This is a genomic window from Klebsiella sp. BIGb0399, from assembly GCF_003752615.1.
GTDB lineage: Bacteria > Pseudomonadota > Gammaproteobacteria > Enterobacterales > Enterobacteriaceae > Klebsiella > Klebsiella lignicola.
This window is the reverse complement of the sequence record NZ_RKHT01000006.1, coordinates 57,672-114,497: the sequence shown is the minus strand read 5'-3', so window position 1 is coordinate 114,497 and position 56,826 is coordinate 57,672. Positions and strand designations below refer to the sequence as shown.

Sequence of the window (56,826 nt, the reverse complement as noted above, 5' to 3'; positions counted from 1 at the left end):
TTCCACTACCCCGAGAATAAAGCGAATGGCCATTAACATCGGAATATTGCTGACGAAACCGGTAGCCGCCGCGCAGCAGCCCCATAATATCAGACTGACAAATATCATTTTCCGCACGCTGCGTTTTACGGCATATATCGCACCGGGCACCTGAAAAAAGAAATAGCCCAGGAAAAATAATGCACCAATCAGCGATGCAGTACCTTTGGTAATACCTAAATCATTTTCGATACCTGCCGCGGCGGCAAAACCATAATTCGCACGGTCGAGATAGGCCAGACTATAGGTAATAAATATAATCGGCATTAAATACCACCAGCGGCGCGCTGGTAATTTGGCGAGCATTTGCATATGCCATCCTCAGATTAACGATATAATCAAACGGGTTTAATTATTTTATGTTTCACCGTATATCGGGAAGCCAGGACCGGACAGCCCGATATACGACAACGCGGTTACACGGCGGCGAGCATCCCGCCATCAACAAACAGCAGATGGCCATTAACAAAATTTGCCGCCGGGGAGGCCAGATACACCGCAGCGCCAATTAACTCTTCCGGTTTCCCCCAGCGGGCCGCCGGGGTTCGTTGATATAACCAGGCAGAAAATTCCGGGTCATTCACTAATGCGCTGGTCATTTCCGTCGCAAAATAGCCAGGGGCAATGCCATTAACCTGAATATTATGTTCCGCCAGCTCCACGCACATGCCCCGGGTGAGCATTTTGACCGCCCCTTTCGATGCGGCATACGGCGTAATGGTCTTACGCCCTAATTCACTCTGCATGGAGCAAATATTAATAATTTTACCGGACCGGCGCGCCATCATATATTTTGCCACCTGCTGCGAGACCAGAAATACGCCTTTCTGGTTGACCTCAATCACCTGATCCCACTCCTCTTCCGGAAATTCACTAAACGGATGACGGCGTTGGATCCCGGCGTTATTGATCAAAATATCAATCGGCCCGATCTCTGCTTCGATGTGAGTGATGGCTCGTTCGACCTCGGCGCGGCGGGTGACATCAAAGGCCACTCCCGTTGCACGGTATCCGAGAGCGGCCAGCGCTTCAGTCGCGCAATCCGCTTTCTCCTGTGTACGGTCATTGATAATGACCTCCGCCCCGTACTCGGCCAACCCTCTGGCCAACAGGTTACCAATGCCCCTGGCGGAACCGGTGATCAGGGCGCGCTTGCCGGATAAATCGAATAGATTTTTCATAGAAATGTCTTTTTCTGTAACTGTTATGCGTAACTGTATACGCGTAACAGTAGAAAATTAAAGCATGGCGGAAGGGAAAATGATCAATTTGTGATCAGCGCAGCATTTGCGGGAGGGAGGGGTCTCGCCACGGCATTTGCGCTCCAGCACAAACGCCGTGGGAAACAGTATTATGCGGCGGTACGGCGGCTGCGGCGCAGCATCACGGCCAGCTGCCAGAGGTTAATCAGCACGATAATGGCGGTGGCAATAAACACCCAGCGGAAACCGGCCATCGCCGAGACCGAGGCGCCAATCAGCGGGCCGACGACGTTACCGAGGTACATAAACGACTGGTTATAGCCGAAGATGCGCCCGGTGACGTTATCGCTGCAGTATTTCAGCAGCAGGGTCTGTACCGCAGGCAGCATCGCGCCATCGGCAAAGCCCAGTAAAAAGCGCAAAACGCCTAACTGCAGCGGCGTGGTGACAAACGACATGGCGAAGAACATCACCACCGCGCAGGCCAGCGTCGCCAGTAAAATCCGGGACGTACCGATTCGATCGCCAAGTTTGCCCAGACGCGGCGCCGATATCAGCGCGGATACCCCCGGCACTGCGGCAATCATCCCGGCAAGAAAGGCGATATTGTTGCTGTCCGGCGCCATCGATTTGATAAACAGCGCCAGAATAGGCCCGATGGAGCCATTGCAGAGCTGGATCACCAGGGTAGTGAAGAACAGACTAATGACCAGCCCAGGGTACGGCAGCGAGGCAAATACTTCCCGGCCGCTTAAGCGGTCGGCCTTGCTGGTTTGCGGGCGAACCCCTTCTTTAATCAGGAATAAGGTGACGAGGAAGCTCACCGTCAGCAGGATCGCGGTGATGAAAAATACCGCCCGCAGGCCAACGTGGTCGGCCAGAAAACCGCCGAGCAACGGCCCGCCGATCACGCCGCTGATTTGCGCAGTAGAGAGCGTACTGAGCGCCCAGCCGCTACGCTCGCGCGGTACCTGAGAAGCTACCAGCGCCATGGCATTTGGGATATAGCCGGAGGTCAGCCCCATTATCGCGCGCAGAATAAACAGCTGCCAGACGTTGGTCGCGAAGGCCTGGAGCAGAATCGCAATCGCCATGCCGAGGGAGGCGCGCAGCAGCATCAGCTTGCGCCCTTTGCGATCCGCCAGACTGCCCCACATGGGGGAGACAATCGCCGACACGAGGAAGGTGACGCTGAACGTCAGCCCCGACCACATCGACAGCGCCTCGTGCGAAGTCACGCCGAGCTGAGAAACATAGAGCGGCAAAAAGGGGAGAATTTGACTGATCGCCAGACCGGTAAAGAAACAACCGAACCAGACGGAGATGAGATTGACCTTCCAGGATTCCATAACTACACGTATTCATTAATTTTTTGCGAATTATTATCTAGCTTAGCAATTTCCTGAGAACGACGTATTACCAGAGATGCGCTGATGAAGAGTTTAGTGCTTTATCGTCCAATACGTTATTTCGTCGGTAAAAATAAGCACCAACCGGTCAACCCTCAGCGTGTTGTGCTGATGCCACCCCACCAACCGGGTCGGGAGCAGATTCAGCGCGCAGCTTTTAACCCCCTGCTTTCAGAGAGGAAGATTCTGGCAGCCATGCCGTCATTTCACATGCTATGTTATGTGCTTTGATGTTATCTGGATGGAAGTTGAAATGGCTAAGATGAGGGTTGGGATCGTTTTTGGCGGTAAGTCGGCAGAGCATGAAGTGTCGCTGCAGTCAGCGAAGAATATCGTGGAAGCGATTGATAAAACGCGCTTTGACGTGGTTCTGCTCGGCATTGATAAGCAGGGACTCTGGCATATCAATGACGCCGGTAACTACCTGTTAAACCCGCAGGATCCTGCCCGTATCGCGCTACGTCCTTCAGACGTCACGCTGGCGCAAATCCCTGGCCGTGAGGCGCAGCAACTGATCAATGCCGACAGCGGGCAGCCGCTGGCCGCTATCGACGTTATTTTCCCTATCGTTCACGGCACCCTCGGAGAAGACGGCTCGCTGCAGGGCATGCTGCGCATGGCCAATCTGCCGTTCGTCGGTTCCGATGTGCTCGGCTCCGCGGCCTGTATGGACAAAGACGTGACCAAGCGTCTGCTGCGCGACGCCGGGCTGTCGATTGCCCCGTTCATCACCTTAACCCGCGCCAACCGCCAGCAGTTCAGCTTCGCGCAAGTGCAGGAAAAACTGGGCCTGCCGCTGTTTGTCAAACCGGCGAACCAGGGTTCATCGGTTGGTGTCAGCAAGGTGAACACCGAAGCGCAATATCAGCAGGCGGTAGATTTGGCCTTTGAATTCGACCATAAAGTGGTGGTTGAACAAGGAATTAAAGGGCGTGAAATTGAGTGTGCGGTGCTGGGCAACGACTACCCGCAGGCCAGTACCTGCGGCGAAATCGTCCTCAACAGCGAGTTCTACGCCTACGACACCAAGTACATTGACGACCAGGGGGCCAAAGTGGTGGTTCCTGCAGCGATCTCCGGCGAGATCAACGATAAGATCCGTGAAATTGCCGTGCGTGCCTATCAGACGTTGGGCTGCAGCGGCATGGCGCGCGTCGACGTCTTCCTGACCCCGGACGATGAAGTCATCATCAACGAAATCAACACCCTGCCAGGGTTTACCAATATCAGCATGTATCCGAAGCTGTGGCAGGCTAGCGGGCTGGACTACACCAGCCTGATCAGCCGCCTGATTGAACTGGCGCTGGAGCGCCATGCGGCAGACCGCGCGCTGAAAACATCGATGAACTAATGTGCTTCCCGGGTAGCGGCGCGTGTCGCCCTACCCGGCCTGTCCTGACCCTGGGTCAGGCCTCTTCGGTCTGGCGACGACGAATAATCTTCCCCGCGATCCAGAAGCTAATCACCCAGGTCACCAGCCCGACGGCATAGGATTGCCAGCCTTGCGTCTCAAACCCCACCAGCCCTACCACGCCGTTCAGAATAAAAATTAACCCCAGCGCAAACGCATAGTAATGCCAGTCACGGCGGATTTTTTCAGTGAGTTTCATAACCACTCCGACAACAAAAAACGCATCTTCGCACAGCCGGAATCCGCGGTCTGTAGCGGCGCGGAGAATTATCAAACATTGGGATACCGCTCTACTTTTCGCCGCCCGGTCTTCGCGGGCGGCGGGCAAAAAAACAGGATTATTCCTGGCCGGAAATTAGCAGCAATCTGATACTGCCTCTGCGCGCCCGCTGCCAGAATCATCGACATGCCGTTATGTAAAGCCAGTAGGTCAGTGAGGTTCGGAGGGTTAAATGGCTGAATTCGCCTTTTCAAAATCTATTTTTAGCGGCAAAAAAAGAGGTGCCATCACCAGCAGCAATATCGCCTACACCCTGTTTGTCCTGTTCTGCTTCTGGGCTGGCGCGCAAATGCTAAGCATGCTGGTGCACGCTCCTGGTGTTTTCGAGCACCTGATGCAAATCCAGGATAACAACGCGCCGCGCATCCAGATTGGCCTGGCGGTGGGGACATTGTTTGGTCTGATCCCGTTCCTGCTCGGCTGTATGCTGATTGGGGTTTTGGGGCTTATCCTGCGCTGGAGCAACAACCGCTAGCGGCGCGCCATACAGTTGGCGCGTCGTTCATCTACCCGTTTGGCAAACCAGGCCGTCGTCAGATTGCGCGTAATTTTCGGGCTCTCAAGCTGGATCCCCGGCAGTATCTCGCGCGGCAGCGCCTTGCCAGCTTTCTTATCCGCCAGACGGAAAACCTGCTGATAGAGATCGGTTTTTTCAAACGCCAGGCTGTCGCCCTTTTTCAACTGACGGTGGATATCGTCATCGCTCATCTTCAGCGACCCGGCTAAGCGGCGTACCGCCAGCTCCGTCGTCCCTGCCTCATCACTATCATAACGAATCAGATCGCCGTCCAGCGCCAGCTTCACGCCGGTCGCCTTACTGACCGCATTCTGGAACGCGGCATTCCGACTGGCGTACCAGCCGGCGTTGAAATCGGCAAAGCGGTATAGCGGTACGCTGTAGTTCGCCGGGTAGTTGAGCAGATGATAGGTCCCGAACCACAGGCCACCGCGCAAGCTGAACACCTCCTGACGCACGGTGCCGTCGATTTTCCACGGATAACCATCGGCATGCTCCTGGGCGAAGGCAATGCTCACCTGCATCGGGCCGCCGGTGTGTACCGGGTTGAGTGAGCCAAACAGTTTCTGTCCCATCGGCACCATGCCGATAAAATCGTCAAACACGGCGCTCAGCTGCTTTTCCGTTTTTACGCTGTCCAGCCACTCGCTGTAGCTCTTGCCGTTGGGCGAAGGAATTTTCAGGGCGGTATGCACAAGGAACACCGGGATGTGCAGTTTCTCAGCCCGGCGGTCGATCTCCTGCCAGGCGATTTTATTGAGTCCTGGCACTACCGGATCCGATTGATAGTTGGATTCCTGCTGGGCGACAGCCAGCACCGAGCAGACATTCTCCTCCGTCGGTGCCAGCTTCTGGCTCTCAAAGGCTTTGGCTATCGCCTGGGCCCACTGCTCCCTGTCTTTGACGCTGGCGGGCATTTTCTGCCGCACCACCGTCGCCACATCAACGGGCTTTTCGCCCTCTTTGAGTACCGGCGCCTGCTGGCTGGTACAGGCGCTGAGGATCCCCCCGGCTAACAGCGTCAGCGCGCATGAAACACGACGTGGTACCACGGTGGTCCTGTACTTTCCTTGTCTACGCATCATCCTTCAGTCTGCCTCTGTTATGGGGGTTTCGGGGTTAACTCAACGTCTGGGTCACTGGTTGCAGATCTTTACCGTCGAGTTCGCGTTCAAAGCTGCGCAGACGTTTGTAGATGGACATCAGTTCCACCAGCGTGGTCCACGAGCTAATCAGATACTGGAACGAACCACGTACCTGACCGAAAACGTTGGTGATCTGCGTCATCAGACCCAGCGTAATGGTACCGGCAACAATCGACGGAAACAGCAGGAACAAACCGAAAACGTTATCCACCTGCAGATACAGAATCCGCGCGATGTTGAAGTACATGTAGTGGAAATAGAGGCGGAAATAGTTGCGACGCACGGCGCTAAACAGCTCCCGCACCGTCGGCGGCGTGGCACGCGCGGCATCATCTTCCCCGTACACCAGCTCTTTACGGTACGCCGCTTCGACGCGCTGGTTTTTAAATTCCAGCCCCGGCAGCTTGATCCCGACTACCGCCAGCAAACCGGTCCCCATCAGGGACCAGACGATCGCCGCAATCACCAGGCCATAGGGCAGATGGCCGACAATCGGCAGATCCGGCACGTGCTCGGACAGGGTTACCAGCACCGGCAGGAAGGCAATCAGGGTCATGACGGCGTTGATAAAGCTGACGCCCATATCTTCAAGGGTGGAGGCAAAGCGCATGGTATCTTCCTGCACACGCTGGGCGGCACCTTCGATATGACGCAGATGGTGCCAGTGCGCCATATAGTGTTCGTTCATCGCCGTACGCCAGCGGAAGACATAGTGGCTGACGAAGAAGTTGTTCATTACCCCAATAATTACCGCAATGATGGCAATCCCGAGGAACACGCCAATTTCCTGATAAAACTGGTTAATGCTGACCTTATGCGGCGTCGCCAGCGCGGTCTGGATAAGATCGTAGAACGGCGCGTACCAGGCGTTAATCGCCACCCCGACTTCCACCAGGAACCAGGTGACAAAAATAATCAGCGAGGTCCCGAGAATCGACCAGTATTGCCAGCGATGCGGGCTATAAATAAACCAGAACAGGGCAAAAATACCCACGCAGAGAGCATAGTAAGCGTAGAAGACCAGATAGTTCAGCGACCAGAAACGCGCGGCACTGATGGCAACGTTCTGCGAGGCTCCGGTTATACGCAGCAGCCAGTCACCTCCTCCAGCCTGCCAGAAGATCACGGCAATCAGCGACCAGACAAGAACTGAGAGAAAAAACGGCCCCGGTTTGGGGAAAAAAGATTTAAACATCATGTACTCCTGCTAACTGCTTTATCATTCTGGCTATGCTGTGTACCACGAGTATGCCTGCTGCATAGCGGCGGCAGCCGTGGAAAGTGGTTGGGTGATGAGACCGAAAATCAGCGGCTTAGTTCGTCCGCCATTCAGTCAGAATTGTTTCTACGGGTTTCACATGTAAAGGATTGCCGGGTACGGTTAAGGTACGCCAGACATCGTTGTAGTGGTCGATGAGCATTTTAGCCGGCGCAGCGGGACGATTGGCGGTGGTGTGCGCATCTTCGGCAACGGTGATGGCATAGCCGCGACTGGCACCGTTTTTGATGGTGGTATCGACGCAATAATCGGTCGCGCAGCCGCAAATCACGAACTGCTGGATCCCCTGCTCGCGCAAGACCTGTTCAAGCTGGGTGTTATAGAAGGCATCGCAGGCTGTTTTGGTGACATGAATGGAGTCTGCCGGGTGTTCCAGCTCCGCCAGCAGCGCAAAGCCGTCACTGCCCTCCTCCAGTCCGCCGTCCTCAGCATGCTGAATGAAAATAACGCGATCCGCGGCGCGTATCAGATGATTAATCTGGGCGACGCAACGCTCACGCTCAATGCGCGGCATCGCAAAAACACCATTTTGCATATCGACTACCATTACCACCCGTTGAGCCGCCATTTTTCTCTCTCATGACCTGATAAATCAAAGACTCATCATACGCGTCCGCCGGGCAATGCGAATATCCGAAATCATAAAAAAATCCTTTTTACCCACGGTTACGTTTTTCCGCGAAATATTGTCGTTATTGCACATCGCTGCGCCTCACTTCGTAGTATAAATACGTTCTATATTTCTACTCATCATTATGGATACCACCGTTGAAACGTAGTCTGCTTGTTTTTGCTGCACTTTGCGCGGCGTCGTGGACCTCGGTCCAGGCAGCTCAACCGATCGTTGACCCTGAATTTGCTGCCGATGTTGTCGATCGTTACGCCAACCATATCTATTACGGCAGCGGTGCCACCGGTATGGCGCTGGTGGTTATCGACGGTAATCAGCGTGTTTTCCGCAGTTTTGGCGAAACACGCCCGGGCAACAATGAGCACCCGCAGCTGGATTCGGTGATCCGCATTGCGTCGCTAAGTAAACTGATGACCAGCGAGATGCTGGTGAAAATGCTCGATCAGGGCGTCGTGAAGCTTAACGATCCGCTCAGCAAGTATGCGCCACCGGGTGCCCGGGTTCCGACCTATCAGGGAACCCCGATTACGCTGGTGAACCTGGCAACCCATACCAGCGCCCTACCGCGTGAGCAGCCGGGCGGCGCGGCACATCGTCCGGTCTTCGTCTGGCCAACCCGCGATCAACGCTGGTCATGGCTGTCAACAGCATCGCTGAAAGCGGCACCTGGCACCCAGGCAGCTTACTCGAATCTCGCGTTTGATCTGCTGGCCGACGCCCTTGCTACCGCGTCTGGTAAACCCTATCCGCAGCTGTTTGAAGAGCAGATCACCCGCCCGCTGGGTATGAAAGACACCACCTTTACGCCGTCACCGGACCAGTGCGGCCGCCTGATGGTTGCCGAGAAAGGCGCCAGCCCGTGTAACAATACCCTGGCGGCGATCGGCAGCGGCGGCGTGTACTCAACGCCGGGCGATATGATGCGCTGGATGCAGCAGTTCTTGTCTTCTGATTTTTATACCCGCGGGCGCCAGGCCGACCGTATGCAAACGTTGATTTATCAACGCAGTCAGCTCACCCGCGTTATCGGGATGGACGTGCCGGGCAAAGCCGATGCGCTGGGCCTCGGTTGGGTTTATATGAAACCTAAAAATGGTCAGCCGGGCATTATTCAGAAAACCGGCGGCGGAGGCGGGTTTATTACCTATATGGCGATGAATCCACAGGCAAACATCGGTGCGTTTGTGGTGGTTACCCGTTCATCGTTGACCCGCTTTAGCAATATGAGCAACGGCATCAACGATCTGGTCAGCGAGTTGAGCGGCGGACAGCCGGCTCCGGTACCGGAATCCTGAGAATCATCACTGAATAGAGCGCCAAAGGAATGCGGGTAAAATGCTTCCTTTGGCGAAACATCCCACCGAAATTTCAGTTAGACTAGTTGTTTTCATTTCACAAAATCAGGCAAACCATGACAGATTTAATCACTCGCCCCCGCCGTTTGCGTCAATCTGCTTCGCTGCGCGCTATGTTTGAAGAGACAACACTGAGTTTGAACGACCTGGTGTTGCCGATCTTTGTTGAAGAAGAAATCGACGATTACAAAGCCATCGAAGCGATGCCCGGCGTGATGCGCATTCCGGAAAAGTACCTGGCCCGCGAAATTGAACGTATCGCTAACGCCGGTATCCGCTCGGTTATGACCTTCGGTATTTCCCACCATACCGATGCAACCGGCAGCGATGCCTGGAATGAGAACGGCCTGGTGGCGCGTATGTCCCGCATCAGTAAGGACGCGGTACCGGAGATGATCGTGATGTCCGATACCTGCTTCTGCGAATACACCTCACACGGCCACTGCGGTGTCTTGTGCGACCACGGCGTTGACAACGATGCCACCCTGGAGAACCTGGGTAAACAGGCGGTAGTTGCCGCAGCCGCTGGTGCCGATTTTATTGCGCCATCCGCCGCCATGGACGGTCAGGTGCAGGCCATTCGCCACGCGCTGGACGTCGCCGGTTTCACCAATACCGCCATCATGTCCTACTCCACCAAGTTTGCATCATCGTTCTACGGCCCGTTCCGTGAAGCAGCCGGTACCGCGCTGAAAGGCGATCGTAAGACCTATCAGATGAGCCCGATGAACCGCCGTGAAGCGATTCGTGAATCCCTGCTGGACGAAGCCCAGGGTGCAGATTGCCTGATGGTCAAACCGGCGGGCGCCTACCTGGATATCCTGCGTGATATTCGCGAACGCAGTGACCTGCCGCTCGGCGCGTACCAGGTCAGCGGCGAATACGCGATGATCAAGTTTGCCGCGCAGGCCGGCGCTATCGATGAAGAAAAAGTGGTGCTGGAAAGCCTTGGCGCGATTAAACGTGCCGGTGCGGATCTGATCTTCAGCTATTTCGCCCTCGATTTAGCCGAAAAGAAAATCCTGCGTTAATTTCCTGTAATTCCCCCGGTGGCGCTGCGCTGACCGGGCTACGGGCCCACCGCAATATTGTGACCTTGCTGGCTGGCACCATTCCCGGTGGCGCTGCGCTGACCGGGCTACGGGCCCACCGCAATATTGTGACCTTGTAGCCCGGACAGGCGCCACGCGCCGCCTCCGGGGATGCCCTGGTCTCGCTGCGGTTACTGATATTTTACGAGCGCCTTTCCATTCTCTTCCCGTGGTCGTTGTTTCTGCATCTCTCCGCATTTATCTTCCTGCTCTCACGCAATCCGTTCTGAGCAAGGAGCTCACCGTGGTCGCCTATCGTCGTAACTACATTCAAGGTGGAACCTGGTTTTTCACCGTCAATTTGCGCAACAGAAGAAGCTCACTTCTGACTCAGGAAATCAGGGAATTACGCCGCGCTATTCTCACCGTCAAACAACGCAAGCCGTTTATTATCGATGCATGGGTCGTTCTGCCGGAACACCTGCATTGCATCTGGACGTTGCCTGAACATGATTGTGATTTTTCTGCTCGCTGGCGGGACATAAAAAGAGGGTTTACCCGTGCATTGAAACTACACCGGGTCTGGCAGCCGCGGTTCTGGGAACACACGATTCGACATCAGCAGGACTACCGGCGTCATATTGACTATATCTACATGAATCCGCTCAAACATGGCTGGGTACACCAGGTACGGGACTGGCCTTTTTCAACCTTTCATCGGGATGTGAGGTTAGGGTTATATCCTGCAGACTGGGGTGGAGAGAAGGATGATTTCCCCTGCGGAGAGCGTTGAAGGTCATCTCCCCCGGTGGCGCTGCGCTGACCGGGACTACATACTTGTGCACTGTAGCCCGGATAAGGTGCCTGCACCGCCATCCGGGAACATACCTGCACACCGCGATACGTAATGTTCACCCAACTGTAATCTGAGCGACACTTGCACCTTCTACTGTCTGGGCAGGACGGAGGAGGAAGCGCTATGTTTAGTCTCGACAATGTACTCGACGACCTGTGGCCTCAGGCGAGGCCTGCCCCCTGGCAAAAAAAACTACTCAAAAAATTACTGCATGAAGACGAGTTTCAACAATTTGCCGCTCGCCATCGCCACCTGAAAGGACTTGATACGGTCGAACAGGTGCTCGAACATCTCAATATCCGCTGCGCCATCCCGGCGCACGATCTGGAACAAATCCCCGAACACGGCCCGCTGGTGATCGTCTCAAACCATCCCACCGGCACGCTTGATGGCCTCGCGCTACTCTATGCCGTCTCCCGAGTGCGTCGCGATGTCAAAGTCGTCACCAACCGCCTGTTAAGCCATCTGGAGCCGCTCAGCTCGCTGTTTATTCCCGTCGACAACATCAACGGGCGCACCGCCAAAGCCGCCTTGCAGCAGATGGATCACCAGCTCCAGAACGGCGGCGTGCTGATCTTCTTCCCGGCGGGCGAAGTGTCGCGTCTGACGCGTCGGGGCATTCGCGATAAAAAATGGCACCCCGGCTTTATCAAGCTGGCCACCAAATACCGCGCCCCGCTGCTTCCGGTCTCGATCCGCGCCCATAACAGCGCGCTGTTTTACGCCAGCACGCTGCTCTCCGACAACCTGCCGATGTTGCTGCTGATGCAGCAGATGTTCCGTCGCCGCAACAGCAGCCTGCCGATCGCCATCGGCCAACAAGTGGCCTGGTCTTCCTGGTATCAGCCGCAGGCCTCGCCCCGTGAACTGGCGGATCGCTGCTATCGCCACGTCGAACGGCTGGGTAAAGGCCTGCCGGGCGTGTTTAAAACCGAAAGCGCGATTGCGCGACCGGAAGACCGCGCGCTGCTCAAGCGTGAGCTCAGCCAGGCCGAATGCCTGGGGCGCACGGCGGACGGCAAAATGATCTATCTGTGGCAGCGTCAGGAGCAGGAGGATGCGCCACTGCTACGCGAGCTGGGCCGCCTGCGAGAAATCGCCTTTCGTGCGGTCGGTGAAGGCAGCGGTAAACGACGCGACGTCGACGGGTATGACGACGATTATCTGCATCTGATTTTGTGGGATGAAGAAGACCTGGAGATCGTCGGTGCCTACCGTTTTATGCCCACCGGCCAGCAGCGGGAAAAGCGCGGGCTGGAAGGGATCTACAGCTACAGCCTGTTTCATTACGATGCAAGGATGGAGGATATCCTCACTCATGGTATCGAACTGGGGCGCAGCTTTATCCAACCGCGTTACTGGGGACGCCGCGGGCTTGATTACCTGTGGTCCGGTATCGGGGCCTATCTGGCGCGCTACCCGCACTACCGGTATTTGTTTGGCCCGGTCTCTATTTCCGGCGGTCTGCCGCCTGCGGCACGCGATCTGCTGGTGGCCTTCTATCGCCTGTGGTTCCCGGCCATGCATCCGCTGGCGGAGTCTCGTCGTCCTTATCCTGCCTCGCTGCCCGACGTGCTGGCGCAGTTTGGCGGCGAAGATTATAACGAGGATCTGACGAGGCTGAAGTCGCTGCTGGGCAATCTCGGCTGCGCCATTCCGCCGCTGTATAAACAGTACTCCGAGGTCTGCGAACCGGGCGGCGTGCAGTTTATCGATTTCGGCAGCGACCCGGATTTCAACAACTGCGTCGATGGTCTGGTGCTGGTGGATTTGACCTATCTGAAAGCGAATCGCTATCAGCGCTATATTGGCGCGCATCTGGACTCGCAAAAGTCGGCGTAACGGCTCTTTTCCCGGAGGCGGCGCGTTGCGCCTGTCCGGGCTACAAGGCCACAACATCACGCTGACCCCGGAGGCGGCGCGACGCGCCTGTCCGGGCTACAAGGCACAACGTCGCGCAGGGCCGTAGCCCGGTCAGCGCAGCGCCACCGGGAATGGTGCCAGCCGCCTGTCCGGGCTACAGGGTCATGCTGAACTCGTAGCCCGGTAATAGGGTTTATCACCAAGGATGGTCGCCCGGTGCATGATGCGCCGCTGCGGCAGATAGTCGGCATTGGCGTAGTGTTGCGTCACCCGGTTATCCCAGATGGCCACATCGTCAGGCTGCCAGCGCCAGCGCACCTGAAATTCCGGCTTCGTAATGTGGGCAAACAGGAAGCTTAACAGCGCCTCGCTCTCTTTTTCCGTCACGTCGACAATGCGGGTGGTGAATCCTTCGTTCACGAACAGTGCCTGCTTGCCGGTCACCGGATGGGTACGCACCACCGGGTGCAGCAGCGGCGGATTCTTGCTCACCGCCTCCAGCCAGCGCTGATGCTCCGCCTCGGTGTTGCGGTATTTATACTCCTGGAACGATTTACGGAAATCATGTTCCGCCCGCAGTCCGCTGAGCAACTGACGAAAAGGCGCCGAAAGCGCCTCATAGGCCGCCACGCCGCTGGTCCACAGCGTATCGCCACCGGTCACCGGCAGCTCCTTCGCCGCCAGAATCGCCCCGGCGGGCGGCGTCTCAATAAACGTCACATCGGTGTGCCAGTTATCGTTATCCGGCGGATTATCGTCATGGGTATCGAGCACAATGATCTCATCGACTCCTGGCGCATGCGGATACACCGGATGAATATGCAGATCGCCAAAGCGCAACGCCAGGTCGCGCTGCTGCTGCGGGGTGATGTGCTGCCCGCGCAGGAACACCACCTGGTGACGCAGCACCGCATGATACAGCTGTTCAAACTGGTTATCGTTCAGCGGACGAGTCAGATCGGCACCGGTAACTTGCGCGCCAATGTACGGCCCCAGCGGGGTAATGCTCAGACGTTCACTCATTGTATTTCTCCATGCCAGGGCGTCAGTCGGCGCTGTAATGCGCGCAGTCCCAGTTCTAACAGAAACGCGATAATCGCAATCACCGCAATGCCGGCCAGCACCACATCGGTCGCGAGGAATTCACCGGCGGATTGCACCATAAAACCTAAACCGCGGGTGGCGGCAATCAGCTCCGCGGCCACCAACGTTGACCAGCCCACCCCCAGCCCGATACGCAGCCCGGTCAGGATTTCCGGCAATGCGCCAGGCAGGATCACCAGCCACAACACCTGCGCCCGGCTGGCGCCTAAGGATTGCGCCGCGCGAATACGTACCGGCTGGGCGCTTTTCACCCCCGCCAGCGTCGCCATCACCACCGGGGCGAAAATCGCGAGATAGATCAGTAATATTTTTGGCGTTTCGCCGATCCCAAACCAGATGATCACCAGCGGCAGCCACGCCAGCGGCGGCACCGGACGATACAGCTCAATTAACGGATCGAGGATCCCGTGCACCGTCGGATTCAGCCCCATCGCGATCCCCACCGGAACGCCCACGATCGTCGCCGCCGCGAGGGCGATCACGATCCGCGTCAGGCTTGCCGCCAGATGCTGCCACAGCGTGGCATCCATAAAGCCCTGCGGCCCGGCAATCACCAGCAGCTTGCGAAATACCTGCTCCGGCGGCGGAAGAAACAGCGGGCTAATCAGCCCAATGGCGGTCACGGCCCACCAGGCCGCCAGCAGCACCGCCAGCGTCGAAAAACTCAACGTCAGCTGACGGGAGAGCGGCCAGCGCCACTTCAACGCCCGCGGGCGCGGTTTGTCATTGATCACGACGCTCATGAGAAGGCCTCCCGTTGTTCAAATACCCGGCTCAGGACGTATTCACGCTGTTCGATAAACAGCGGGTCGGATTTGATGCTGCGGCAGGACTCCCCGGCAACAAAACGGCGACCAAAATTGAGCGGCAAACGCTCCAGCACCCGCCCCGGCCCCGGCGACAGCAGCACCAGCTCGGTGGCCATAAATACCGCCTCTTCGATATCGTGAGTGATCAGCAGCACCTGTTTTCCGGTCTCATGCCACAGGCTGAGCAGCAGGGTTTGCATCTGCTCACGGGTGAAAGCGTCCAGCGCGCCAAACGGCTCATCAAGCAGCAGCAACTGCGGGTTCGCCGCCAGCGCTCTGGCAATGCCGACCCGCTGACGCTGGCCGCCTGAGAGTTGCCAGATAAAGCGTTTCCCCGCCCCTTCCAGCCCGACTTTTTTCAGCATCCGCGCCGCCGTCTCCCGGCGCACGGCTTTGTCGACGCCTGCCAGCTGTAGTCCGAGGGCAACGTTATCCTGCACGTTACGCCACGGCAGCAGCCCTTCATGTTGAAACACCACGCCGCGCTCGGCGCCCGGTCCGTCAACCCGTTTTCCTTCGAGGGTGATGCTGCCGTGCTGATAAGGCACAAATCCGGCAATCAGGTTCAGCAGCGTGGTTTTGCCACAGCCGGATGGCCCGAGGACCACCAGCAGTTCGCCGCTGTCCAGCGTCAGGTTGATATCTGCCAGCGCCGGTTTACCCGCGTAGTCGGCAGAGAGGTGCGAGATTTGCAGCATCAAAGCCTCCTGTTACTTCACAAAACGGTCGGTGACGTACTGGCGGTAGTCGCTGCCGGCCGCCGGCACCTTGCCCTGCTCTTTGAGGAACTTCGCAGTATCGACAATCGCCTCGTTTACCGGGCCATTCAGCGCCTGCGCCTGCTGGGCGGCGGTCAGGTAGGTATTACCTTTCACCAGCCCCGGGACATCGGCATCCGGGACGCCGCTCAGGCGCGCCAGTTTGCTGATGTTATCCGGCTGCTTCAGCCACTGCTCCGGATTGGCGATGTACGCTTGCTGGGCCTCGATCGCGCTCTTCGCAAAGGCTTTCACGATGTCCGGGTGCTGCTCGGCAAAATCTTTGCGTACCACCCAGACGTCCAGCGTCGGCGCGCCCCACTCGCCCACCTGCGACGAATCGGTCAACACGGAGCCCTCTTTTTCCAGCTCGTTTACCGCCGGCGCCCAGACGTAGGCCCCGTCAATATCGCCACGCTGCCAGGCGGCAATAATCGCCGGCGGCTGCAGATTGATGATCTGCACCTGACCCGGCTTAATGCCCCAGTGTTTCAGCGCCGACAGCAGGCTGTAGTGGGTGGTGGAGATAAACGGCACCGCGATGCGTTTGCCGATCAGATCTTCGGGTTTGGTGATGCTCTTTTTCACCACCAGCGCTTCGGAATTGCCGAGCTTCGACGCCAGCAGGAACACTTCAATCGGCACCTGCTGGCTGGCGGCCACCGCCAGCGGGCTGGAACCGAGGTTACCGATTTGCACATCGCCGGAGGCCAGCGCGCGGACGATGCTCGACCCGCTATCGAATTTGCGCCAGTCGACGGTTGCGCCGCTGGTTTTCGCAAAGGTGTTATCCGCCTGCGCGACTTTCGCCGGTTCAGCAGAGGTCTGATAGGCCACGGTAACGTTGACCGCCTGGGCCTGGAATGCCGCAAGCGCCAGGGCGGTAATAAGTGTGATGCGCGATGTTAGTGCCATAGTGTCTGCTGTCCTCATCTCCCGTCATACTTCGAGCCGCATGTGCGTTGGCTACAACTCGAATTATTTAGGGACGTGTATGTTATGAGTGCAGTATTTCCGGCCTGATGTGTTTGATGAAGTAATTAAAAATTCTTGTTAAGAACAAAGCGTTTTTAGAAAAAAAGCGGCAATGCTTATATCCCCAATGGATTTCAAGATGCCGACAGGCGGCAAACAGGCCGCCTGAAGGATGACGTGTATTGCGATTTTGTTACATTCATTGCATAACTGCGCCTGGATGATTGCCAGCGCAGCGGCGGCAGGCATCATAGGCGCCATGATCTGCTAAGAGAGAAGAAACATGATTCGAGTGGTGCTGGTTGACGATCATGTGGTGGTGCGCTCCGGCTTTGCGCAATTGCTCAGCCTCGAAGAAGGCCTTGAAGTTGCGGGCCAGTACAGCTGCGCGGCGCAGGCATGGCCAGCCCTGCTGCGCGATGACATCAACGTGGCAGTGATCGATATCGCCATGCCGGACGAAAACGGCCTGAGCCTGCTGAAACGCCTGCGCGCCCAGAAACCCGACTTCCGCGCCATCATCCTGAGCATCTACGACACCCCGACCTTTGTGCAGAGCGCGTTAGATGCCGGCGCCAGCGGCTATTTAACCAAGCGCTGCGGGCCGGAAGAGCTGGTGCAGGCGGTGCGCTCCGTCGGGCTGGGTGGCCACTACCTGTGCGCCGATGCGCTGCGGGCGTTGCGCGGCGGGCAACAGCCGTCGCCGGTGCTGGACATCCTCACGCCACGTGAACGCGAAGTGTTTGATCTGCTGGTGAAAGGCGATAGCGTCAAGGAGATAGCCTACCGCCTCGAGCTTAGCCATAAAACCGTGCACGTGCATCGCGCGAACGTGCTGGGCAAGTTGCAGTGCCAGAGCACGATAGACCTGGTCCATTTTGCTCTCGATCACCAGCTGCTGACCGGCCATTAATGTCGCGCAATCTGCGTTATTGGGTGATCTCGCTGTTCATCGTGCTGGCCTGGGGAAGCGGCTGGCTGATGCTGTGGACGCTGGGATTCTATTTGACCCACAACGGCCAGCAGGCGGCGCTGTTCCTGCCGCACGGAGTCTATCTGGCGCTGCTGATCCTCCTCTCCCGCCGCTACTGGCCGGCCCTGATGCTGCCGCCCATGGCGATGCTGCTGTGGCTGCACAGCGAACAGTTGCTGAGCGGCTATGCCCTGCTGGCCAGCCCGTTGATTAATCTGCTACCCGCTCGCCTCGCCCAGACTTTCTGGCACCGTTTTCCCCTGTACTGGCAGCGGCTGACGCTGCTGTTGGCCACGGTGACCGCCGCGGCGTTACTCAACACCGCCCTGATGTCGCCGCTGGTGGAAAGCCCGGCGATGCTGCTCGGGCTGGCCGCGTTTACCGGCGGCGTGTTGCTGACGCCGTTCGTCTACCTGATCTTTGAATTTTTACGCCAGCAGCACCGCTACCACCTGCTGGGGCTGGATACCAGCAATCCACCGCTCCGCACCTCGCTGATTATCTGGTGCAGCCTGTTCTTTATCATCGGCATCGGCACCCAGATGGTGTTGTCGCCGGAAATTGAGCGACTGTTGCTGATTGTGGTGTTTCTCCCCAACGTGGTGATGGCCTGGAAGTTTGGCTGGCAGGGCGGCGTGCTCTCCGGCCTGCTGGGCAGCATGATGATCACCATTGCCCGCCAGGTTGGCGTCGGGTTCAGCAATCTGGTTGAACTGGAGATTTTTCTGGCAACCCAGGCGCTGCTCGGGATCGGGCTGGGCATCGCCATCAGCCGCCAGCAGCACCTGGCGCAGAATCTGCACCACTACCGCCAGCGGCTGGAAGCCGAACTGGCCGCACGGCGGGCGCTGACCGAAAAGCTGATCCACACCGAAGAGGACACCCGCAAAAGCCTGGCGCGTGAGCTGCACGATGAGATCGGGCAGAACATCACCGCCATTCAGATTCAGTCCCAACTGGTTAAGCGCTCGCAGGATCCGGCGCAAACCCAGGCCGCAGCCAGCCAGATAAACGATCTCGCCCGGCGGATCCATCACTCCACGCGCCAGCTGCTGCGCCAGTTGCGCCCACCGGCCCTTGACGAGCTGTCGTTCAGGGAGGCGCTGCTGCACCTGCTCAACGACTGCGCGTTTGCCGAACGCGGCATCCGCTGTCAGTTTGACTACCGCCTGACCGCCACGCCGGACAGCGAAACGCTGCGCTTTACCCTCTACCGGCTGCTGCAGGAGCTGCTGAATAACATCTGCAAACATGCCGCCGCCAGCGAGGTGACGATTACCCTGCTTCAGCAGGGTGGGACGTTACGCCTGGAAGTGAAGGATAACGGCGTCGGTATCAGCCCTGACAAAATAGCCGGGTTTGGCATCCAGGGGATGCGCGAACGCGTCAGCGCCCTCGGCGGAGCGCTGACCCTGGAATCGCAGCACGGCACGCGGGTAATTGTTAACCTGCCCACAAATTTGCAACAAAGCGGCACCTGACCAGGAAAAAGTCTTAGCGACTCCGGACTTTATCTCATCCCCTTTCGTCGTCCCTTTCTTATAGTCAGCCCAACGGAGGCGGCCATGCACTCAGGCACAACACGCGAGATCAACCAACGCTATCGGGCGCTTCGTCCACGGCTGCTGATGTGCATGGTCATCGGGTATGCAGCGTTTTATCTGACGCGCAAAAGCGTCAACTACGTGCTTCCGGCGTTACAAACGGATCTCGGTCTGGATAAAGGCGATATCGGCCTGCTGGGGTCGCTGTTTTATCTGACCTACGGGCTGTCGAAATTTACCGCCGGACTGTGGCACGACAGCCACGGGCAGCGCTGGTTTATGGGCATCGGGCTGTTCGCCACCGGCCTATTGAACGTGGTGTTTGCCTTCGGCGAATCGCTGACGCTGCTGCTGGCGGTCTGGACGCTGAACGGTTTTTTCCAGGGCTGGGGCTGGCCGCCCTGTGCCCGACTGCTGACCCACTGGTATTCGCGCAATGAACGCGGCTTCTGGTGGGGGTGCTGGAATATGTCGATCAACATCGGCGGGGCGATTATCCCGCTGATTAGCGCCTTCGCCGCCCACTGGTGGGGCTGGCAGGCGGCGATGCTGGCCCCCGGAACCATCGGCATGGCCGCGGGCCTGTGGCTGATGCTCCAGCTCAAAGGCACGCCACAGGAAGAGGGATTGCCGTCGGTCGGCAACTGGCGTAACGACCCGTTAGAGCTGCGTCAGGAGCAGCAAAGTCCGCCAATGGGGCTGTGGGAAATGTGGCGCACCACGATGCTCAACAACCCGATGCTCTGGCTGCTGGGCGTCTCGTATGTGCTGGTCTATTTGATCCGCATCGCGCTCAACGACTGGGGCAACATCTGGCTGACGGAGAGCCACGGCGTCAACCTGCTCAGCGCCAATGCCACGGTGATGCTGTTCGAAGCCGGCGGTTTGCTCGGCGCGCTGTTTGCCGGATGGGGTTCGGATCTGTTGTTCAGCGGCCAGCGGGCTCCGATGATTTTACTGTTTACGCTCGGGCTGATGGTGTCCGTCGCCGCCCTGTGGCTCGCCCCGGTGCATCACTACGCCCTGCTGGCGATCTGTTTCTTCACCGTGGGCTTCTTCGTTTTTGGCCCGCAAATGCTGATTGGCCTCGCGGCGGTGGAAGCCGGACACAAAGCGGCGGCGGGGTCGATCAGCGGTTTTCTCGGCCTGTTCGCCTATCTGGGCGCGGCGCTGGCAGGTTGGCCGCTGTCACTGGTTATTGAACGCTACGGCTGGCCCGGGATGTTCAGTTCGCTCTCGGTCGCGGCGGTACTTATGGGGCTATTGCTGATGCCGCTGCTGATGGCCGGCATGACCCCCGCTTCTGGTCAAAGGATAAAACAATGAAAAAAACTCTGGTCACTACCCTGATAGCTTCCGGCATTGCGCTGGCCACCCTGAGCGGCGCGGCACATGCCAAAGGCCGCCTGGTGGTCTACTGCAGCGCCACCAACGAAATGTGTGAAGCTGAAACCAAAGCCTTCGGTGAAAAATATGACGTGAAAACGTCATTCATCCGCAACGGATCCGGCAGTACCCTGGCGAAGGTCGATGCCGAGAAGAAAAACCCGCAGGCGGACGTCTGGTACGGCGGCACCCTTGACCCGCAGTCTCAGGCCGGTGAAATGGGTCTGCTGCAACCCTATAAATCGCCTAATCTCGCGCAGGTAATGGAACAGTTTCGCGATCCGGCGAAGCTGAAAGGTAACTACTCCTCGGCGGTGTACGTCGGTATTCTCGGCTTCGGCGTCAACACCGAGCGCCTGAAAGAGAAAAACCTGCCGGTACCGAAATGCTGGAAGGATCTGACCAAACCGGAATACAAAGGCGAGATTCAGATTGCCGATCCGCAAAGCTCCGGCACCGCCTACACCGCGCTGGCGACCTTCGCCCAGTTGTGGGGAGAAGATCAGGCCTTTGATTACCTGAAGCAGCTCAACGCCAACGTCTCTCAGTACACCAAATCCGGCATTGCCCCGGCACGCAACGCCGCCCGCGGTGAAACGGCCATCGGCATCGGCTTCCTGCACGACTATTCGCTGGAAAAAGAACAGGGCGCCCCGCTGGAGCTGATTGCCCCGTGCGAAGGCACCGGTTATGAAATTGGCGGCATCAGCATTCTGAAAGGCGCGCGCAACCTCGACAACGCCAAACTGTTTGTTGACTGGGTGCTGTCGAAAGAGGCCCAGGAGCTGGCATGGAAGAAAGGCAAGTCCTATCAGATCCTGACCAACACCAGCGCCGAAACCTCGCCAAACTCACTGAAGCTCGATGACCTGAAGCTTATCAACTACGACATGGACAAATACGGTTCTACCGATGTTCGTAAAGCGTTGATCAATAAGTGGGTTAGCGAAGTGAAGATGGGTAAATAAACCCGCATTGCGTTCATTTGCCGGGTGATGCGTCAGCGCCTTACCCGGCCAACCTTACCGGAACCGCTATGTCACACACACTTGCACTCCATCCCGTGAAAAAACGGGATGCGATATTCCTTTGGGTTTTGCTCGGCTGGCTGGCGTTTGCCCTGCTGCCGAGCTGGAGCCTGGATTACGGTCTGCTGGAGTCCACGAGCGATGAAATTCTCGCGGCCTACGGCTGGTCACAGTTCACGGTCAGCTGGCTGTGGTATCTGCTGCCGAGCCTGCTGCTGATCCGTCCGTTCCATGAGGCCAGGCGCGAACAGCGCAGCCGTCACTACCTCGATGCCGGCTGGGCGCTGTTGTGCATGGCGTTTATCGTCATCAGCGCCACCGTTGCCGGGCGTGGCCTGGGTTACGCCACCATCGTCCTGTTTGTCGCGCTGGGCGCCATTATGACCACGGCCCTGACGCGCCTCGAATGGCTGGGCGGCGATCGCTTCGTGATTGGCTCTCTGGTCACCATCGTGGCGTTAATTGGCGTGTTTATCGTCTGGCCAAGCATCGCTATTTTCATCCCGATGTTCACCAACGAGGCGGGCGAGTTTGCCCCGCTGGCGTTTATGGCCGTGCTGTCGCAGGCGCATATTGTCCAGGTGATCCTCAACTCCATCGCCCTGTCGATGGCGGTCGGCGTCGGCTGCACCTTCTTTGGCCTGGTGCTGGCGATTTACACCACCCGCATCGCCCAGCGGAGCGCCATTATTGGCCGCATCTTCTCGATTCTGCCGATCGTCACCCCGCCGTTCGTCGTCGGCCTGGGCGTCACGCTGATGATGGGCCGCTCCGGCTACGTCACCGAGTTTATGGTCGAGTGGTTCGGCCTGACCAACACCAACTGGCTGTACGGCTTTACCGGCATCTGGCTGGCGCAGGTGCTGGCCTTCACCCCCATGGCCTTTATGATCCTGGACGGGGCGATCAAAACCATTCACCCCTCGTTGGAAGAAGCGTCGTACACCCTGCGCGCCAGCCGCTGGCAAACCTTTAACGGTGTGTTTGTCCCGCTGCTAAAACCGGCGCTGGCGAATGCCTTCCTGATCGTGATTGTCCAGTCGCTAGCCGACTTCAGTAACCCGCTGGTGCTCGGCGGTAACTTTGACGTGCTGGCCACGCAGATCTACTTCTACATTACCGGCTCGCAGCTCGATTATCAGGCCGCCAGCACCCTCGGCGCCTTCCTGCTGCTGTTCTCGCTGCTGGTGTTCTGCATCCAGTATATGTGGATCGGTAAGCGCTCTTACGTCACGGTATCGGGTAAGTCCTACCGGGGCGACGTTCAGCCGCTGCCGGTTACCCTGGTATGGAGCGTGATCGCCATTCTGGCGGTGTGGATCGCCTTTAACGCCCTGCTCTACGGCAGCATTTTCTACGGCAGCTTTACCGTCAACTGGGGAGTGGATTACACCCTGACGCTGGATAACTTTATCAAGCTGTTTGGCCAGGGAATGAGCGACGGAGCATGGCCTTCCCTGCTCGACACCCTGCTGTATGCCGGGATCGCCGCGCCGATCACCGCCGCCTTCGGCCTGCTGATCGCCTGGATCGTGGTGCGCCAGCAGTTCAAAGGCAAAAAGACCATCGAATTCACCACCATGCTGTGCTTCGCGGTACCGGGCACCGTGGCGGGCGTCTCCTATATTCTCGCCTTTAACAGCGCCCCGGTGTACCTCACCGGCACCGCGGCCATCGTGATTATTTCGATGGTGATGCGTAACGTGCCGGTCGGGATCCGCGCCGGGATAGCCGGATTAGGCCAGATCGATAAATCGCTGGATGAAGCCTCCCTCAGCCTGCGCGCCGGGAGCTTACGCACCATCACCCACATTCTGCTGCCGCTGTTGCGCCCGGCGATCCTCTCGGCGCTGATCTACAGCTTTGTGCGCGCCATTACCACCGTCAGCGCCATCGTGTTCCTCGTCACGCCGGATACCCGCGTGGCAACGGCCTACATCCTCAACCGGGTGGAAGACGGCGAATATGGGGTGGCGATCGCCTACGGTTCGATTCTGATCGTGGTCATGCTGACCATTATTTTCATCTTTGACTGGCTGATCGGGGAAGCACGCATCTCCCGCTCAAAAGCCAAAAACCAGGCGTAATGGAGCGCACTATGAGCCAGAAAAATTTCGTTGAACTGCGCAACGTCACCAAGCGATTCGGCAGCAACATGGTCATCGACAATATCAATCTGACGATCCCCCAGGGGCAGATGGTGACCCTGCTCGGCCCTTCCGGCTGCGGGAAAACCACCATATTGCGTCTGGTGGCCGGGCTGGAAAAACCCAGTGAAGGACAGATTTTCATTGATGGCGAAGACGTGACCCATCGCTCGATTCAGCAGCGTGATATCTGCATGGTCTTTCAGTCCTACGCCCTGTTCCCGCATATGTCGCTGGGTGAGAACGTCGGCTATGGCCTGAAAATGCTGGGCGTATCGCGCAGCGAAGTGAAAACCCGCGTCAAAGAGGCGCTGGCGATGGTGGATCTGGAGGGATTCGAAGACCGCTATGTCGATCAGATCTCCGGCGGTCAGCAGCAGCGTGTGGCGCTGGCGCGAGCGCTGATCCTCAAGCCGAAAGTGCTGCTATTTGATGAACCACTGAGCAACCTCGACGCCAACCTGCGCCGTAGTATGCGCGACAAGATCCGCGAGCTGCAAAAGCAGTTTGATATCACCTCGCTGTACGTGACCCACGATCAGAGCGAAGCCTTTGCGGTCTCCGATACCGTGCTGGTGATGAACAAGGGGCATATCATGCAGATGGGCTCGCCGCAGGATCTCTACCGCCAGCCGGCATCGCGCTTTATGGCGAGCTTTATGGGGGACGCCAACCTGTTCCCGGCCACCTTCCAGCAGGACGCGGTCGATATCTACGGCTACCGCCTGCCGCGACCGGGGCATTTTGTCGCCCAGGGTGCGGGTACCGTCGGCGTGCGTCCGGAAGCCATTACGTTGAGCGATCGCGGCGAGGAGAGCCAGCGCTGCGTGATCCGCCACGTGGCGTATATGGGGCCGCAGTATGAGGTGACGGTGGAGTGGCACGGGCAGGAGATCTTATTGCAGGTCAACGCCACCCGTCTGCAACCGGACGTCGGCGAGCACTATTACCTTGAAATCCACCCCTACGGGATGTTTGTCTTAGCCGATGCGGCGTGATGCATAGCGGCTGACGCCTTACCCGGCCTACAACGCGTAGCTGCAGGTCGGGTAAGTCGACGCGACCTCAGCGCCGTGCGTGGAGCTCAGCAATATCCTTCGGCGTGGTCCGGCAGCAGCCGCCAATCAGCTTCGCCCCTGCCGCCAGCCATTGCGGCAGATGATCGTGCAGCGTGGCGCAGCTTTCGCCATGATGATGCCAGGTTTTACTCTGCGCATCGTAATGCTCGCCGGAGTTCGGGTACACCACCAGCGGCAGCGGAGTCAGGCTCTGCAGATGCGCCAGCGCTGCGGTGGTGTTTTCCAGCGCGATGCAGTTAATCCCCACCGCCACCACCTGCGGGTAGCCCTGCAGCAGAGTGATCACCTCACGCAGCGGCGTTCCGTCACTCAGATGTTCGCTATCACGCAGGGTGAACGAGAACCAGGCCCGCGCGCTTGGGTAGCCGCTCAGCAGCTCCGCCAGCGCTGCGATCTCAGCAAAAGATGGCAGGGTTTCGCAGGCCAGCAGATCGGCCCCGGCATCGAGCAGCGCCTCAATGCGCGGGCGATGGAAATCCTGAAACACCTCGCGGCTGCGCACATAGTCGCCGCGATACTCAGAGCCGTCCGCCAGGAACGCGCCGTATGGCCCGACGGAACCGGCCACCAGCAACGTGCCGGCCTGCGGGTTCTCCGCCAGATAAGCCTCCCGCGCCTTGCGCGCCAGCTCAACGCTGCGGCTAATCAACGCTTTCGACTGCGCCTCATCCAGCCCGCGGGCGGCAAACCCGGCCGGCGTCGCCTGATAGCTGGCGGTAATGGCCACCTGCGCCCCGGCGCGGAAGTAATCGAGATGCACATCGCGGATCAGCTGCGGGTTTTCCAGCAGCACTTTCGCCGACCACAGGCTGTCGGCCAGATTGCAGCCGCGTGCTTCCAGCTCCGTTGCCATCGCGCCATCAAGCAGGACAAAGGGCTGGCTGGCAAGAATGGTGGTTAACGGATTATTCTGCGACATGTTGAGGCTCCTGGGTCAATTTCCGTGAACGGGTCAGATAGTAGGCACCATAGCACAGCGCCACGAACGGGATCCCGCACCACAGCGCAATTCTCTGGCTGGGGTCAAACGCCAGGCCAACGCAGGCCACCAGGCACAAAATAAAGCCCAGCACCGGCACCAGCGGATACCACGGCGCACGATAGTGCAGGTCGCTCAGCGCTTTTCCCTGCTGCAGATGACGACGGCGGAACATAAAGTGCGAGGCGCAAATGCTCAGCCATACCGCCACCACCGCGAAGCCGGAAATCGCCGACAGCGCCACAAACACCGTATCCGGCGCCACGACGCTGGAGAACAGCGCCAGCACGCCGCCCAGCATACTGACCGACAGCGCGGTCAGCGGGACGCCGTTTTTATTCACTTTGGCAAAGCACGCCGGCAGCGTTTTCTCATTCGACAGCGACCACAGCATCCGCCCGGAGGCATACAGCCCGGAGTTCGCCGCCGAAAGAATTGCCGTCAGGATCACGAAGTTAAAAATATCCGCGGCATACGGAATCCCGACTTTTTCAAACACCAGCACGAACGGGCTTTTTTCCACCCCGGCCTGCTGCATCGGGATCAGCGCCGCCAGCACAAAGACGGTGCCGATAAAAAAGATAATCAGCCGGGCGATGGTGGTGCGAATCGCCACCGGGATCACTTTATGCGGATTTTCCGTCTCTCCCGCCGCGATGCCAATCAGCTCGGTACCGGAGAACGCAAAGTTCACCGCCACCATGGTCATCAGGATCGGCAGCCCGCCGTGCGGGAACCAGCCTTCGGCAGTAATGTTATGCAGGCCGGGAGCCGGCGAGCCATCTTGCATCGGAATAATGCCGAAGATCGCGGCGCCGCCGAGAATAATGAACGCGATAATCGTGATCACTTTCACCAGCGAGAACCAGAACTCCCCTTCGGCAAAAAAGCGGGTAGAAATTACGTTGAGGCCAAAGATAATCACGCAGAACAGCACGCACCAGATCCACACCGGGATCTGCGGGAACCAGTACTGCATGCAAAATCCGGCGGCGGTAAAGCTGGAACCGAGCGCCACCGTCCAGGTAAGCCAGTACAGCCACGCCACGGTATACCCGGTGGCCGGGCCAAGATAGCGTGAGGCGTAGACGTGAAACGCGCCGGTCTCCGGCATCGCCACCGACAGTTCGCCCAGACACTGCATCACCAGCCATACCACCAGCGCACCGATCAGATAGGCCAGCAGCGTACCTGCCGCGCCGGTGGTGGAGATGATATAGCCGGTATTGAAGAATAACCCTGTGCCAATAACGCCCCCCAATGACAGCATGATCAGGTGGCGGGTCTTCATGGTGCGCTTTAATTGCCCACCTTGTTGTGGTGTTGTTTGCATATTACCTTCTAAACGTATGGACATCTAAACATCCAAAGAGAATTTGTTATACCCTGCCCTACGCCAAATTGCAAAACCCCCCGCACATTCTCGCCGCCAGCGCGCTTTTTTGATGGGCATACGCCAGAAAAAAACGCGCAATATTCAGGCAAATTAACGACAAAGCGTAAATCGTGATCGCCGTACGGCTAATAATAAAATGCGAGTGCTAATTTTATAAAACACAAAACCAAAAAAGGACGTATTCATGAAACGCCGTACTCTTCCTCTGTTGGCTGCCGTGACCGCGGCGAGCATCCTGCCGGTTGTGCCCGCGCAGGCGGCAAGCCAGGTGACCTTTCCCGATAAAGTCTGCGATATCACCCGCTACGGCGCGGAGGGCCACCGCCTGCAGATTGCCCTCAATACCGAGGCCATCCAAAAAGCGATTGATGACTGCGCCGCCGCAGGCGGAGGAACCGTGCTGGTCCCCAAGGGCAACTATCTGACTAACCCTTTGTTTCTGAAAAGCCATATTCAGCTCAAGCTGGAAAAAGACGCCACCCTGGTAGCGTCGACAGAGGTCGCGGCCTATCGCGGCGATGACAAAACGAAATATGCCGAAGCGGAAAATGGCTGGCTGCCGTTTATCAGCATCGCCGATGCGCAAAACGTCGCGATCGTCGGCGAAGGCACCATCGACGGCCAGGGCGCGGTGTGGTGGGAACGCTGGCGGGAAAATATCCGCGCCACCGGCAAGAAAGGCGGCACCGACCGACCGCGGCTGATTTACATCACCCGCGCGAACAATGTGCTGATCGACGGGGTGACCCTGACCCATTCGCCAAGCTTCCACGTGGTGACCCGCTACGCCCACGATGTCGATATCAACGGCACGCGCATTCTCTCGCCCTGGCATGCGCCGAATACCGACGCCATCGACCCGATTGATAGCCAGAACATCCGCATTACCAATAACTACATCGACTGCAACGACGACCATATCGCCATCAAAGCAGAGAAAGCTGACCCGCGCTTCCCTGATGGCGTGGTGAGTAATATCTATATCGCCAACAACACCCTGAAACAGGGGCGCGGGATCTCCATCGGCAGCGAAAGCTCTGGCGGGGTCAATAACGTCGTGGTGGAAAATAATACCTTTGACGGCTCGATGTACGGCATCCGCATTAAGAGCCCGCGCGGCAAAGGCGGCGAGGTGAAGAACATCGTTTACCGCAATACCAAAATGCATAACGTCGAGGTCCCGCTGGTGTTCTCCGCATACTACAAAGCGGCGCCAATTGTGCAGGCGGAAGTCGACAAGCAGCTACAGGCGGGCGGTTTTACCCTCGGCGAACAGATCTATCCGCCGGACAGCGATCCAAAACAGCCGTTCGACCAGTATAAAACGCCGCACTTTAGCAATATCACCGTCGAAAATTTAACCTCGACCGGCAACAGCAAAGCCGCGGCCTATATCATCGGGACGCCGGAAGCCCCGCTCAGCGGCTTCCATTTTACCAACGTCAATATTGAAGCCGAGAACGGCATCCGGGTGCGTAACGCCGAACTGGAGACCAAAGGCCTCACTCTGAAGGTGAAAACCGGCCCGGCAATCCGCAAAGATGCTGGCGCAATCGTCAGCGAATAACCCCGCGCCCTCGCCTTAAGCGCATCAGGCGGTCTGCACCATAACGGTTGTCAATCGTCGTGCAGGCCGCCTCTTTTTTGCGCATCGCCTCACGCCAGAGCGCGCAAGTCCATGCCGGGAAGATGGCATTCTCTTTGCAACGCTATTCCCTAAATAATTCGAGTTGCAGGAAGGCGGCGACGCAGTGAATCCCCGGGAGCTTACTGAAGTAAGTGACTGGGGTGAACGAGGACAAATTCGTCAGGAACGAATTTGAACGCAGTTTACTGCGCCCGTTAGGGCGAGGCCCAGGGATGGGCCGAGTATTGCCAACGCTCATGCAACTTGAAGTATGACGGGTATATGACTCTCTTCATCTGGCGAGGCAGCGAATATGACAGGGCAAACGACAACATTAAAAAGAACGCTCGGCAGTTTCCGTTTATGGGGGATAGCCGTTGGGCTGGTGATCTCCGGCGAATATTTTGGCTGGAGCTACGGCTGGTCCCAGGCCGGGACAATGGGCTTTATGATTGTGGCGCTGGCGATTGCCGCCATGTACTGCGCCTTTATCTTTAGTTTTACCGAACTGACCACCGCCATTCCGCACGCCGGGGGGCCGTTTGCCTACGCTTACCGCGCCTTTGGCCCCACCGGCGGCTTTATCGCCGGGTTTGCCACCCTGATTGAATTCGTCTTTGCGCCCCCGGCCATCGCCATGGCGATCGGTGCCTATCTTAACGTCCAGTTTCCGGCGTTGGATCCCAAATGGGTGGCCTGCGGCGCCTACGTGGTCTTTATGACGCTGAATATCCTGGGCGTCGGGATTGCCGCCACCTTCGAGCTGATTGTCACCCTGCTGGCGATTTTCGAGCTGCTGGTGTTTATGGGAGTGGTCGCGCCGGGCTTCTCATGGAGCAACTTTACCGCCAACGGCTGGGCGGGAGCGGAAAGCTTCAGCGGCCTGGCGCTGCCGGGAATGTTTGCCGCGATTCCGTTTGCCATCTGGTTCTTTCTGGCCATTGAGGGCGCGTCGATGGCGGCTGAAGAAGCCAAAGATCCGCAGCGCACCATTCCGCGCGCCCTCGGCGGCGGCATTCTGACCCTGACGGTCCTGGCTATCGGGGTGATGGTGTTTGCCGGCGGCGTCGGCGACTGGCGCACCCTCGCCAACATCAACGACCCGCTGCCGCAGGCGATGAAAATGGTGGTCGGCAGCAGCAGCGGCTGGCTGCATATGCTGGTGTGGCTGGGACTGTTTGGCCTGGTGGCGTCGTTCCACGGCATCATTATGGGTTACTCGCGCCAGATCTACTCCCTGGCGCGGGCCGGCTACCTGCCCGCCCGTCTCGCCACCCTCAACCGCCGTACCCGCACCCCGTATCTGGCGATCCTTGCCGGGGGCGTGGTCGGCATCGCGGCGATTTTCTCCGACTCGCTGATCACCATCAGCGGCATGCCGCTGACCGCCTGCATCGTCACGATGTCGGTATTTGGCGCTATTGTTATGTATATCACCTCGATGGCGGCGCTGTTTAAGCTGCGCCGCAGCGAGCCGAACCTGATTCGTCCGTTCCGCGCGCCGCTCTACCCGTGGGCCCCGGCCTTCGCGCTGGCGATGGCGGTGCTCTGCCTGGTCGCGATGGTCTGGTACAACCCGCTGCTGGCGCTGATTTTCGCGGCCATGATGCTGGGGGGCTATCTGTGGTTTCGCAAAACCGCCTCAGCCCGTGAACGCGCCCCGCTGGATCCGCAGCTGCGCATCGTTTCGTAAGGAGTCGGCATGTATAAAACCACGCTATCGGGCCAGGTATGGCGCTTTGATAGTCTGAAAACGCTGATGGCTAAGGCCTCGCCAGCCCGTTCCGGCGACGCCCTCGCGGGCGTGATCGCCGATAGCGCCGAAGAACGGATGGCGGCGAAAATTGCGCTGGCGGACGTCCCGCTGACGGAGATTCTGGCCAATCCCCTCATTCCGTATGAGCAGGATGAGGTGACCCGGCTGATTATCGACACCCACGACAGCGCAGCGTTTGCCGCCATTCGTCATCTGACGGTGGGGGATTTTCGCGACTGGCTGCTGGATGACGCCACCGATACCGCCACACTGCAACAGGTAGCCCGGGCGATTACCCCGGAAATGGCGGCGGCGGTCAGCAAACTGATGCGTAATCAGGACCTGATCCTCGCGGCCAGCAAGTGCCGGGTCATCACCCGCTTTCGCAATACCATTGGCCTGCCGGGGCACCTTAGCGTGCGCCTGCAGCCCAATCATCCAACGGATGACATGAAAGGGATCGCCGCCAGCATGCTTGACGGCCTGCTGTACGGCGCGGGGGATGCGGTTATCGGCATCAACCCGGCCAGCGACAGCCTGCCGGTTCTGGCGCAGCTCAACCATATGCTCGACGATATTATCCAGCGCTTCGCCATCCCGACCCAGTCCTGCATTCTGACCCACGTCACCAACACCCTGCAGCTGATTGAGCGCGGGGCGCCGGTGGACCTGGTGTTTCAGTCGGTGGCAGGCACCGAGGCGGCCAACAGCGGCTTTGGTATCAACCTGGCGCTGCTGCAGGAGGCGCGCGAAGCCGCCCTGAGCCTCAATCGCGGCACCCTGGGCAACCACGTGATGTATTTCGAAACCGGACAGGGCAGCGCGCTGTCCGCCAACGCCCATCACGGCGTCGATCAGCAGACCTGCGAAGCCCGCGCCTACGCCGTGGCCCGTCATTTCGAGCCGCTGCTGGTCAATACGGTGGTGGGATTTATTGGCCCGGAGTATCTCTACGACGGTAAGCAGATTATCCGCGCCGGTCTGGAAGACCACTTCTGCGGGAAGCTGATGGGGCTGCCGATCGGCTGCGATGTCTGCTACACCAACCATGCGGAAGCGGATCAGGACGATATGGACACCCTGCTGACCTTGCTGTGCAACGCCGGGCTGACCTTTCTCATCGGCGTACCGGGCGCCGACGACATCATGCTCAACTACCAGAGCACCTCGTTTCACGATGCGCTGTACGCCCGCCGCCTGCTGGGGTTAAAGCACGCCCCTGAATTTGCCGCCTGGCTGGCGAAAATGCAGATTATCGACCCGGACGGTACGCTGCGCCTGACCGATGCCCGCCATCCGCTGCTCTCCGTCCTGCCGCAAGGAGCACCAGTATGAACCGACCCGATGCCTGGAACCCGCTGCGCGAATTTACCGATGCGCGGATCGCCCTGGGACGCAGCGGCGCCAGCCTGCCCACCCGTGAAGTGCTCAACTTCGGCCTTGCCCATGCCAGGGCCCGCGATGCGATTCACCGGCCATTTGAAAGCGAGCAGCTGGAACCGCCGCTGGCAGAGATGGGGTTGTCATCGTTGACGGTGCACAGCGCCGCCAGCGATCGCCATATTTACCTTAATCGCCCCGACCTCGGGCGGCGGTTGAGTGACGCCAGCCGCGCCGATCTGGCCGCCAGCGGCACCCGTCCGGCGGACCTGTTGCTGGTGATTGGCGACGGGCTGTCGTCGTATGCCGTGCACCGGCAGGCGTTGCCGTTGATTCGCGCCCTGCTGCCCTATCTGCAGACGTTGAGCATCAGCCTGGCGCCGGTGGTGCTGGCCCATCAGTCGCGGGTGGCGCTGGGCGATGATATCGGCGAAACGTTACAGGCCAGAGCGGTGGCGATATTAATTGGCGAGCGCCCAGGGCTCTCGTCTCCGGACAGCCTCGGGGTCTATCTGACCTGGCAACCGCATCGTCAGCGGCTGGAGTCAGAGCGCAACTGTATTTCGAATATTCGCCCGGACGGGCTGGGATATGAAGCCGCCGCCTTTAAGCTGGCGTGGCTGCTGGAGCAGGCGTTTTTACGTCGTCTGACCGGCGTGCATCTCAAAGATGAGAGCGACAATCCGGCGCTACATGGCAAGGTCAAACCGTTGGGGATTGGCAAAAATTAAAGCTGCTGGCGGCTGCGGATACTGTCCCGTTTACCGCAACCGCCAGTAGCCTCGCGCTACACAAAGCACACCTCATTCCAGTAGGCTTCACGCGTCCTGCGTCGCTCAGTATGTTTTATCATGACGGAACCACCTTGTTTCAACATTCGCGATATCCACGCCGTACAGGCTGGCGACCGGTAATATTGCCTCCATCATGCGTTGGGTATCCTGCTGCCCGGCTTCACCGTTAGATAAAAACGCCAGCCAGCCCGTGATCCGTTGCCATAGTGCCACTTTCATTTTTCCTCCGTCGGGACGCAATGTGTCTGACGTTATTTCAACCACAGATGACGCCGGGCGGGAAATATCAATTCCTGATTACGATTCCCAAAAGATGCAAATTACCGACCTTCCCGTCGCCCGGAAGCTGGTACATAGCTGGCGCAGAGATACCCATATTTTCCTTATGTGTATTTCGATATAAATAAGCATTTTTTCTTCTTTGCCCGGCCCGGTGAATCTGTGGGAGCGTAATAGCCACAACATAAAAACAGGGATTCAGGGGATTAAATTATGCGCATGGCAAAAACAACACTCGTGTTAGCACTGGGGATTCTGGGGTTAACGACGCAGGCCCAGGCGGACCAGCTGGCCGATATCAAGGCTGCAGGCGTGGTCAAAGTCGCCACTTTTGATGCCAACCCGCCGTTCGGCTCGGTTGATCCAAAAACCCACCAGCTGGTGGGCTATGACGTCGATTTTGCCAACGCGCTGGCAACCTCGCTGGGGGTAAAACTGGAACTGGTCGCCACTAACCCGGCCAACCGTATTCCGCTGCTGCAGTCCGGCAAGGCTGACCTGATCGTCGCCGACATCACCATCACCCCGGAGCGCGCTCAGGTAATTGATTTCTCAACACCTTATTTTGTTACCGGCCAGCAGTTCCTCGTACCGGTCAAAGCGGCAGACCAGCTCGACAGCTACAGCAAAGCGCGGATTGGCGCGGTAAAAGGCACCACCGGCGAACAGGCGCTGCACCAACGCTTCCCGCAGTCGCGGGTGCTCTCCTATGACGATATTCCGCTGGCGCTGACCGCGCTGCGCAACGGCAACGTCCAGGCCATTACCCAGGACAGCACCATTCTGGCCGGTTTGCTGGCAGAGGCGCCGGACAAAGCCAGCTTTAAAATCATCCCCGACCTGCTGAGCAAAGAGGAAATTGGCGTGGGGGTTAAAAAAGGTGAACCTGCGCTGCTGAAGGCGGTCAACGACGAGCTGGTGAAGCTGGAGCAATCCGGCCAGGCGGCAAAAATCTATGATGTCTGGTTTGGTCCTGCCACCAAAACCCCACAGCCGCGCGCGTTTACCATAGAAGCGAAATAATATGTTATCGGGTCTGTTTTCACGCTCCGCGGCTTCGTCCGCGGATTTTTCACATTTGCAGCGCGCCAGTATCGAATTTCGCCAGGCGGCCAAACGCTACGGCGACCATCAGGTTCTCAACGGGATCGACCTGCAGATTGAGCCGGGGGAAGTAGTGGCGATCCTTGGCCCGTCGGGATCGGGGAAATCAACGCTGATCCGCCTGATCAACCAGCTCGAATCCCTGAGCAATGGTGAGATCCTGATCGACGGAAAACCCACCCGCCAGTTGACGAACAGCGCCCTGCGCCAGTTACGCAGCCGGGTGGGTTTTGTGTTTCAGCAGTTCAATCTCTATGCCCACCTGACGGCACAGGAAAATATCACCCTCGCGCTGGAGCGCGTCCACGGCTGGCAGAAAAATGCCGCCCATAGGCGGGCGCTGGAGCTGCTGCACCAGGTCGGGCTGGAAGATAAGGCGCAGCACATGCCCTCTCAGCTCTCCGGCGGCCAGCAGCAGCGGGTGGCCATCGCCCGGGCGCTCGCCTCCTCGCCGCAAATTATCCTCTTCGATGAACCAACCTCAGCGCTCGATCCGGAAATGATTGGCGAAGTGTTGCTGGTCATGAAGCAGCTGGCCCACAGCGGTATCACCATGGTGGTGGTGACCCACGAGATGCAGTTTGCCCGCGATATTGCCGACCGGGTAGTGTTTATCGACGGCGGCGATATTCTCGAAGTGGCGCCCCCGGCGGACTTTTTCGCCCGGCCCCAGCACGCCCGCACCCGGCGCTTTCTGCAAAAGGTGCTGGATCCGCTGCACCAGGAGAGCCTCGAATGACCCCGCTACTCGACTGGCATGGCGTGCTGAGCGGGCAGCCGCTACAGTGGATCATTTCCGGTTTTCTCACCACCCTGTGGGTCAGCGTCGCCGGTATCTTGCTGGCGACCGCGCTGGCGATTGTGCTGCTGGCCCTGCGCTTAGGCGGCGGGCGAACCGGGCGCGGCCTGGTAGCCTGCTGGGTTTCGTTGTTTCGCAACACCCCGCTGCTGGTGCAACTGCTGTTCTGGTATTTCGCCGCCTGGAACCTGCTGCCGCTGGCGGTGCGGGATTTCATTAATGCCGACCACGCCTGGTCCATTCTGCCGGGCAACGTCTGGTGGCTGACGCCGGAGTTTCTCTGCTCCATGTGGGGGCTGGGGGTGTTTACCTCGGCGTTTCTGGTGGAAGAGATCGCCTCCGGACTGCGTGCCGTCAGCCACGGCCAGCGCGAAGCGGCCCTCGCGCAGGGCTTTACGCCGTGGGGCGAGCTGCGTCATATCCTGCTGCCGCAAGGGCTGACCAACGCCTGGCAGCCGATCGTCGGCCAGTATCTGAACCTGATGAAGCTCTCATCGCTCGCCAGCGGCATCGGCTTTGCCGAGCTGACCTACCAGGTGCGGCAAATTGAGAGCTATAACGCTCACGCGCTGGAGGCCTTCGCCGTCGGCACGGTGCTGTATCTGGCGCTCGGGGTGATCATGGGGATGGTGCTGACGCGTCTCGGTCCGGGCAAAACGCCGCTCAGGAGCCTGTCGCATGAACGCTAATCTGGCGGTGATCGCCGATAACCTCGATTACCTGCTGTGGGGACGACTGGCGGAAGGCATTCCCGGCGGCGTCGCCCTGACGCTGATGATGGCGATTGGCGCGGCGGCGCTGGCGCTGCCCCTCGGCGTTGTGCTGGCCGGGGCCGCCTGGCGTTACGGCGGCGTGGTGCGTCGGGTGCTGTTTCTGTGGGCCGAGCTGATCCGCGGCATTCCGCTTATTTTCGTCATTTTCTGGCTGTGGTATCTGCTGCCGATGCTCACCGGGAGCGATCTGCCGGGGGCGGTGACGGTGACCCTGGCGCTGGCATGGTTTACTGCCGCATCGGTGATGCATTCGGTGCTGGCAGGCCTGCAGTCGTTACCCGCCGGGCAGCCTGAAGCCGCCCGCAGCCAGGGCTTTTCTGCCGGGCAAACGCTGCGCTTTGTCCTGCTGCCCCAGGCGCTACGCAACGTGCAGCCGTCGCTGGTGGGGATTTTTATCAACCTGCTGAAAGACACCTCGCTGGCGTTTATCGTTAACGTCCCGGAGCTGACCACCGTCGCCGGTCAGGTCAACAACCGGGTGCAGATCTACCCGCTGGCGATTTTTGTCTTCACCGGCGTGGTCTACTACCTGCTGTGCTGCGGCCTGAGCCTGCTGGCCAACCGCCGCTTTAGCCGGCGTCACGCCCGCGGCCAGGCCGCCTGACTCGCCGTCTGACGGGCCCCGGCATCCTGCGCCAGGGCCCGTTTTTTCCTGCCGGTTTCGCCGCCCGCGCTCACGCAATAACCGCGCCGTTCACCATTCTTTCGTCTTACCGTCATATAACGATCACATAAAACACCATTAATAGTGCCCAGTTTAATGACGAATCTGGACACTGTGATGAATAGTTCTCTTGCCATGGTCAGCGACACCGATTATCCGCCAGCGGGTCAGCCGGACAGCACCCGGCAGCGGAAAGTCTTAAGCGTGCGCAACCTGAATAAGTCATACAGCGCGCAGCAAACCGTGCTGGCTGACATCAGTTTTGATCTCCATACCGGTGAACTGGTAGGGGTGATCGGCCGCTCTGGCGCCGGGAAATCCACCCTGCTGCATGTGCTGAATGGCACCCACAGCGCTACCGGCGGCGAGATCCTCAGCTACCCGGAAGTGGGCATGCCCCACGATGTGGCGAAGCTGACGGGCCGGGCATTAAACGCCTGGCGCAGCGAATGCGGCATGATTTTCCAGGACTTTTGCCTGGTGCCGCGCCTCGACGTGCTGACCAACGTGCTGCTGGGCCGCCTGAGCCAGACCTCAACGTTGAAATCCCTGTTTAAGATCTTCCCTGACGCCGACCGGGCGCGCGCCATTTCGCTACTGGAGTGGATGAACATGCTGCCCCACGCGCTACAGCGTGCAGAAAATCTCTCCGGCGGCCAGATGCAACGCGTCGCCATCTGCCGCGCGCTGATGCAGAACCCTGGCATTTTACTGGCCGACGAGCCGGTTGCCTCTCTCGATCCTAAAAATACGCAGCGCATCATGAATGTCCTGCGCGAAATCAGCGAACAGGGCATCAGCGTGATGGTGAACCTGCATTCGGTGGAGCTGGTGAAAGAGTATTGCACGCGCGTTATTGGCGTCGCGAAGGGCAACATTATTTTTGACGACCATCCTTCACGGCTGACGCAGGACATTCTGCATCAGCTGTACGGGGATGAAATTAGCCAATTGCATTAATTGCCACTCACACGGACAACATAATGAAACAACACATCACTGGTGCAGTTCGTTTATCCGCAGCGGTTGCGGGAATAATGATGGCGTGGCAGGCAGGTGCTGCGGAACAGCCAAAAGAATTAAATCTGGGGATCCTCGGGGGCCAGAACGCCACCCAGCAAATTGGTGATAACCAGTGCGTCAAACAGTTCCTCGATAAAGAGCTGAACGTCGATACCAAATTACGTAACTCTTCCGACTATTCCGGCGTTATCCAGGGTCTGCTGGGCGGTAAAGTGGACGTGGTGCTGAGCATGTCGCCTTCGTCCTACGCTTCGGTGTATATCAATAACCCGAAAGCGGTCGATATTGTCGGGATCGCCGTGGATGATAAAGATCAGTCCCGCGGCTACCACTCGGTGGTGATCGTTAAAGCCGACAGCCCGTATAAAACGTTAGACGATCTGAAAGGCAAAGCGTTTGGCTTCGCCGACCCGGACTCCACTTCCGGCTTTTTGATCCCCAACCACGCCTTTAAACAGAAATTCGGCGGCACGTCGGATGATAAGTACAAAAACTTCTTCTCCAGCGTCACCTTCTCCGGCGGCCACGAGCAGGACATTCTCGGGGTTCTGAATGGCCAGTTCGCGGGCGCGGTCACCTGGACCTCAATGGTCGGTGACTACAACAGCGGCTACAGCGTTGGCGCCTTTAACCGCCTGATTCGTATGGATCATCCCGATCTGATGAAGCAGATCCGCATCATCTGGCAATCGCCGCTGATCCCTAACGGCCCGATCCTGGTGAGCAATGCGCTGCCGGCTGATTTCAAAGCCAAAGTCATTACCGCGATCAAAAAACTGGATACCGAAGACCACGCCTGCTTTATCAAAGCCATGGGCGGTACCCAGCATATCGGCCCGGGTAGCGTGGCTGATTTCCAGCAGATTATCGATATGAAACGCGAGCTGGTGAGCGCGCGTTAATCCCGCCCCAACGCCGCCTCCGCGACTACCCGCGTGAGGCGGCGGCATGCTGAAGACCCATCGACGTATGAATATATCGAACACCGAATTTGAACGTTATTACCAGCAGGTACGGACGCGGCAAAAGCGCGACACCTTTGGCTGGTCCCTGCTGTTACTGGTGCTCTACTTCGCCGCCGGCAGCGCCGCTGAATTTAATCTCTTCACCATCTGGCATTCGCTGCCGAATTTTCTCGATTACATGTATGAGACGCTGCCGACGCTCCATTTCAGCACGCTGTTTGCCGACTCCCACACCAAAGGCTCGCTGGCCTACTGGGGCTACCGGCTGCCGATTCAGTTGCCGCTGATCTGGGAGACCTTACAGCTGTCGCTGGCCTCGACGCTGGTCGCAGTCGCCATCGCCACCCTGCTGGCGTTTCTCGCCGCCAACAACGCCTGGTCACCGCCGCCGGTGCGCTTTGCCATCCGCGTGGTGGTGGCCTTTTTACGCACCATGCCGGAGCTGGCGTGGGCGGTGATTTTCGTGATGGCCTTCGGCATTGGCGCGATCCCCGGCTTTCTGGCGCTGATGCTGCACACCGTCGGCAGCCTGACCAAGCTGTTTTATGAAGCGGTGGAAAGCGCCCAGGACAAGCCGGTGCGCGGCCTGCTGGCGTGCGGCGCCTCGCCGATACAGCGGATCCGTTTTGCATTGTGGCCGCAGGTTAAACCGATCTTTCTCTCTTACGGTTTTATGCGCCTGGAGATTAACTTCCGCTCGTCCACCATTCTTGGGCTGGTGGGCGCCGGTGGGATCGGCCAGGAGCTGATGACCAACATCAAACTGGATCGTTACGATCAGGTCAGCATCACGCTGCTGCTGATTATCATCGTGGTGTCGCTGCTGGATATGCTGTCTGGCCGCCTGCGACAGTGGGTTCTTGAGGGCAAAAAATGAGTCAATGGCAAAACCAACCGGATGTGGCCGCCAGTCGTCGGCAGCATCGGCAGTTGTATCGGGCTCAGGGGCGCTATTTGCGTTTCGTCGGGCTGTTGACGCTGGCGAGCGTGCTCTATTACGTCTGGTTCTTTATGCAGTTCGGCATCAGCAGCGAGCAGCTGACCACCGGGCTGCAGCAAATCAGCCGCTATCTGCTGCGGATGTTTGTCTGGCATGACTTCTGGAACTGGCCCTTCCGCTACTACTTCACGCAGATTGGCATCACGCTGGCGATTGTCTTCGTCGGCACCCTGACCGCCACGGTGATTGCGCTGCTGCTCTCTTTCCTCGCGGCGCGCAACATTATGCGCGGGCTTATCCCTGGCTTTATCGCCCTGCTGATGCGCCGTCTGTTTGACGTCCTGCGCGGTATTGATATGGCCATCTGGGGGCTGATTTTCGTGCGCGCCGTAGGGCTTGGGCCGCTGGCCGGGGTGCTGGCGATTATCATGCAGGATACCGGTCTGCTCGGGCGGCTGTACGCCGAAGGGCATGAAGCGGTTGACCGTTCGCCAGGGCGCGGGCTGACCGCCGTGGGCGCCAACGGCTTGCAGAAACATCGCTTCGGCATTTTTACCCAGTCGTTCCCGACGTTTCTGGCGCTGAGCCTGTATCAGATCGAGTCGAATACCCGCTCCGCCGCGGTGTTAGGTTTCGTCGGCGCTGGCGGCATCGGCCTGATTTATGCGGAAAATATGCGCCTGTGGAACTGGGACGTTGTGATGTTTATCACCCTGTTGCTGGTCGCGGTGGTGATGGCAATGGATACGCTCTCCGCGTGGCTGCGCCGCCGGTACATTGGCGGCAGCGTGGTGCCATTATTTAAAGCTGATTAGCGTTTCCCGGAGGCGGCGCGATGCGCCTGTCCGGGCTACAGGCCAGTGCAATCTGGTAGCCCGGACAGGTGCGCAGCACCGCCTCCGGGGAATTTACAGCCGCCACTCCAGCACCGGCCACTGGTGCCGGGTATTTGCCGCCGTGAGCTGCGGACAGGGATTGACCAGCCGGACATGGTCGGCATGCAGGCACAGCGGCAGGTCGTTAATCGAATCGGTGTAGAACGTCACCTCACCCGAATATTCTGGATGGGCCTGTTGCCACGCCGCCAGCCGCACCACCTTCCCCTGCTGATAGCTCGGCGTACCGGCAATCACGCCGCTGTAGCCGCCGTCGGCCATCTCCACATCGATCCCCAACGCCTGCTCAATCCCCAAGGCCTTCGCCACCGCGTGAACCAGCAGGCTGACTGAAGCCGAAATCACCAACATCTGTTCACCCTGCGCGCGCAGGGTTTGCAGGAGATCCCACGCCTGCGGATAGACCCGCGGCACAATCTCTTCGCACACGCAGCGGGCCACCAGCGCGTCGACCTCCGCCTGCGGCACGCCGCTCAGAGGCGCCTGCAGCAACGCGACATAATCGGCGATATTCATCTCGCCGCGATCGTAATCGTCCATCAGCAGGGTTTCCCGCGCCAGATACGCCGGATCGCTCACCCAACCCTCCCGCACCAGGAAGCGGCTCCAGACCGTGCTGCTGTCGCCCTTAATCAAGGTATTATCCAGGTCGAAAATCGTCAGATTGTTGGACATGTTGCGCTTTCCCTACTCAGCAAAAATTGGCTCGCCAGAGCATGCTTAACGAAGATGACAGGAGAATGACTCGCCTGCACGTAGGGCAAAGGGTAGCAAAACGAGCGGCAAAACGGTCAGATTTGCCAGGCGCAGAGAGACTTACAACACCGCGCTTTGTAACCAGTTCACCAGACTGTCCACGGATGGGTCCGCCGGGGCCCGCGTCGTCGGCTTGCCGGATTTCAGCACCAGCAGCGCAGGTAACCCGCGAACTCCGAGCTGTTGCGCCAGCGCCTGGTGGCGATCGGCATCGAGGTAACGCGTCTCCAGCGGCGCAATCTGGTCGATGAGCGTCTCATGGCTCAGCCGTTGCCACAGCTTACGGCAGTGGACGCAGCGCTCGGCCCCGACAAACAACAGAACCGGACGCTCGCCAGCCAGCTCGCTTTGCGTGCTCACCGGCACAAAGTGGCTCTCGGCGACGCGGAACAGTTTCGGGCTGCGACGCAGGGTATCGTTGTCGGTTGCCACGCACAGCGCATCGGCGCTTTTGCTGTAAGGCTGCACGCCGGCAACGCGCACCACGCTCTGGGCAGGCCCCGCCGCCGCCGCGCCGGGCTGGCGCAGGGTACGCACATCCACCGCCGCGATCGCCGTTTCTGCCGGCGGCGCCAGCTGCGGGATCCAGTGATATGGGATCCGATAGGCGCGGTAAACCATATTGTTATTTAACGTTTTTCCCCAGAATGGCGAGATATATTCCCAGACGATTTCATGGTCACGGGTAACTTCAAAAACGCGGCCGTTGGACCCTTCGTTGATCAAGGTATTGCCGTTTTCGAGGCGCTGCATGTTGCTGATATAAGGGCTATAGAAGCGGTACGAATCAGTCGGCTGCGGAAGATCCGCCTCATACGGCGAATAGCGCCATTCGATATCGAGCGTCACCGGGTTGATCTCAAGGATCCGCGAATAGTCGCGCCAGGCATTTTTCACGCCATCCGCCGAGGCCGGATTAGGGGCACCGTATCCGGCCCAACCGCCGTTATCGAAGATCAAAATATTGCCAGCGCCCGGTAAGCCCTGAGGGATCATATGCGCATGGTGCTGGCCGATAATCCAGCCCAGATGTTTCAGCTGCGGCTTGCTGTAGTCCGGCCCCAGCTGCCAGACAATCCGCCCGCTCTGTTTGTCGATGATGGCGATGATATTGGATTCCCGCGCATCCCAGATGATGTTGTCTGGATGGAAACGCGCATCGCCGTCGTCATACCATTTGTTGGGCCCCAGCGCCGACATCGAGTTAATGTGCATCCAGTCGCCCATGCCGCCGCCGCTGGCACGCATATTGGGGTTATTGCGTAACGCCGTCCGCGCCGCCTCGTCAAAGCCCAGTTCGTGAAAATGATCGCTGCATCGCCATTCCCACACCACGTTGCCCTGCCAGTCGACTTCGATGATGGTGTCATCCAGCAGCAGCTTGTCGGAAATCGCCTCGTTGATCAGGTTGGTATGGGCAAGAATTAAGGTATTACCGCCCTCCACCTGTGGCTCCAGCCCCGGTGCGTAATAGCCCACCGGGTTCCCCGCCCGTTGATAATCATGGTGCGCGCGCGCCATCCAGCGCGGCGGATGCCCAGGGTCGTTGACCTGTTCATAGCGCTCGAATCGCCAGGTGATGTTGCCATCCCAGTCCACCTGAATCAGATCGAGCATATCCTGCATGCCGTAGCGGGGATCGCGCTCGCCGCTGTGGCCAAGGATCGCCCCGCCGGGCAGGATTTTATTCGGAAAACCATGTAGCTCGGGCCATTCACGGACCACGTTGCCGTTCATGTCCACCAGCACCGCGCCATGTTCGGTCGCCTGGAAAACGGTATAGCCGCTCCACGCTCGCTGCGGATCGTAAAGCGTGGCCCCGGTCGGGTAGACGGAAGGATGTCCCATGTTGTCACTCCTTAAATAGTCAAATCAGGCAGTAGTAATCAATGTACGAATCTGGCGGCAGGCGGCGGCGAATCCCGCCTCATCGCGCTGACGAGGATGCGGTAGCGCCAGCGTCACCACTTCACGGATCCGCCCCGGGCGCGGCGAGAGCACCACCACCCGGTCGGCCAGCGCCACGGCCTCTTCCACATCGTGAGTCACCAGCAACGTGGTGGTCCCCGCCTGCTGGTGAATGCGCAGCAGCTCCTGCTGCAGGGTGTGGCGCGTCAGGGCATCCAGCGCGCCGAAGGGTTCATCAAGCATCAGAATTTGCGGACGTGCGATCAGCCCGCGGGCAATCGCGACCCGTTGAGCCATCCCGCCGGAAAGCTGCGCCGGTAGCGCATCGGCGAACTCAGTCAACTGCACGCGCGCCAGCATCTCCAGCGCGCGCTGGCGCTTCTCCGCCCGGCTCAACGGTTCATCCGCCAGGCCAAGCATCACGTTGTCGATAACCTTCAGCCAGGGAAACAGCCGCGGCTCCTGAAACACGATGCCGCGATCTTTTCCTACTCCGACAACCGGCTGGCCATTCACGCGGATCTCCCCCTGCGTGACCGGCTCAAGGCCAATCAGCATCCGCAGCAGCGTCGACTTGCCGCAGCCGCTGCTGCCGACCAGCGCCACCAGCTCGCCGGCGGCAATATCGAGGCTAAAATTGTGTAGCGCCGTGACCTGTTGCCAGGATTTACGCACGTGGTGAAAAGAGACCAAAGTCGATGCGGTCATCATTGCTCCTGTTGGCGCCAGCGGGTGGCGCGAAATTCCAGTAAACGTCCGGCTTTATCCAGCGCCGCCCCGGTAAGGCCAATCAGCACCATCCCGCAGAGGATGGTCGGCATATCAAGCAACTGCTGCGCATTGATCATCAGGCTGCCGATGCCGGTCCCGGAGGACATGAAATATTCCGCACCGATATTGCCAAGCCAGGCGTAGATCAAGGCCAGGCGCAGGCTGCGGCCAGAACACCAGCCGGGTGTAGAGACGGTTGGTCGCCCACTCCATCAGCAAGCCGCTGAAGCCCACCACCGCAATGGTGACGAAGACAATATCCAGCTGAAACAGCTGACGGCCCCAGACCATCAGGTAGCCGATGCCCTCGGAAGAGGCCAACAGTTCAACCACAATCAACGAGACCCAGGCCTGGGAAAGCGCCAGCCGCAGGCCGGTGAACCAACCCGGAAGACTTGCGGGGATCACCAGCCAACGCAGGCGCTGCCAGCGGGAAAAGTTCATCACCTGCGCCGCTTCCCCCAACGTTAACGGCACGCTGGTCACCGCCTGCTGAGTGTTGATGGTCATCGGCACGATGGTGGTTTTGACGATAACCGCCAGCTTCAGGCCGTTATCGATACCAAACAGCACCATAAACAGCGGGATCCAGCCGAGAGTCGGGATCTGCGCCAGCGCATAAAACAGCGGCTCAATGCGCCGGGCGGCGGCCGGCACCAGGCCAAACAGCGCCCCCAGCAGGGTGCCCGCCATCACCCCCAGCAGCAGCCCGCTCGCCAGGTGCTGAAGGCTGACGCCCCACTGGCCCATCAGATCGCTGCCCAGCAGCGACAGTGCGGTATCAGCCACCACCGCCGGCGCAGGCAGAATTTGTTCCGGCATCCAGTGCCCGGCGGCGGCGAGGTACCACAGCCCCAATACCAGTGCGGGCAGCAGCCAGGGCCAACCGTTCAGCCTGAAGGTGGGCCAGAAAAATCTGCGTCTTTTCAAGAGAATCAGCGACATAACGGTCCACGTGTTGTGAAATCATGTCGCTATAAAAACGTGCTTTGCCGCCCATCGCCATTGCGTTTGTTGAATAATCCCGATGCAGAAAATGCATCTCAGCCTGGCGACCACGCGGGCCGTGATTTAGCTTTTTTTTACCTTTGCTCTGCCAATAAAAGCATTTAACAGCAGGCGGTTAGCCTCTTTAGGGTGAGAAAAAAACTCGGGAGTCACCCTTTATGATGAAAGCATTTTTTATCCGTACCGCCGTCGCGTTGACCGCCGTCATCGCCCTGGTCGCCAGCGTGCAGGCCGACAGCCTGCGCACCATTCGTATCGGCGTGCCGGATCAGAGCGCCGGCAGCAAACCGTTTATTGAAGGCCCGGTCGGCATGGCGTTTATCCGCCATCAACTGGAAGCGGTGTTTAAACCGCAGGGCATAGAGGTGCAGTGGCAGTTTTTTAAAGGGGCAGGTCCGGCGGTGAATGAAGCGCTGGCGAACCGCCAGCTCGATTTTGTCTATCTCGGCGACCTGGCGGCGATTATCGGCAAGGCCAACGGCCTCCCGACGCGCCTGCTGCTGGGCAGCCGGGGGTCTGATTCTTACCTCGCGGCAACCACGGCATCGGGAATTAAGCAGCTGGCGGATCTGCGCGGTAAGCGCGTGGCGGTCTATCGCGGGACGGCGGACCAGCTGGCCTTCGACCGGGCGCTGCAAACCGTCGGGCTTAACGAACGCAGTATGCAGGTCATCAATCTTGACTGGAGCGCCGGGAAAGCCGCGCTGGCGGCCGGCCGTGTTGATGCGGTATGGGGCGGCGTTTCACTGCTGGCGCTACGCGGCGATAAGATTAACGTGGTGGTGAAGAGCGGCGATTCAGGCCGCCAGAACACGACCCAGGCGGGCTTCCTTGGCACCCAGGAGTTTATTCAGGCCTGGCCGCAGGCTACTCAGCAAATTATTGATGTACTAGTGAAAAACGCCGCCGAAATCAGCAACCCGGCCAATCGCGAGGCCTGGTCGGCGGAGATGGCGCAGCAGAGCCAGATCCCACAGGCGCTGTTCCTTGAAGATCTGCGCCCCGAGGATCTCAACTTCACCACCTCGCCGCGGATCGATCCTTTCCTCACCGACAGCTTCAGCAGCAGCGTCGAGCAGGCCAAATCGGGCCGATTGATCCGCAACAGCGTTGAGGTCAGCCAGTGGGTAGACGGCCAGTTTGTCGAACAGGCCCTGAAGGCACAGCAGCTGGAAAATCACTGGCCGCAGTACGATGCGAAAGGCCAGGCGGCGCACGCCGGCTAAGCCCCCTCCTCCTGCGCCAGCAGCGCGATCTGATGCTGGCGGTCGGTGTGCAGAATAATATCGATCAGCGCGTCGACCAGCGGTAAGCGGGCGGAGTGCACCGGAGAGATAATGGCAAACCGGGTCTGCATCAGCCGCCACTCTTCCGGAAGGTCGCTGAGCTCCAGCCTCACCAGGCGATGGCTGTGCTGGCACAGGGCGAAACCATCTTCACTGGCAAAGCTGATAGCCTGAGTCGCCGCCAGCGTCGACAACAGCGCATAGATGTGATCGCACTGGATCGCCGGCGTGAAATCCTGCTGCTGGCTGAGGGTCGCCAGCACTTTTCTCACGCCCGGCGGTAGGTACGGCGCGGCAAAGGGGTAGCGCAGCATCTCCTGAATGGAGACCGGCCCCCGGCGAGCCAGAGGATGATCGGCATGGCAGACGAAGAAACAACGTTGCGGGCTAAGCGGTTGAACCCGCAGTTGCGGATCCAGCTCGGCGTGCCAGCTATCGGCCACCACGAAAGGATACTGCTGGGTAGTCAGGGCGTGATGCAGGGCAAACCAGTTGTCGACCTGAAACCGCACTCTCGCCTGTGGCAGACGACGATGAAACGCGCCGATGGCCGCCGGGATCAGACGCGCCGCGGGGGCCGGCCCGCAGCCGAACGCCACTTCGCCATTCTGGTCGTCATCGGCTTCACACAGCAGGCTGCTGAGCTCAACGTTAAGCTCCTGGAAACGGCGAGCGTAAGGCAGCAGCTTTTGCCCGTGCAGCGTCAGCGTTGGTAGTTTACTTTGCCGGTCGAATAACGGATGGCCGACGCTCTGCTCCAGCGCCTGAATGCTGCGGCTGAATGCCGATTGCGACAGGCATACCGCCTCTGCGGCGCGGTGAAAGCTGCCATATTCAACCAACGCCACAAAGTTGCGCAGTTGGCGAAAATCCAGATGCATAAGTTGGCCTCAAAAGTTCCCTGAACGAACAAAGTACTGGACGCCAGCCCCGCCGCGCAATGGCGGGATGATGAGGATCTTTCACCTGCCCCACCGCTGGAAGATAAAGTTAAATAAGATGAGTCTTATTATTTTTCACTAAATATGGTTTCAGCGTGAAATTGTTTATTAATAAACAACACCACGGATTACTCCAGGATATTTAATCAGCATGTTAAAAAAACGGAATGTGGTGGTTTTCCATACGTAAGGTTTCGTAAATTTTTCACTAACCATTTCTGGCGATATGGAGAATACGTTATAAAAGACGACGGTCGATCCCCTGACATGAAAATAATGATATGAAGCCTAAACTGTCCCTTGTTTTATTATTTATTCCTTTTTTGATTTTGGCAGGATGTTCATCGTCGGCTAAAAAGCCACCTAAAACCACGGCCCACCATCACTATGAGCCGATCGATAGCGGATCGGACGATCTGATCCCGGTCGTCGCGGCCCTGCACGATCAAATGCACACCTGGGACGGCACACCTTATGAATGGGGCGGCACGGCCAAAAGCGGCGTCGACTGTTCGGGCTTCGTCTGGCGCACGCTCAAAGACCGTTTCAATTTGCCGATGGAGCGCGTCACCACCGGCGATCTGCTGCATATGGGCGTTCGCGTGAGCCGCCAGCAGCTGCGTCCTGGGGACCTGGTGTTCTTCCGGATCCACGGCGGGATGCACGTCGGGTTCTACGATACGGAGCACAATTTCCTGCACGCCTCGAGCAGCCAGGGAGTGATGCGCTCTTCATTAGATAACCCGTACTGGAACTCGGTATTCTATCAGGCGCGCCGCCTGCCGAAGGAGTATAACGCGCAGGTCACCATGAACAGCGACCCGCAGCATCTGGCAAAAAATCATTAATTTCCCGCCATAAAAAAACCGCAGCTATTATGCTGCGGTTGGTCTTTGTGCCTCGCCATCCCTGCGGGGCGGCGTCTCATCAGAACTGATAAGTCATCCCCAGCGCCACGATGTCGTCATCGTTGATGCCGAGCTTATTATCGCTGTTCAGCTGGTTGATTTTGTAATCAACAAAGGCGTTCATGTTTTTGTTGAAGTAATAGGTCAAACCGACATCGATATAGTTGACCAGATCTTCGTTGCCGATACCTTCGATGTCTTTGCCTTTCGACAGGACATAGCCCAGGGACGGACGCAGACCGAAGTCGAACTGGTACTGAGCCACGACTTCAAAGTTCTGCGCTTTGTTAGCGAAGCCGCCAGTGATTGGCGTCATCTTGCGGGTTTCAGAATACATGGTCGCCAGGTAGATATTGTTGGCGTCATATTTCAGGCCGGTAGCCCAGGCTTCGGCTTTGGAGCCCACGCCGCGTGCCAGCAGGTTCTGGTCGTTGGTACGGTCAGAGCTGGTGTAGGCCGCGCTGACGGCGAAATCACTGCCGCCAAAGTCATAGCTTAATGAGGTGCCGAAACCGTCGCCGTTCTGTTTCTTGGCGTCGCGATCTTCGTTTTTACCCTGATATTGCAGGGTCAGATCCAGGCCGTCGATCACCCCGAAGAAGTCGGTATTGCGGTATGTTGCCAGGCCGCTGGAACGTTTGGTCATAAAGTTATCGGTCTGCGCGGAAGAGTCGCCGCCGAATTCCGGGAACATATCGGTCCAGGCTTCAACATCGTACAGCGCGCCGAGGTTACGACCGTAATCGAAAGAGCCGTAGTTTTTCAGTTTCACACCGGCAAACGCCAGGCGGGTTTTCTGGGTGGAGTCACTTTCTGTTTTGTTGCCGGAGAATTCAGATTCCCAGCGACCATAGCCGGTCAGTTGATCGTTAATCTGCGTTTCACCTTTAATACCAAAACGCACATAGGTCTGGTCGCCATCTTTACTGTCATAGTCGCTGAAGTAGTGCATCGCTTTGACTTTGCCATAGACGTCCAGTTTGTTGCCGTCTTTATTATAAACTTCTGCTGCTTGTGTAGCGGAAGATGCGACAAAAGCCATCATCATTAATGCCAGTGAGCTCTTTTTCATTATTCAGTCCTGGTGATTTATTTATACGCGCTAATCAATTCCGGGCGAAGGCCCCCGTGAAAACAGGAGGTTTTTTAACGCCCCGATATTAAAAATTTATGACAATGTGGAACTTTTTATAAAAAAGAGTATTTAGATGTTTCTGTCATAAATTCGTCACGAGGCATCGCCACAATGCCCGATCTCGCGCAATAAAGTGGTTCGCCCGACGCGGCAAGTGTTGGCAAGCGGCGTGAGTCCTGTTAAAACATCAGCTCGATATCGATATTCCTTTTGAACGGCAGAGAATCATGAGTGATAGCCAGACGCTGGTGGTAAAACTGGGCACCAGTGTTTTAACAGGCGGATCCCGTCGCCTGAACCGCGCCCATATCGTCGAATTAGTGCGCCAGTGCGCACAGCTGCACGCAATGGGTCACCGCATTGTCATTGTGACCTCCGGGGCCATTGCCGCCGGACGTGAGCATCTCGGCTACCCGGAACTGCCTGCGACCATTGCGTCCAAACAGCTTCTGGCGGCGGTAGGACAAAGCCGTCTGATCCAGCTGTGGGAACAGCTGTTTTCTATTTACGGTATTCACGTCGGCCAGATGCTGCTGACCCGCGCCGATATGGAAGACCGCGAGCGCTTCCTCAACGCCCGCGATACCCTGCGCGCGCTGCTGGATAACAACATTGTGCCGGTCATTAATGAGAATGACGCCGTGGCCACCGCTGAAATTAAAGTCGGCGACAATGACAATCTTTCCGCACTGGCGGCTATTCTGGCCGGTGCCGACAAACTGCTGCTGCTGACCGACCAGCCGGGGCTGTTCACCGCAGACCCGCGCAACAACCCGCAGGCGGAACTGATCAAAGACGTTTACGGCATTGATGACGCGCTGCGAGCCATTGCCGGCGATAGCGTTTCTGGTCTGGGAACCGGCGGAATGGGCACCAAGCTGCAGGCCGCCGACGTCGCCTGCCGCGCGGGCATCGACACTATTATTGCTGCCGGCAACCGCCCAGGCGTGATTGCCGATGTCATGGAAAGCGTGTCGGTAGGAACCCGCTTCCATGCGCAGGAATCACCGCTGGAGAACCGCAAACGCTGGATCTTTGGCGCCCCGCCGGCGGGTGAAATTACCGTCGATGCCGGTGCGACGCTGGCCATTCTGGAAAGAGGCAGCTCCCTGCTGCCGAAAGGGATCAAAATCGTGACCGGCAACTTCTCCCGTGGCGAGGTTATCCGCATTCGTAATAGCGAAGGTCGTGATATTGCCCACGGCGTCAGCCGTTACAACAGCGATGCCCTGCGCATGATTGCCGGGCAACACTCGCAGCAGATTGATGCCATTCTGGGCTATGAATACGGTCCGGTGGCGGTCCATCGTGACGATATGATCATCCGTTAAGGAGCTTCCAATGCTGGAAAAAATGGGCATTGCTGCCAAAGCGGCCTCATACAAACTCGCGCAGCTTTCCAGTCGCGAAAAGAATCAGGTTCTGGAAAAAATTGCCGATTATCTTGAAGCGCAGACCGACGAGATCCTGCGCGCGAATGCGCAAGATCTGGAGGAAGCTCGTGCTAATGGTTTGAGCGACGCGCTGCTCGACCGTCTGGCGCTCAACCCGGCACGGTTAAGCGGAATTGCCAGCGATGTGCGCCAGGTCTGCAATCTGGCGGATCCGGTCGGCCAGGTCATCGACGGCGGTCTGCTGGATAGCGGGCTGCGGATCGAACGTCGTCGCGTCCCGTTGGGGGTAGTTGGCGTCATTTATGAAGCGCGTCCTAACGTGACCGTTGATGTCGCCTCCCTGTGCCTGAAAACCGGTAACGCGGCGATTCTGCGTGGCGGAAAAGAGACGTGGCGAACCAATGCCGCGACGGTAAAAGTGATTCAGCAGGCCCTGCAGGAGTGCGGATTACCGGCGGCGACCATCCAGGCCATTGAGAGCCCGGACCGTGCGCTGGTTGGCGAGATGCTGAAGATGGATAAGTATATCGACATGCTGATCCCGCGCGGCGGCGCTGGCCTGCACAAGCTGTGCCGCGAGCAGTCGACGATTCCGGTGATCACCGGCGGCATCGGCGTGTGTCATATCTTTATTGATGATTCTTCCGACATCACCGAGGCGCTGAAAATTATCGTCAACGCCAAGGTTCAACGCCCGAGCGCCTGTAACTCTGCCGAAACGCTGCTGGTGCATCAGGATATCGCCGGGCGCTTCCTGCCGGCCCTCAGCAAACAGATGGCGGAGAGCGGCGTGACGCTGCATGCCGACGCCCTGTCGCTGCCGGTGCTGCAGGCCGGTCCGGCAAGCGTCGAACCGGTGCAAGCGGCACAGTACGACGACGAGTATCTGTCGCTGGATCTGAACGTGAAAGTGGTTGCCGGCCTGGATGAAGCCATCGAGCACATCCGCACGCATGGCACCCAGCATTCGGATGCCATCCTGACCCGTACCCTGAGCAACGCCAACCGTTTTATCAACGAAGTGGATTCCTCAGCGGTATACATCAACGCCTCTACCCGCTTCACCGACGGCGGCCAGTTTGGCCTCGGCGCGGAAGTGGCGGTCAGCACGCAGAAGCTGCACGCCCGTGGCCCGATGGGCCTGGAAGCGTTAACGACCTATAAATGGATCGGTTTCGGCGACGATACGATTCGTGCTTAATGCTAAGCGGGTGATGCAAAAGTAGCCGTTTGATTCATAAGGCCATTGACGCGTCACCCACTTAGTTTTAACCTTTTACCCCGTGATTCGCCCGGCGATCACGTCCCTCTCAGGGCCGATATAGCTCAGTTGGTAGAGCAGCGCATTCGTAATGCGAAGGTCGTAGGTTCGACTCCTATTATCGGCACCATTTCCATCAAGTACTGTCCAACATTCCAGCTCGAACTCACCCCCTTACTGCTCTGAGAATCTTGGGTAGCATCACGTCAATTATCACGAAATGAGTAGAAAAAACCGCCCTTCTGCCCAGAAGCACACAGTTGTGAACAAACAACCCACCGCCATCGCATTGTTAACTGTATGTACGATTTGTATAAATCATATTGGCAGTAGCATCATGTCATTTAAATATATGTAGAGTAATTTTGTATTTTAATAAAGCAACTGACACTAACAATGTAATCATTCCTGCTGGTATATATAAAACATATCGCAAATGATTTCTCCCATTATTGTTACGCCTTTATGGAGTTCATATAATTAAAGCTGTTTTCTGAAATGAACATCAACCAGGTGATTTTAAATAATGAGGATAATGTTATGATCAAAAATGCATTTGTTGAAGAGAATAATGCTGGCGCGATTGTTGTGCGGGTTGAGGGAAAAGAGGTTTGCCTCTTTGATAATTATGACTCGGCACTGGAGTGGGCATTTTCCATTGGCTATCATGTTTATAAAAAAGTACCAACAAACCGCAGCCATGAAGAGTGCTGGGTAAAATATACCCAGCACCGTTAAGTCCGGCAAGCTATGCTATATTTATTCAGGTGCTGAGTCATTCCACTACTTAGCACCTGAATCATCCCGAACTCACTTTCACGCCAGGTGCTTCAATGGAGTTAAGACATATTCGCTATTTTTTAGCTGTCGCTGATGCCAAAAGTTTTACTTACGCCGCTGAGGCGCTCGGTATTGGCCAGCCGCCATTAAGTTTACAAATACGCGATCTGGAGAATGAGATTGGCACCAGGTTGTTTCATCGCGTGGCACGAGGCGTTGAGCTAACCGCGGCGGGCAGCGCTTTTTATGAAGAAACCCGACAGCTACCGGGCCTGGTTGAAAACGCAAAGCGCGCAGCCTTGCTGGCATCGAGAGGGGAAAAAGGGGTACTCAAAATCGGTTTTACCTCTTCTTCGGTATTTAATACCGTGGTTACCCGCAGTATTAAACAGTTTAAGAGTCAATTTGCCGATGTCACTTTGCAGCTTGAGGAAGCGCATACTGCTGAATTAATTAATATGATCCAAAATGGCTCTATTGATTTGGCGTTTGTCCGTACCGATCACCTCGATAATGAACAGGCCGAAATGCATCTGTTGATGCGCGAACCGCTGAGCATCGTGTTACCTGATAATCACCCGTTGATTCAGAAAAATAAAATCACATTAGCGCAACTGGTTAATGAGGAGTTAATCGTCTGCCCACGAGATTATAGTGCACAGTTATACGATACGATTATCTCCCTCTTCGATAATTCCGGGTATACGCCGCAGATTAAACAGATGGCGCCGCAACTCTCCTCCATTATTAGCCTGGTTGGTGCCGGTCTTGGGATTTCGATTATTCCTGCGTCAATGAAAGTCATGAGCCACACCGCTTCCGGCGTCGTTTTCTGTGATTTTGATAACGAAGGGGCGTATGTCCCATTAACGTTAATTAGCCGCTCACATGAACGTTCGCCGGCGGCTAAGAATTTTATCAACAATGCCATCGAAACCCTGGAGAATTACCCTTTCTTCTATTAAGGCAATCAGCGCGGGACGCGTAGGCCGCCGCGGTGGCCGCGCGTAAAAACAATTTGCCACAGCTGGATGTTTCTTGCGCGAAAGGCTCCTGCACAGGCCGTCAGATAGTAGGTAAACATCCGATAAAATCTGTCGCTGTAGTTTTTTTCAAGCTGCGGCCAGTGCTCCTGAAAGCGCGCCAGCCAGGCCATCAGGGTCAGGTCATAATCCGCGCCGAAGTTGTGCAGATCTTCAATAATGAAGTGAGATTCGCTGGCCGAAGCAATTTGCGCGACAGAAGGCAGGCAGCCGTTTGGGAAGATATATTTGTTAATCCAGGCGTCAACGCTGAGATCGGTTTTGTTGGCGCCAATGGTATGCAGCAGAAAAATACCGTCAGCAACGAGATTGCGGTCTACTACATCAAAATAGGTGGCATAGTTTTTCGGGCCAACATGTTCAAACATACCCACCGACACAACCCGGTCGAATTTTCGGTCGAGGTCGCGATAATCCTGCAGCAGGATCTCAACATCACAGAGCGCACAATGTTCCTGGGCCATTTTTTGCTGCTCGGCAGATATGGTTATGCCGGTCACGGAGACGCCGTAGTTTTCCGCGGCATAACGCGCCAGACCGCCCCATCCACAGCCTATATCCAGCAAGGTCATACCGCGCTGTAATTGCAATTTTTCGCAAATCAGCCTCAGTTTGTCTTGCTGCGCCGTCGCCAGATCGCGGGCATTTGCCCAGTAGCCACAAGAATATTGCATATGGGGATCGAGCATCAGGTGAAACAGATCGTTGCCGAGATCATAATGCTCTTTCCCGACAATCCAGGCGCGTTTTTTGGATTGCAGATTGGTTAATCTGGATTTGATGATCCGCAGGCGATCGCCGAAATTAGGGGGTAATGCCGAATCGATATGGGCGATGAGGATTTTCTCAATCATCTCATCAATGTGATCGCACTCCCACCAGCCATCCATATAGCTTTCGCCTAGCCCAAGCGACCCCTGGGCCAGCAGGCGTTTAAATAAATTGTCATTGTTAACTCTGATATCAAAACAACGATCGCCATTAAACTCAATGCCCGTATCGGATAAAATACTGGCGCAAGTCTGGAGATCCCGATTGCCCTGCAAAGGCATATCTGAATAATTTCGCATTGAAAAACCCTAAGTGAAGATGATTTACAATTTATTCTGCCGATGTTTTCGACAACGATAGACATCAGACCAGGAATGCTGCGTTACAGCCCTTTCCTCTCTGACGCGTTGCCGTAGGGGAGTGTATTTAATACCGGGTAGCTGTGGTATTCACTGCCAGAAGGGTTATCTATACATTCTTTAAATAGCGGCAGTCAGGACACAGGCAATCTGGGGCTCAATGGCGGCTCTTGCGGACGTCGATGCAGGGCGAGTGGTGAATCATTCAGATATGGTGGATTTCGCTAACCGTCTAAATTTAGCTCTGATATCGATTCACATGTCGGTAGCGCGAGGGTGGCAGGCGATAATGCCGTGAAAATACCCGGGTGAAGGTCTGCTGCGAATCAAAACCATATTTGCAGGCAATATTGATAATCGCCTCATCGGTTTCCACTAAATCCTTTGCCGCCAGATTCAGTTTCTGCTCCCGGATATATTTCCCCAGGCTTACGTTCATTACCTGAAAAAAAACACGCTGAAGATGCCATTTAGAATATCCTGCACGGGCGGCAACATCTTCTATCTTCAGCGGTTGATGTATATTCCGGTCGATCCAGTCAGTAATGTCTTCGATGATATCTTCTGTTTTAAACATAAATGAGTACTCACGTTAGAGAAACAACGATATCAACCGAAGATGTCGTGAATCTATTATTTATAGATTTCGGCAACACCATGCAGACGATTATTACCGGTCGCTGACAGAATTTTATACTCGCTGGCGCCTTGCTTATCGGCCTTCTGAGATAAGGCATCGGACAACTCATCCAGCGTCAGCGCATTGCTGGCGGAGACAACGCCGATTTTCTCTTTACCGGCGGCGTCATTCACCAGTTGGGCTGCATTGGCTACATTAAACAGGCCTGAACTGATAAGTACTGCGGAAATTAAGATCGCTTTCATACCGGATACCTCGTTAAATAAAAAAGTGAAAGGGGATATATTCCGCCACGTTTAAATTAAACGTCTCTGCGTCATTATTTACATCCTTGAAAAACAGTATACGGATCTCGCCTGTCGGAGACCTGACGAGACCCTGACATCTTTGTCAGGAAAGAGATTTCACTTCATCATATTGATTCAGAAAAGAATTTAGCTCACTGACAATCCCAGCTGGCTCCTCAGCAAGCGGCATATTGTCGATATCCAGAATAGCGTCGATATCTTTCGGCCGATCCGCCTGAAGCGCGGCAAACAGCGGGTTGAGATCCCGTTGCCCCTCCCCTTTCTCCGCCACCAGCTCAAAGGTTTTGTTTTTCGCGGCATCGCTGGTGAGTGCACAAATCAGCACCTGCGCAATTTGCGCCCGTGCAATCACGCCATCATCCGGCGTACCGGCGTGGCGACGGTCGCCCTGCAGCATCACAAGCTGGTGCTCATCATCCTTGTTGTAATCAAACCAGCCCGGCCGGACGATGGTATACGGATGCCCGCTGGCCCGGACCAGACGCTCGGCGCGCCGTTTCCAGTCATGGACTTCGGTACGCTGGTTCCAGCTGCTGAGCCGCTCTGTGACCCCAATGGTCGACATCAGAGCGATCCGCACCTGGGTTCCCTCCAGCAGGCGCAGGATATTTCGCACGCCGCCGTAATCAATCGCCCGGGCGCCGATACGCCCCTGGCCGTCGGAGCCGAGGGTAAAAATCACCGCATCAATCTCTTTCACCGCTTCCGCCAGCGTCTCAGGCAGAGCCACGTCGCCGTAGCACACCTCGGTCTGGCGAGGTAACACCCGCACTTTCTGACGATTTCTGACCAATGCTCTGGGCTGATGGCCCATGGCGATGGCGGTCTCTACGACCGGGAGGCCGACGCTACCGGTCGCGCCTGCAATAAGAATTTTCATGGAACACCTTCTGTATTCAGTAACCAAAATGACGTTAAAAACAGGATACCGCTTGCCATTGTTCTCAGTAACCGGGCTAAAATGATTGCGTCTATGAACGATCTTCATGAGTGCGGCCTGCAGCTGACCAGGCTCAATAAGGAAATTCGCCGATGCTTAAAGAGAACTTCAACGAACTGCAAATCTTCCTGGCGGTAGCGAGGGAGCGAAGCTTCACCCGCGCGGCCGGCAAACTCGGCGTCTCACAATCCGCGCTCAGCCATGCCATCAAGGCGCTGGAAGCGCGTTTAAACCTGCGTCTGCTGACCCGAACCACCCGCAGCGTCTCCCCGACGGAGGCCGGTGAGCGCATCATTGCCAGCCTGGAGCCACGCCTCGCCGAACTTGAACAAGAGCTGGAGATGCTGATCCAGCTGAACGGCACGGCATCTGGCAATCTCCGTCTGTCCGCAGGTGAACACGCCGTTCGCAGCCTGGTGTG

General features: G+C 57.6%; 54 protein-coding genes, 1 tRNA gene and 1 pseudogene (2 of these 56 running past the window's edge). 32 read left to right on the top strand and 24 right to left on the bottom strand.

Going from position 1 to position 56,826, the window contains the following annotated elements; all coding sequences use genetic code 11:
- The 3 genes from EDF82_RS11205 to EDF82_RS11195 form a co-directional block, all read right to left on the bottom strand.
- On the bottom strand, positions 1-351 hold the start of the coding sequence (locus tag EDF82_RS11205) for an MFS transporter (RefSeq protein ID WP_123755641.1). The gene continues 939 nt to the left of window position 1, outside the view; 351 of the gene's 1,290 nt are visible here — the first part of the coding sequence; it begins with the start codon at positions 349-351; its stop codon lies off the left edge, out of view.
- A 104-nt stretch (positions 352-455) separates the two neighbouring features.
- A complete protein-coding gene (gene idnO, locus EDF82_RS11200; protein WP_123755640.1) occupies positions 456-1,220 on the bottom strand; it encodes a gluconate 5-dehydrogenase in 765 nt (254 codons plus the stop codon).
- A gap of 170 nt (positions 1,221-1,390) precedes the next feature.
- Positions 1,391-2,590, bottom strand: coding sequence for a multidrug efflux MFS transporter (locus EDF82_RS11195; protein ID WP_123755639.1), 1,200 nt, complete (start codon positions 2,588-2,590; stop codon positions 1,391-1,393).
- A 313-nt stretch (positions 2,591-2,903) separates the two neighbouring features.
- On the opposite strand from EDF82_RS11195, the gene ddlA reads away from it, so the two are divergent.
- On the top strand, positions 2,904-4,001 hold the full coding sequence (gene ddlA, locus EDF82_RS11190; protein ID WP_123756213.1) for a D-alanine--D-alanine ligase: 1,098 nt from the start codon (positions 2,904-2,906) through the stop codon (positions 3,999-4,001).
- Positions 4,002-4,056: 55 nt separating this feature from the next.
- Here ddlA and EDF82_RS11185 read toward each other — a convergent pair whose 3' ends face one another.
- Positions 4,057-4,260, bottom strand: a complete 204-nt coding sequence (locus EDF82_RS11185) for a DUF2754 family protein (protein WP_123755638.1) — start codon at positions 4,258-4,260, stop codon at positions 4,057-4,059.
- A gap of 253 nt (positions 4,261-4,513) precedes the next feature.
- On the opposite strand from EDF82_RS11185, the gene EDF82_RS11180 reads away from it, so the two are divergent.
- Entirely contained in the window at positions 4,514-4,816 is a 303-nt protein-coding gene (locus EDF82_RS11180) for a DUF2755 family protein (protein WP_123755637.1), read from the top strand.
- Here the strand turns inward: EDF82_RS11180 and EDF82_RS11175 are convergent.
- The 3 genes from EDF82_RS11175 to EDF82_RS11165 form a co-directional block, all read right to left on the bottom strand.
- Positions 4,813-5,940 carry a DUF1615 domain-containing protein gene (locus EDF82_RS11175; protein WP_123755636.1) on the bottom strand — a complete coding sequence of 376 codons (1,128 nt, stop codon included), beginning with the start codon at positions 5,938-5,940 and terminating at the stop codon, positions 4,813-4,815. The genes EDF82_RS11180 and EDF82_RS11175 overlap by 4 nt on opposite strands.
- 37 nt (positions 5,941-5,977) lie before the next feature.
- On the bottom strand, positions 5,978-7,198 hold the full coding sequence (sbmA, locus tag EDF82_RS11170; protein ID WP_123755635.1) for a peptide antibiotic transporter SbmA: 1,221 nt from the start codon (positions 7,196-7,198) through the stop codon (positions 5,978-5,980).
- A 118-nt stretch (positions 7,199-7,316) separates the two neighbouring features.
- Positions 7,317-7,850: a cysteine hydrolase family protein gene (locus tag EDF82_RS11165; protein WP_123755634.1), complete on the bottom strand. Its 534-nt coding sequence runs from the start codon at positions 7,848-7,850 to the stop codon at positions 7,317-7,319.
- 200 nt (positions 7,851-8,050) lie between these two features.
- Here EDF82_RS11165 and ampH point away from each other — a divergent pair, with 200 nt between their 5' ends.
- The 4 genes from ampH (at position 8,051) to EDF82_RS11145 (ending at position 12,997) form a co-directional block, all read left to right on the top strand.
- Positions 8,051-9,208: a D-alanyl-D-alanine-carboxypeptidase/endopeptidase AmpH gene (ampH, locus tag EDF82_RS11160; protein ID WP_123755633.1), complete on the top strand. Its 1,158-nt coding sequence runs from the start codon at positions 8,051-8,053 to the stop codon at positions 9,206-9,208.
- 116 nt (positions 9,209-9,324) lie between these two features.
- Complete coding sequence (gene hemB / locus EDF82_RS11155; RefSeq protein WP_123755632.1) at positions 9,325-10,299, top strand: porphobilinogen synthase; 975 nt, start codon at positions 9,325-9,327, stop codon at positions 10,297-10,299.
- A 304-nt stretch (positions 10,300-10,603) separates the two neighbouring features.
- Positions 10,604-11,092 carry a transposase gene (locus EDF82_RS11150; protein WP_123755631.1) on the top strand — a complete coding sequence of 163 codons (489 nt, stop codon included), beginning with the start codon at positions 10,604-10,606 and terminating at the stop codon, positions 11,090-11,092.
- Positions 11,093-11,278: 186 nt separating this feature from the next.
- Positions 11,279-12,997 carry a lysophospholipid acyltransferase family protein gene (locus EDF82_RS11145; protein ID WP_123755630.1) on the top strand — a complete coding sequence of 573 codons (1,719 nt, stop codon included), beginning with the start codon at positions 11,279-11,281 and terminating at the stop codon, positions 12,995-12,997.
- A 183-nt stretch (positions 12,998-13,180) separates the two neighbouring features.
- Here EDF82_RS11145 and tauD read toward each other — a convergent pair whose 3' ends face one another.
- From tauD to tauA, 4 genes are read right to left on the bottom strand one after another with little or no spacing between them, the layout of a single operon-like run.
- Positions 13,181-14,041 (bottom strand): taurine dioxygenase, encoded by an 861-nt coding sequence (gene tauD, locus EDF82_RS11140; protein WP_123755629.1) that lies wholly within the window; start codon positions 14,039-14,041, stop codon positions 13,181-13,183.
- Positions 14,038-14,865 (bottom strand): taurine ABC transporter permease TauC, encoded by an 828-nt coding sequence (tauC, locus tag EDF82_RS11135; protein WP_123755628.1) that lies wholly within the window; start codon positions 14,863-14,865, stop codon positions 14,038-14,040. Before tauC ends, tauD begins: the two co-directional genes overlap by 4 nt.
- Positions 14,862-15,629, bottom strand: coding sequence for a taurine ABC transporter ATP-binding subunit (gene tauB, locus EDF82_RS11130; protein ID WP_123755627.1), 768 nt, complete (start codon positions 15,627-15,629; stop codon positions 14,862-14,864). The genes tauC and tauB overlap by 4 nt, the downstream gene beginning before the upstream one ends.
- A 12-nt stretch (positions 15,630-15,641) precedes the next feature.
- A complete protein-coding gene (gene tauA / locus EDF82_RS11125) occupies positions 15,642-16,604 on the bottom strand; it encodes a taurine ABC transporter substrate-binding protein (RefSeq protein WP_123755626.1) in 963 nt (320 codons plus the stop codon).
- Between the two features lie 343 nt (positions 16,605-16,947).
- Between tauA and EDF82_RS11120 the strand changes: the two genes are divergently transcribed.
- The 6 genes from EDF82_RS11120 to fbpC all read left to right on the top strand — a co-directional run bounded on the left by EDF82_RS11120 (position 16,948) and on the right by fbpC (position 24,740).
- Positions 16,948-17,577, top strand: a complete 630-nt coding sequence (locus EDF82_RS11120) for a response regulator transcription factor (RefSeq protein WP_123755625.1) — start codon at positions 16,948-16,950, stop codon at positions 17,575-17,577.
- Positions 17,577-19,118: an MASE1 domain-containing protein gene (locus EDF82_RS11115; protein WP_123755624.1), complete on the top strand. Its 1,542-nt coding sequence runs from the start codon at positions 17,577-17,579 to the stop codon at positions 19,116-19,118. The genes EDF82_RS11120 and EDF82_RS11115 overlap by 1 nt, the downstream gene beginning before the upstream one ends.
- Before the next feature lie 84 nt (positions 19,119-19,202).
- Positions 19,203-20,507 carry an MFS transporter family glucose-6-phosphate receptor UhpC gene (gene uhpC / locus EDF82_RS11110; protein ID WP_123755623.1) on the top strand — a complete coding sequence of 435 codons (1,305 nt, stop codon included), beginning with the start codon at positions 19,203-19,205 and terminating at the stop codon, positions 20,505-20,507.
- The gene (locus EDF82_RS11105; RefSeq protein ID WP_123755622.1) at positions 20,504-21,535 is read left to right on the top strand and encodes an ABC transporter substrate-binding protein; all 1,032 of its coding nucleotides are present in this window, start codon (positions 20,504-20,506) and stop codon (positions 21,533-21,535) included. Before uhpC ends, EDF82_RS11105 begins: the two co-directional genes overlap by 4 nt.
- Positions 21,536-21,603: 68 nt before the next feature.
- Positions 21,604-23,682, top strand: a complete 2,079-nt coding sequence (locus EDF82_RS11100; RefSeq protein ID WP_123755621.1) for an iron ABC transporter permease — start codon at positions 21,604-21,606, stop codon at positions 23,680-23,682.
- A gap of 11 nt (positions 23,683-23,693) precedes the next feature.
- A complete protein-coding gene (fbpC, locus tag EDF82_RS11095) occupies positions 23,694-24,740 on the top strand; it encodes a ferric ABC transporter ATP-binding protein (RefSeq protein WP_123755620.1) in 1,047 nt (348 codons plus the stop codon).
- A 67-nt stretch (positions 24,741-24,807) separates the two neighbouring features.
- Here fbpC and mmuM read toward each other — a convergent pair whose 3' ends face one another.
- Both mmuM and mmuP read right to left on the bottom strand, forming a co-directional pair.
- Entirely contained in the window at positions 24,808-25,740 is a 933-nt protein-coding gene (mmuM, locus tag EDF82_RS11090; protein ID WP_123755619.1) for a homocysteine S-methyltransferase, read from the bottom strand.
- A complete protein-coding gene (gene mmuP, locus EDF82_RS11085) occupies positions 25,727-27,133 on the bottom strand; it encodes an S-methylmethionine permease (RefSeq protein ID WP_123755618.1) in 1,407 nt (468 codons plus the stop codon). The genes mmuM and mmuP overlap by 14 nt, the downstream gene beginning before the upstream one ends.
- A gap of 247 nt (positions 27,134-27,380) precedes the next feature.
- Between mmuP and EDF82_RS11080 the strand changes: the two genes are divergently transcribed.
- The 4 genes from EDF82_RS11080 (at position 27,381) to eutC (ending at position 32,690) form a co-directional block, all read left to right on the top strand.
- The gene (locus EDF82_RS11080; RefSeq protein WP_123755617.1) at positions 27,381-28,763 is read left to right on the top strand and encodes a glycoside hydrolase family 28 protein; all 1,383 of its coding nucleotides are present in this window, start codon (positions 27,381-27,383) and stop codon (positions 28,761-28,763) included.
- Positions 28,764-29,136: 373 nt separating this feature from the next.
- Entirely contained in the window at positions 29,137-30,516 is a 1,380-nt protein-coding gene (gene eat, locus EDF82_RS11075; RefSeq protein ID WP_123755616.1) for an ethanolamine permease, read from the top strand.
- Between the two features lie 9 nt (positions 30,517-30,525).
- Positions 30,526-31,914, top strand: coding sequence for an ethanolamine ammonia-lyase subunit EutB (locus EDF82_RS11070; protein ID WP_123755615.1), 1,389 nt, complete (start codon positions 30,526-30,528; stop codon positions 31,912-31,914).
- Positions 31,911-32,690, top strand: a complete 780-nt coding sequence (gene eutC, locus EDF82_RS11065) for an ethanolamine ammonia-lyase subunit EutC (RefSeq protein ID WP_123755614.1) — start codon at positions 31,911-31,913, stop codon at positions 32,688-32,690. The genes EDF82_RS11070 and eutC overlap by 4 nt, the downstream gene beginning before the upstream one ends.
- A gap of 105 nt (positions 32,691-32,795) precedes the next feature.
- On the opposite strand, the gene EDF82_RS11060 is transcribed toward eutC, so the two are convergent.
- A complete protein-coding gene (locus EDF82_RS11060) occupies positions 32,796-32,972 on the bottom strand; it encodes a hypothetical protein (RefSeq protein ID WP_123755613.1) in 177 nt (58 codons plus the stop codon).
- Between the two features lie 273 nt (positions 32,973-33,245).
- On the opposite strand from EDF82_RS11060, the gene EDF82_RS11055 reads away from it, so the two are divergent.
- The 8 genes from EDF82_RS11055 (at position 33,246) to phnE (EDF82_RS11020) (ending at position 40,115) form a co-directional block, all read left to right on the top strand.
- Positions 33,246-34,055, top strand: a complete 810-nt coding sequence (locus EDF82_RS11055) for an ABC transporter substrate-binding protein (RefSeq protein WP_123755612.1) — start codon at positions 33,246-33,248, stop codon at positions 34,053-34,055.
- A 1-nt stretch (position 34,056) separates the two neighbouring features.
- Positions 34,057-34,875: an amino acid ABC transporter ATP-binding protein gene (locus tag EDF82_RS11050; protein WP_123755611.1), complete on the top strand. Its 819-nt coding sequence runs from the start codon at positions 34,057-34,059 to the stop codon at positions 34,873-34,875.
- Positions 34,872-35,624 carry an amino acid ABC transporter permease gene (locus tag EDF82_RS11045; protein ID WP_123755610.1) on the top strand — a complete coding sequence of 251 codons (753 nt, stop codon included), beginning with the start codon at positions 34,872-34,874 and terminating at the stop codon, positions 35,622-35,624. Before EDF82_RS11050 ends, EDF82_RS11045 begins: the two co-directional genes overlap by 4 nt.
- A complete protein-coding gene (locus tag EDF82_RS11040; protein WP_123755609.1) occupies positions 35,614-36,312 on the top strand; it encodes an amino acid ABC transporter permease in 699 nt (232 codons plus the stop codon). The genes EDF82_RS11045 and EDF82_RS11040 overlap by 11 nt, the downstream gene beginning before the upstream one ends.
- Before the next feature lie 177 nt (positions 36,313-36,489).
- Positions 36,490-37,332 carry a phosphonate ABC transporter ATP-binding protein gene (phnC, locus tag EDF82_RS11035; protein ID WP_123755608.1) on the top strand — a complete coding sequence of 281 codons (843 nt, stop codon included), beginning with the start codon at positions 36,490-36,492 and terminating at the stop codon, positions 37,330-37,332.
- Between the two features lie 23 nt (positions 37,333-37,355).
- Positions 37,356-38,297, top strand: coding sequence for a phosphonate ABC transporter substrate-binding protein (phnD, locus tag EDF82_RS11030; protein ID WP_123755607.1), 942 nt, complete (start codon positions 37,356-37,358; stop codon positions 38,295-38,297).
- 67 nt (positions 38,298-38,364) lie between these two features.
- Entirely contained in the window at positions 38,365-39,237 is an 873-nt protein-coding gene (gene phnE, locus EDF82_RS11025; RefSeq protein ID WP_123756212.1) for a phosphonate ABC transporter, permease protein PhnE, read from the top strand.
- Complete coding sequence (gene phnE, locus EDF82_RS11020; protein WP_123755606.1) at positions 39,234-40,115, top strand: phosphonate ABC transporter, permease protein PhnE; 882 nt, start codon at positions 39,234-39,236, stop codon at positions 40,113-40,115. Before phnE (EDF82_RS11025) ends, phnE (EDF82_RS11020) begins: the two co-directional genes overlap by 4 nt.
- 93 nt (positions 40,116-40,208) lie before the next feature.
- On the opposite strand, the gene EDF82_RS11015 is transcribed toward phnE (EDF82_RS11020), so the two are convergent.
- From EDF82_RS11015 to EDF82_RS11000, 4 genes and pseudogenes are all read right to left on the bottom strand, one after another.
- Positions 40,209-40,871, bottom strand: coding sequence for an HAD family phosphatase (locus EDF82_RS11015; protein ID WP_123755605.1), 663 nt, complete (start codon positions 40,869-40,871; stop codon positions 40,209-40,211).
- Positions 40,872-41,012: 141 nt separating this feature from the next.
- On the bottom strand, positions 41,013-42,800 hold the full coding sequence (locus EDF82_RS11010; protein ID WP_123755604.1) for an aryl-sulfate sulfotransferase: 1,788 nt from the start codon (positions 42,798-42,800) through the stop codon (positions 41,013-41,015).
- 24 nt (positions 42,801-42,824) lie between these two features.
- A complete protein-coding gene (locus EDF82_RS11005; RefSeq protein WP_123755603.1) occupies positions 42,825-43,568 on the bottom strand; it encodes an ABC transporter ATP-binding protein in 744 nt (247 codons plus the stop codon).
- Positions 43,568-44,576 (bottom strand): annotated as a pseudogene (locus EDF82_RS11000) (ABC transporter permease). Before EDF82_RS11000 ends, EDF82_RS11005 begins: the two are co-directional and overlap by 1 nt.
- A gap of 221 nt (positions 44,577-44,797) precedes the next feature.
- Here EDF82_RS11000 and EDF82_RS10995 point away from each other — a divergent pair.
- On the top strand, positions 44,798-45,865 hold the full coding sequence (locus EDF82_RS10995) for an ABC transporter substrate-binding protein (RefSeq protein ID WP_123755602.1): 1,068 nt from the start codon (positions 44,798-44,800) through the stop codon (positions 45,863-45,865).
- Here EDF82_RS10995 and EDF82_RS10990 read toward each other — a convergent pair.
- Positions 45,862-46,806, bottom strand: a complete 945-nt coding sequence (locus EDF82_RS10990) for a LysR family transcriptional regulator (protein WP_123755601.1) — start codon at positions 46,804-46,806, stop codon at positions 45,862-45,864. The two genes, EDF82_RS10995 and EDF82_RS10990, sit on opposite strands and share 4 nt — an antisense overlap.
- A gap of 341 nt (positions 46,807-47,147) precedes the next feature.
- Between EDF82_RS10990 and EDF82_RS10985 the strand changes: the two genes are divergently transcribed.
- Entirely contained in the window at positions 47,148-47,714 is a 567-nt protein-coding gene (locus EDF82_RS10985) for an NlpC/P60 family protein (RefSeq protein WP_123755600.1), read from the top strand.
- Between the two features lie 79 nt (positions 47,715-47,793).
- Here the strand turns inward: EDF82_RS10985 and phoE are convergent, their stop codons facing one another.
- The gene (phoE, locus tag EDF82_RS10980; RefSeq protein ID WP_123755599.1) at positions 47,794-48,846 is read right to left on the bottom strand and encodes a phosphoporin PhoE; all 1,053 of its coding nucleotides are present in this window, start codon (positions 48,844-48,846) and stop codon (positions 47,794-47,796) included.
- Between the two features lie 290 nt (positions 48,847-49,136).
- On the opposite strand from phoE, the gene proB reads away from it, so the two are divergent.
- The 5 genes from proB to EDF82_RS10955 all read left to right on the top strand — a co-directional run bounded on the left by proB (position 49,137) and on the right by EDF82_RS10955 (position 53,309).
- A complete protein-coding gene (gene proB / locus EDF82_RS10975; protein ID WP_123755598.1) occupies positions 49,137-50,240 on the top strand; it encodes a glutamate 5-kinase in 1,104 nt (367 codons plus the stop codon).
- 10 nt (positions 50,241-50,250) lie between these two features.
- On the top strand, positions 50,251-51,504 hold the full coding sequence (gene proA / locus EDF82_RS10970; RefSeq protein WP_123755597.1) for a glutamate-5-semialdehyde dehydrogenase: 1,254 nt from the start codon (positions 50,251-50,253) through the stop codon (positions 51,502-51,504).
- Between the two features lie 114 nt (positions 51,505-51,618).
- Positions 51,619-51,694 (top strand) — tRNA-Thr (locus EDF82_RS10965).
- A gap of 410 nt (positions 51,695-52,104) precedes the next feature.
- Positions 52,105-52,302 (top strand): hypothetical protein, encoded by a 198-nt coding sequence (locus tag EDF82_RS10960; RefSeq protein ID WP_148060392.1) that lies wholly within the window; start codon positions 52,105-52,107, stop codon positions 52,300-52,302.
- Positions 52,303-52,397: 95 nt separating this feature from the next.
- Positions 52,398-53,309: a LysR family transcriptional regulator gene (locus EDF82_RS10955; RefSeq protein ID WP_123755595.1), complete on the top strand. Its 912-nt coding sequence runs from the start codon at positions 52,398-52,400 to the stop codon at positions 53,307-53,309.
- 5 nt (positions 53,310-53,314) lie between these two features.
- Here EDF82_RS10955 and cfa read toward each other — a convergent pair whose 3' ends face one another.
- The 4 genes from cfa to EDF82_RS10935 all read right to left on the bottom strand — a co-directional run bounded on the left by cfa (position 53,315) and on the right by EDF82_RS10935 (position 56,345).
- On the bottom strand, positions 53,315-54,439 hold the full coding sequence (gene cfa, locus EDF82_RS10950) for a cyclopropane fatty acyl phospholipid synthase (RefSeq protein ID WP_227540130.1): 1,125 nt from the start codon (positions 54,437-54,439) through the stop codon (positions 53,315-53,317).
- 316 nt (positions 54,440-54,755) lie between these two features.
- Positions 54,756-55,094: a helix-turn-helix domain-containing protein gene (locus EDF82_RS10945; protein ID WP_123755593.1), complete on the bottom strand. Its 339-nt coding sequence runs from the start codon at positions 55,092-55,094 to the stop codon at positions 54,756-54,758.
- 56 nt (positions 55,095-55,150) lie between these two features.
- Positions 55,151-55,402: a DUF1471 domain-containing protein gene (locus EDF82_RS10940; RefSeq protein ID WP_123755592.1), complete on the bottom strand. Its 252-nt coding sequence runs from the start codon at positions 55,400-55,402 to the stop codon at positions 55,151-55,153.
- 145 nt (positions 55,403-55,547) lie between these two features.
- Positions 55,548-56,345 (bottom strand): SDR family oxidoreductase, encoded by a 798-nt coding sequence (locus EDF82_RS10935; protein WP_123755591.1) that lies wholly within the window; start codon positions 56,343-56,345, stop codon positions 55,548-55,550.
- 152 nt (positions 56,346-56,497) lie between these two features.
- Between EDF82_RS10935 and EDF82_RS10930 the strand changes: the two genes are divergently transcribed.
- Positions 56,498-56,826 carry the beginning of a LysR family transcriptional regulator gene (locus tag EDF82_RS10930; protein WP_123755590.1) on the top strand. It continues 565 nt past the right edge of the window, so the window shows 329 of its 894 coding nt (coding positions 1-329); its start codon is at positions 56,498-56,500; its stop codon lies beyond the right edge, outside the window.

Excerpts from the sequence above, each read along its gene's own strand:
- tauD (WP_123755629.1), bottom strand. The coding sequence starts at position 14,041 with ATGAGTGAACGTCTGAGCATTACCCCGCTGGGGCCGTACATTGGCGCG.
- EDF82_RS11005 (WP_123755603.1), bottom strand. The coding sequence starts at position 43,568 with ATGACCGCATCGACTTTGGTCTCTTTTCACCACGTGCGTAAATCCTGG.
- phoE (WP_123755599.1), bottom strand. The coding sequence starts at position 48,846 with ATGAAAAAGAGCTCACTGGCATTAATGATGATGGCTTTTGTCGCATCT.
- phnC (WP_123755608.1), top strand. The coding sequence starts at position 36,490 with ATGAATAGTTCTCTTGCCATGGTCAGCGACACCGATTATCCGCCAGCG.
- eutC (WP_123755614.1), top strand. The coding sequence starts at position 31,911 with ATGAACCGACCCGATGCCTGGAACCCGCTGCGCGAATTTACCGATGCG.
- EDF82_RS11100 (WP_123755621.1), top strand. The coding sequence starts at position 21,604 with ATGTCACACACACTTGCACTCCATCCCGTGAAAAAACGGGATGCGATA.
- proA (WP_123755597.1), top strand. The coding sequence starts at position 50,251 with ATGCTGGAAAAAATGGGCATTGCTGCCAAAGCGGCCTCATACAAACTC.
- EDF82_RS11060 (WP_123755613.1), bottom strand. The coding sequence starts at position 32,972 with ATGAAAGTGGCACTATGGCAACGGATCACGGGCTGGCTGGCGTTTTTA.
- EDF82_RS11145 (WP_123755630.1), top strand. The coding sequence starts at position 11,279 with ATGTTTAGTCTCGACAATGTACTCGACGACCTGTGGCCTCAGGCGAGG.
- EDF82_RS10945 (WP_123755593.1), bottom strand. The coding sequence starts at position 55,094 with ATGTTTAAAACAGAAGATATCATCGAAGACATTACTGACTGGATCGAC.
- tauA (WP_123755626.1), bottom strand. The coding sequence starts at position 16,604 with ATGGCACTAACATCGCGCATCACACTTATTACCGCCCTGGCGCTTGCG.
- idnO (WP_123755640.1), bottom strand. The coding sequence starts at position 1,220 with ATGAAAAATCTATTCGATTTATCCGGCAAGCGCGCCCTGATCACCGGT.
- mmuM (WP_123755619.1), bottom strand. The coding sequence starts at position 25,740 with ATGTCGCAGAATAATCCGTTAACCACCATTCTTGCCAGCCAGCCCTTT.
- sbmA (WP_123755635.1), bottom strand. The coding sequence starts at position 7,198 with ATGTTTAAATCTTTTTTCCCCAAACCGGGGCCGTTTTTTCTCTCAGTT.
- EDF82_RS11105 (WP_123755622.1), top strand. The coding sequence starts at position 20,504 with ATGAAAAAAACTCTGGTCACTACCCTGATAGCTTCCGGCATTGCGCTG.
- EDF82_RS11185 (WP_123755638.1), bottom strand. The coding sequence starts at position 4,260 with ATGAAACTCACTGAAAAAATCCGCCGTGACTGGCATTACTATGCGTTT.
- EDF82_RS11010 (WP_123755604.1), bottom strand. The coding sequence starts at position 42,800 with ATGGGACATCCTTCCGTCTACCCGACCGGGGCCACGCTTTACGATCCG.
- hemB (WP_123755632.1), top strand. The coding sequence starts at position 9,325 with ATGACAGATTTAATCACTCGCCCCCGCCGTTTGCGTCAATCTGCTTCG.
- EDF82_RS10995 (WP_123755602.1), top strand. The coding sequence starts at position 44,798 with ATGATGAAAGCATTTTTTATCCGTACCGCCGTCGCGTTGACCGCCGTC.
- EDF82_RS11115 (WP_123755624.1), top strand. The coding sequence starts at position 17,577 with ATGTCGCGCAATCTGCGTTATTGGGTGATCTCGCTGTTCATCGTGCTG.
- EDF82_RS11055 (WP_123755612.1), top strand. The coding sequence starts at position 33,246 with ATGCGCATGGCAAAAACAACACTCGTGTTAGCACTGGGGATTCTGGGG.
- EDF82_RS11175 (WP_123755636.1), bottom strand. The coding sequence starts at position 5,940 with ATGCGTAGACAAGGAAAGTACAGGACCACCGTGGTACCACGTCGTGTT.
- EDF82_RS11180 (WP_123755637.1), top strand. The coding sequence starts at position 4,514 with ATGGCTGAATTCGCCTTTTCAAAATCTATTTTTAGCGGCAAAAAAAGA.
- EDF82_RS10960 (WP_148060392.1), top strand. The coding sequence starts at position 52,105 with ATGATCAAAAATGCATTTGTTGAAGAGAATAATGCTGGCGCGATTGTT.
- EDF82_RS11070 (WP_123755615.1), top strand. The coding sequence starts at position 30,526 with ATGTATAAAACCACGCTATCGGGCCAGGTATGGCGCTTTGATAGTCTG.
- EDF82_RS11165 (WP_123755634.1), bottom strand. The coding sequence starts at position 7,850 with ATGGCGGCTCAACGGGTGGTAATGGTAGTCGATATGCAAAATGGTGTT.
- EDF82_RS10940 (WP_123755592.1), bottom strand. The coding sequence starts at position 55,402 with ATGAAAGCGATCTTAATTTCCGCAGTACTTATCAGTTCAGGCCTGTTT.
- EDF82_RS11045 (WP_123755610.1), top strand. The coding sequence starts at position 34,872 with ATGACCCCGCTACTCGACTGGCATGGCGTGCTGAGCGGGCAGCCGCTA.
- eat (WP_123755616.1), top strand. The coding sequence starts at position 29,137 with ATGACAGGGCAAACGACAACATTAAAAAGAACGCTCGGCAGTTTCCGT.
- EDF82_RS10985 (WP_123755600.1), top strand. The coding sequence starts at position 47,148 with ATGAAGCCTAAACTGTCCCTTGTTTTATTATTTATTCCTTTTTTGATT.
- phnE (WP_123755606.1), top strand. The coding sequence starts at position 39,234 with ATGAGTCAATGGCAAAACCAACCGGATGTGGCCGCCAGTCGTCGGCAG.
- EDF82_RS10990 (WP_123755601.1), bottom strand. The coding sequence starts at position 46,806 with ATGCATCTGGATTTTCGCCAACTGCGCAACTTTGTGGCGTTGGTTGAA.
- phnD (WP_123755607.1), top strand. The coding sequence starts at position 37,356 with ATGAAACAACACATCACTGGTGCAGTTCGTTTATCCGCAGCGGTTGCG.
- EDF82_RS11195 (WP_123755639.1), bottom strand. The coding sequence starts at position 2,590 with ATGGAATCCTGGAAGGTCAATCTCATCTCCGTCTGGTTCGGTTGTTTC.
- proB (WP_123755598.1), top strand. The coding sequence starts at position 49,137 with ATGAGTGATAGCCAGACGCTGGTGGTAAAACTGGGCACCAGTGTTTTA.
- EDF82_RS11120 (WP_123755625.1), top strand. The coding sequence starts at position 16,948 with ATGATTCGAGTGGTGCTGGTTGACGATCATGTGGTGGTGCGCTCCGGC.
- tauB (WP_123755627.1), bottom strand. The coding sequence starts at position 15,629 with ATGCTGCAAATCTCGCACCTCTCTGCCGACTACGCGGGTAAACCGGCG.
- tauC (WP_123755628.1), bottom strand. The coding sequence starts at position 14,865 with ATGAGCGTCGTGATCAATGACAAACCGCGCCCGCGGGCGTTGAAGTGG.
- uhpC (WP_123755623.1), top strand. The coding sequence starts at position 19,203 with ATGCACTCAGGCACAACACGCGAGATCAACCAACGCTATCGGGCGCTT.
- EDF82_RS11015 (WP_123755605.1), bottom strand. The coding sequence starts at position 40,871 with ATGTCCAACAATCTGACGATTTTCGACCTGGATAATACCTTGATTAAG.
- ddlA (WP_123756213.1), top strand. The coding sequence starts at position 2,904 with ATGGCTAAGATGAGGGTTGGGATCGTTTTTGGCGGTAAGTCGGCAGAG.
- EDF82_RS11040 (WP_123755609.1), top strand. The coding sequence starts at position 35,614 with ATGAACGCTAATCTGGCGGTGATCGCCGATAACCTCGATTACCTGCTG.
- fbpC (WP_123755620.1), top strand. The coding sequence starts at position 23,694 with ATGAGCCAGAAAAATTTCGTTGAACTGCGCAACGTCACCAAGCGATTC.
- EDF82_RS10935 (WP_123755591.1), bottom strand. The coding sequence starts at position 56,345 with ATGAAAATTCTTATTGCAGGCGCGACCGGTAGCGTCGGCCTCCCGGTC.
- EDF82_RS10955 (WP_123755595.1), top strand. The coding sequence starts at position 52,398 with ATGGAGTTAAGACATATTCGCTATTTTTTAGCTGTCGCTGATGCCAAA.
- cfa (WP_227540130.1), bottom strand. The coding sequence starts at position 54,439 with ATGCCTTTGCAGGGCAATCGGGATCTCCAGACTTGCGCCAGTATTTTA.
- EDF82_RS11080 (WP_123755617.1), top strand. The coding sequence starts at position 27,381 with ATGAAACGCCGTACTCTTCCTCTGTTGGCTGCCGTGACCGCGGCGAGC.
- phnE (WP_123756212.1), top strand. The coding sequence starts at position 38,365 with ATGAATATATCGAACACCGAATTTGAACGTTATTACCAGCAGGTACGG.
- mmuP (WP_123755618.1), bottom strand. The coding sequence starts at position 27,133 with ATGCAAACAACACCACAACAAGGTGGGCAATTAAAGCGCACCATGAAG.
- EDF82_RS11050 (WP_123755611.1), top strand. The coding sequence starts at position 34,057 with ATGTTATCGGGTCTGTTTTCACGCTCCGCGGCTTCGTCCGCGGATTTT.